Origin of the sequence: Klebsiella sp. CN_Kp100 (genome assembly GCF_040065315.1) — a bacterium.
Taxonomy (GTDB): domain Bacteria; phylum Pseudomonadota; class Gammaproteobacteria; order Enterobacterales; family Enterobacteriaceae; genus Klebsiella; species Klebsiella oxytoca.
Genome location: NZ_JBEAIJ010000034.1, coordinates 56401 through 114071, shown reverse-complemented (window position 1 = coordinate 114071; position 57671 = coordinate 56401). Strand labels below are relative to the sequence as shown.

The window sequence follows — 57671 nt, the reverse complement described above, 5'->3', positions numbered from 1 at the left end:
AGCGTGGCAGGTGATTACTAAAGACATTAAAAAATATTAAAATGTTTTCTCTTTCGCATTCAGTCGGCGCGTATTACACGGTTTTTAAAAGTTAAACGGCATAAAAAACTACGGCCTGCTGATAGCCCGGCAGGTTGCGGGGGGATTGATGACGCTGCCGCCCAAAAAATGGGGCTATCATTTTGAAAAATAGCTGTTAGTGTAGCCGCACTACCGCTATGGAATTAAACCAGTCAGGCTTATTCAAAATAATCAAATTAATACTAAAGTTAGCGTATTGTGACGGGCGTAACTCCCCAAAAAACAACCCATTAAACTATGCTCTGGCGGCATAGCATGACAATTAAAACAGATTAAATATGATGTATTTAAAATCATGAGGTTATCTATGAACCATTATGATGATTTGCAGCGCTTCAAGGAAAAGACGCGGACACACAGTCTCCCATTCAAGGACCTCTCATCAGAAACCGGCGCCGGTGAAAAAGGCGATTGGGTTATTCTCAATCAGCTTATTCCTGCCGAGCAAGCATCCTCTTTGGCTATGGGAGGATCGGTATCTTTACCCCTGCCGCAGCTGGTGCCGGCCAATATGTTTCATCAGGTGGAGCGGACAGCCGTTCAGACCGCGCCGGCGGCATCGTCGGTTGCGCCGTCGGTAATGATACCCGACCCTGCAGCCCCATCCGCGCCGCAGCCTGTTCCCGCGGTGAGTCATATTGCTCCGGTTGCCGTAGAACCGATAGTGCAGGCAGGCGAGGCCGCGACCGGGCAAGCGTTCCGGACAGCCGTATCGCAACCTGTTGCGCCGCTATCTGACCACGTGCCAGCTCCGGCTGTCAGACCTCGCCCGGCGATAGCGCCGACGGTGGACGGTTTTGCCCATCTCTTTGCGGCAAAAACGGTGGCGCCAGCGGCGAAAGATAAAGATCAGCCCCTGAAATCACTCTTAGAAAGGATTGCGACATGCCGTTGATCTGCGTGTGTTCGCCGAAAGGCGGCGTAGGAAAGACGACCCTGGCGGCAAACCTGGCCTGGGCGTTGGCCCGCGCAGGCAGCAAAGTCCTGGCTCTGGATTTTGATGTGCAGAACGCGCTGCGCCTGCATTTTGGCGTGCCTCTCGGCGATGAGCGTGGGTATGCCGCAAAAGCGCTGGAGCTCCATGACTGGAGCCAGTGCGTGTTAAGCGCCGGCAGCAATATTTTCGTTTTGCCCTACGGCGAGGTGAGCGAGGCGCAGCGACAGGCGTTCGATGAGCGTCTGACCCATGACGCGCATTTCCTGACGCGCGGGCTGGCGGCACTGCTTAACTATCCTGGGCTGATTACCGTTGCCGACCTGCCGCCGGGCCCTTCACCCGCGCTAAAGGCGCTGACTTCGCTGGCCGACATGCATCTGGTACCGCTGCTGGCGGATACCGCATCAATGTCCGCATTGTCGCACGTGGAAAAGCAGCGCCTGACCGGAGGCGCTCTCAACGCTAAACACGGTCACTATTTTGTGATTAACCAGAGCGATAACCGTCGCCAGGTCAGTCGCGATGTCACGGCGTTGATGGAAGAAAAGCTGGGCGATCGTCTGCTGGGCATTATTCATCGTGATGAAAGCGTGGTGGAGGCAAATGCCTCTCAGAAGTCGATCCTCGACTTTAACTCATCCTCCGCAGCCGCCTTTGATATTGAAATTATTGCCAAAAAAATCTCTGCGCAGTTGGGTATCAATATCGGCGACGGCACGGTGCACAGCCAGCCTCGCAGGTCAGGTCTTTAATTTAACTGCAGGGCTGCTGAATGAAAAAAACGCTTTTCTGGGCGCTGGTACTGGTGCTTGCGCCCATTGCCGTGCTGGTGGTGATTACGCCGATGGACAGCCAAAAGCAGTCTATTTTTGGCCTGCTGAGCATCGGTATTCTCTTTGTTATGGGTTTCAGTAAAAACCGCAGCGTTTCCGTCATTATGGTGGTGACATCGCTGTTGATGTCGACCCGTTATATGTATTTTCGTCTGACGCAGACCCTGCATTTCAACTCCACCATCGAAGCGATTCTGGGAATGGGGTTGTTTCTGGCGGAAGTCTATATCTGGGTGATGTTGCTGCTGAACTACCTGCAAACGGTCTGGCCGCTGAAGCGTGAAATCGTCCCGTTGCCCGATGATATGAGCCAGTGGCCGACGGTAGATATCTATATTCCCAGCTATAACGAACCGCTTGAGGTGGTGCGTGATACCGTGCTCGCTGCGCAATGTATTGATTATCCAAAAGATAAATTAAAAATCTATTTGCTGGATGACGGCAAGCGTAACGAATTCGCGGTATTCGCCGCCGACGTTGGGGTAGGGTATATCACCCGCAACGATAACAAACACGCCAAGGCAGGCAACCTCAACCACGCGATGACGCTAACCAACGGCGAGCTGATCTGCGTTTTTGACTGCGACCACGTGGCAACCCGCGTCTTCTTGCAGGCAACGGTGGGGGGATTCCTCAAAGACCCGATGCTGGCGCTGGTGCAGACGCCGCACTATTTTTACTCGCCGGATCCCTTCGAGCGCAATCTCTCCGTCGGCCGCAATATTCCCAACGAAGGGATGCTGTTTTATGGTCCGATTCAGCAGGGAAACGACAACTGGAATGCGACCTTCTTCTGCGGTTCCTGCGCGGTTATTCGCCGCGCTGCGCTGGAGCAGATCGGTGGCTTTGCGGTTGAGACCGTCACCGAAGACGCCCATACCGCGCTGAAGTTCCAGCGTCTGGGCTGGAAATCGGCGTTCCTGGATATTCCTCTGGCGGCAGGTTTGGCTACCGAACGCCTGGTGGTGCACGTCATTCAGCGTACCCGCTGGGCCCGCGGGATGACGCAAATTTTCCGTCTGGATAACCCGCTACTTGGGCGTGGGCTAACGTTCCAGCAGCGCCTGTGCTACCTCAGCGCCATGCTCTATTATCAGTTCGCTCTGCCGCGCGTGGTCTTTGTCACCGCACCGCTGGCCTATCTGCTGTTCAACCTGAATATCATCTACTCCTCGGCGAGCCTGATTGTTTCCTACGCGCTGCCGCATCTGTTCCTCGCGATCTATGTCGGATCGCGCATGAACGGCCGCTATCGCTACAGTTTCTGGGGCGAAATCTACGATATCGTGCTGGCCTTCCACCTGGTGCTGCCAACGCTGGTCACCATGATTTTCCCCAAACGCGGAAAATTTAACGTGACCGATAAAGGCGGCCTGCTGGACGTGGGCTACTTCGACTTTACCGTCGTCAGGCCACACCTGGTCGTCGCCTGCCTGCTGGGCCTGGGGGTGGTGGTTGGTATCGTCCGCGCCATCGGTCACGACTATTTTGGCTCAGACCCGAACGTTATCGCGCTGAACGTCGGTTGGGGGATTTACAGCCTGATTTTCCTGCTGGCCGCCATTGCCGTGGCGCGCGAAACCCGTCAGGTACGAAAAACGATTCGTATTGATGTCGATATCCCGGTGCTTATCCACTACACCAGCGGCATTGTCTCCCGCAGCCACACCGCAGATCTGTCCATGGGCGGTTGCCGCGTAAGCGCGCCGGATAAGCGTCACCTGGAGGATGAAATCGAAGAGATTGAGCTGATTCTTCAGTCCGGAGCGATTTCGATCCCGGTACGCCAGGTCACCGCTGACGATCGGTTTATCCGCCTGCAATTTGATGAAAACATTCAGCTTTCCCGTCGCCGTGAACTGGTGCGGGTGGTGCTGGCCCGCGCCGATGCGTGGATTAACCCGCCGCGCCCGCAGGACAATCCGTTCCGCTCTTTCGCCACGATTTTACGCTGCGTATTTGAACTCTTCTGGCTGACGTGGAAGACGCGCCGCAGCCAGCGTCGTCAGCCCTCTGCGGCAAACCCCGCGCAGGAGGATGGCAGTCTATGAAATCCTTAACGACGCTCGCGCTGCTGGTTGGAGTGCTCTCTGCGCCAGCGCTGCACAGCGAGGAGATGCCCGCAGATTCATTGACGGAGCTTAACTTTCCGCTTCCAGATGCGGCTGCGAACAGCGCATCGGCGCCCACTAGCGAAGCGAATTCACCGGCGACGACGGAAGCCGCGTCGGCAAACGCCGCTCAGCCGGATTCGCTACCCGCGCTGCCGCCGATAACGCCTGTTGTCCCTGATACGGTACCGCTTACGCCGATCGTTGGCGGCAATCTTAACCTGATGCAGATGGGCATGCCGGACGGCATTATCCTCAGCGGTGGACAAAATCAGGGCGGCGCCAGCTTTACGCTCCCCTCCGATCAGGTGGTCACCCACGCCCAGCTGATGCTGGAGGTCAAGGTTTCGCCGGAGATGGCGTCCCGCAACGCCACGCTGCAATTAATGCTCAACGGCCAGCCGCTCGGCACCTTGCCGCTGGGGGCTGATGGCGAGGATATTTCGCACTACCAGCTGGATATCCCGGCGGCGCTGATGGTGTCCAGCAACAACCTGAGCTTTAAGATTAACGACGGCGATGCGCTGCAGTGCCGGCTCGATATTCACGACACCTCGCGGGTAACCATTCTGCCCGGCTCCCACTTTAGCTGGGAGAGCCAGCAGCTCAATATCAGCAATGATTTGGGCCACTTCCCGCGCCCGTTTTTCGACCGTATGCAGATGACGCCAGCGGATATCGCTATCGCGTATCCGGAGAAACCAACGGCGGATATTTTCAGCGCAGCGGCGCTGGTGTCGTCATGGCTGGGTATTCAGGCCGACTATCGCGGTATCGCTTTTGACGCGCTGCGCGATCGCCTGCCCGAGAAACACGGGATTATCATCGGTCATCCCGGGGATCGGGTGGGCGGCCTGACGCTGCCGCAAACCGACAAACCGCTGCTGCGGATCGTGGAAAATCCCGGTAATCCGGCTTATAAGCTGTTGCTGATCGTCGGCCAGAATGACGCCGCACTGCGCATGGCCGCGTGGCGCCTGACCCGCGGCGATTTCGCCCCGCAGACGGCCAGCATGACCGTGGATCCGCAGGCGATTCCCGTCGGCAAGCCCTACGATGCGCCGCGCTGGATCGCCACCGATCGTCCGGTAAAAATCAGCGAGCTGATCCGTCAGGATCAAAGTATGACCGTTAGCGGCGTGTGGCATGAACCGCTGCGCGTCGCCTTTCGCGCCGCGCCGGATCTTTATCTGTGGGATGGAGAAACTATCCCCCTGCAAATTGGCTATCGTTTCCCGTCGGAGAACTGGATTAACGAGGATAAGTCGCTGCTGAGCGTGACGCTGAACAACACCTTCCTTAATAATCTACCGATGAACAAACAGGGGCCGCTGGAGAAGCTCTGGCGGCATCTGGGCGGCGACGCGCGTCAGGAACGGTTTACTATCCCGCTGGCGCCGTATCTGATTTACGGTGATAACCAGCTGTCGCTCTATTTCAACCTGGTGCCGAAGGATAACGCGCCCTGTTCGCTCCTGCTGAACAGCACTATCAAGAGTCGAATCACCGACGATTCGTGGATCGATTTGAGCGGTACGCGGCACTTCTCGCTGCTGCCGAATCTTTCCTATTTTGTCGGCGCTTCGTTCCCGTTCTCCCGGTTAGCGGATTATTCGCAAACTACGCTGCTGCTGCCGGAACAGCCTTCGGAAACCCAGGTGGCGACGATGCTGAATCTGGCAGCCCGTTCGGGTAATTCAACCGGCAAAGCGTTAGCCAACAACCGCGTAATATTGGGCGTTCCTGACGGCGGCGCCAATGCGCCGCTGCTGCGCGATCGCGACGTGCTGGCGGTCAGTTCCCTCGATCAACAAGCGTTTAACCAGCGCCTGCTGGCCCATTCCCCCTACGCCCCGGTCGATAACCTGCTGAGCGTACGTGAACCGACGCTGTGGGAAAAGATTCAGCGCAGGCTGAGCGGCGACTGGGCTTCCGACGGCGTCGATGCCGATCGCTATTTCTCCTCCAGCAGCGCCTGGCGCGGTTTTATCAGCTATCGCTCACCGTGGAACCCGCAGCGGGTGGTGGTGGTGGCGATGGCCAGCAGCGACGATCAGCTGGCGAAACTGGAAGACGATCTTAATTCCCCGCGTATCAATGCCGGTATTCGCGGCGATACGGCAGTGATCACCAGCGATAACGGCGTGCGTAGCTTCCAGGTCAGCACGCCGTTCCCCAGCGGCCAGATGCCGTGGTACATGATGGCGGTATGGTACGCCAATCAGCACTCCGGGCTGCTGGCGGTGCTGGGGTTGATTACGACATCGATTCTGGGTCTGGCGCTGACCGCCATGTTTAAACGTCATGCTCGTAAGCGCCTGGATTCGGGAGAGAGCCAATGAAAAGAGCCAGCAGAATGAATACCCATGCAGCCCGTCAATTTTCTACGCTGTGCCTGTCCGGCGCGCTGACGCTTGGCGCATTCGGCGGAGCGCACGCGGCGGGTAACGATGCCGCGCTACAAGCGTTGTTCGCACAGGCCAACTACTGGCACGAAAAATCGCATGACGAACTGGCGATGGAATCGCTGCAAAAAGTGCTATCGGTGGATGCCAACAACGCTCAGGCGCTGTACCTGATGGCGCTATGGGCGCAGCAGGGGGGCAATCTGCAGGCCGCAGCCCAGTGGCGGGCGCGGCTGGAGAAAGCGGCGCCCGACAGCCCCGGACTACAGGATCTGGATAGCGCAAAAAAAATGGCGCAGGTGCCGCAGGGACAGCTCACTCTGGCCAGACAGCAGGCGCGCAGCGGCAATGTTCCCGCCGCGCTGGCGACCTGGCGGAGTATGTTTAACGGCAACGTTCCGCCTTCCGGGCTGGCGGCCGAATACTATATGACCATGGCCAGCGACAAGGCGCTCTACCCACAGGCGTTGAGCGAACTACGTCAATACGTCGCGCAGCATCCGCAGGAGAACGCGCCGCGCGTTGCCCTGGGCAAAGTGCTCACCTGGCGCGAAGAGACCCGCCGGGAAGGCATCGCCATGCTGGAGCCGATGGCCAGCGGCAGCAAAGAAGCCGATAGCGGGCTGCGTCAGGCGCTGCTGTGGCTGGGGCCGCAGCCGGGGGATGAGCCGTTTTACGACACCTGGATGCAGCGTCATCCGCAGGATACTGAAGTCCAGAACTACTTTCGCGAACGGCGCAGCGGTCAGGCGCGCGGCCAGGGCTATTCTGACCTCAACAGCGGCAATACCGCCGCGGCGAAGCAGCAGTTTGAACAGGTTCTGCAAAGCAACCCGCAGGACGCTGACGCGCTGGCCGGAATGGGCTATATCGCCCAGCGCAGCGGCGATTTTCAGGCGGCCTCTCAGTATTTGAGCCGGGCGGCGGATCTCGGCGGCGATGGCTCGGAAACCCGTCGTCAGCAGGCGGCGGATGCGCTGTTTTACGGGCAGCTCGCTCAGGCGCAGCAGGCTTACAAGCAAGGGAATATTAGCCAGGCGCTGGCGCTCTCTGCGCCGCTGGCGCAGCAGAGCGGGACGCAGGGCACGGCGGCGAAGCTGTTCCGCGCCGACGTTCTGCGCCATAACAAAGATTTGCCGCAGGCCGAACAAACGCTACGGGCGCTGCTCAACGACCAGCCGCAAAACGGCCCGGCGCGGGAGAATCTCTATTACGTTCTGCGCGAACAGAATAAAACGGCAGAAGCGCAGGCGATGCTGCGCACGCTGCCGGAAAGCCTGCAGCAAAAACTGCAGCCGCGGGTGGTCATCGGACAGCCCGGCGATTCGCTGCGTCGCCAGGCGCAGGAGCAGGCCAGCGCCGGTAACGTGACGGCGGCTATCGCCATGCTGCGCCAGGGGCTTTCTCGCTATCCGGACGATGCGTGGATGCGCCTCGATCTGGCCCGTATGCTGCAAAAAGCCGGTAACGACGGTGAGGCAAATGCGATTATGGGCGCCGCCTGGCGTCCCGGCGCCGGCGCCGGCTCGCTGTACGCTGCGGCACTTTTTGCCAGCGAGAACGGCGGCTGGCAGCAGGCGCAAACCCTGCTGGCAAGAATTCCCCCCGCCAGTCAGACCAGCCAGATGCGCGACCTGAAACAACGGGTGAACTACAACCTGCAGCTGGCGACGGCGGAGAGCTATCTGGCGCAGGGCAATACCGTTGCCGCTGCTAATACGCTCAGGACGATGACCGCAACGCCGCCTGAAGCCCCGGCGGATGTGGGTAAACTGGCGCGGCTGCTGGCCCAGAGTGGCGATGTCACCACCGCGGTATCGCTGGTACGCAACAATATTAACGGCGGTATCTCAGGTAATGCCGGGGATTATGCCGATCAGGTGACGGTACTTAACCAGGCGGGCCTGACAACCGAAGCGCAGAGTCTGCTCACTAACCCGCAGCTGCAGGCAAGCAGTACGCCGACGCAGCTGGCCAGTATTCGCAACGGTTATGTGATTAACGAAGCGGACCATCTGCGCGAGCAGGGCAACTACGCGGCAGCGTATGACAAGCTGATGGGCGCGATGCAGAACGACCCGCAAAATACCGATCTGATGTTCGCTATGGCGCGGCTCTATCAGAGCGGCAAAATGAACAAAGAGGCCGGTGTCGTCTATGACTATCTGATGACCCGCGATACGCCGACGCAGGATGCGCGCAGCGGGGCTATTGATGTCGCACTCTCGGCGGGGAATAGCGAACGGGCGGCGCAGCTGGCGGGTGGACTGCGCCCGGATAATTCGCCGGACCGTTTGCTGCTGCTGGCGCGCGTTGCCGAGTCGCAGGGGCATCATCAGCAGGCGATGACTTACCTGCGCAGCGCCCGCGGCAGGCTGCTGGGACAACAGAGCAGCAATGGCGCGCAAACGCCGACCGTGGGCGGCGCGCTGGCGGCGGATAATCCGTTTGTCGGCGTTTCGCGTACCCCCGGGGCGACGCGTGCGGCCTCCGCCTACGGGCAATATATGCCGTGGCAGGTCTCTCAGGTATCGACCGGGGATGGCGGCGCGCTGCCGGGGATCCAGCGCACCGATCTGCCGGTCGAAACCGCCCAGACCCGGATGCTGCGCCAGGTGGATACCATGATGGAGACGTTGCAGGAAAAAACCGGCACCTGGCTGCAGGGGGGCATGGAGGTTCGCGGTCGCGACGGCGAATCCGGCACCAGTAAGCTCAGCGAGATAAAAACCCCGCTCACCTGGTCCTCATCGCCGTTTGGTGATTCGCGTTTCGATTTTACCGTTACGCCGATTACGCTGAACGCGGGGACGGCGACCGGCGACGCCTGGCGGCGTTACGGCGCGAACCCGCTATCCAATGCAGTCTCCAATATGATTTCCACCGCGACCAGCGAGCAGGCGGCGATTGCGGCGATGACCGCGACCGAGCGCACGACGTACTTTGCCAACAATCCGGGGGCGGAAGCCTTGAGCGGTCTGGGCACGCTCAAGGCCTCTGACTTTAATGCCACCACCAGCAGCGGCATGGAGAATCTGGCGAAACTCGGAACTTACGATTCCGGGCAGGTCGCCAGCTATCTGGCCTCTTCCAGCCTGAAGCCGAATGTCGATCAGGCGAGCGGCTCAACCGATTCACAAAAAGCCAACGGCGTGGAGCTGGCTCTGGCGCTGAGCGGCGACGAATACCGCGTCGATATCGGCAGCACGCCTCTGGGCCAGGATCTAAATACCGTGGTGGGCGGCGTAAAGTGGTCGCCGAAGCTGACCAACTATCTGTCGTTGATTTTTACCGGCGAGCGTCGGTCGCTGACCGACAGTCTGCTCTCCTGGGTAGGGCTGAAGGATTCCTATTCCGGCAAGACCTGGGGGCAGGTGACCAAAAACGGCGGTACCCTGCAGCTAAGCTATGACGACGGCGATGCCGGTTTCTACGTCGGCGGCGGGGGCTATAGCTACCTGGGACAAAACGTCGCCAGCAATACCAGCATAAACGCCAACGCCGGAGTTTATTTGCGGCCTTACCACGATGAGTATCGTCAGCTGCAGACCGGGTTGAGCATGAGTTACATGGATTACTCGAAAAACCTGAGCTACTTCACCTACGGGCAAGGGGGCTACTTCAGCCCGCAGAACTACGTCAGCGTATCGCTGCCGGTGAGCCTGACGGAAAAATATGACAACTGGACGATGAAACTTGGCGGCTCGGTGGGCTATCAATCCTATAGCCAGGATAAGAGCGCTTATTTCCCGACTAACGCCGGGTGGCAGCAGGCCCTCGAGACCGCAGTGAGCAACGGTTTTGCCAAAGAAGCCTACTATTCAGCCACTTCGAAGAGCGGTATCGGCTATACCCTACGCGCCGGCGCAGATTACAAAGTCAACAAACAAATGACGCTCGGTGGTCAGGTTGGCTATGACACCTTCGGCGATTATAACGAGAGCACCGCTGGTCTCTATATCCGCTACATGCTGGGAGATAACTGATCGTGACGGACAATAATAACGCGCAGGTTATGACGTGGTTTCAGCAGCAGCAAACGCCTGCCGGATGGTTCGATCTGCTGCTCATTATGGTTGATGGTATGGTCAACAACGCGGGTGAGCTGGAGAGCCAGCCCTTTCTGCGGCAGATGGGCGAGGCGCTGGCCGATGAACATCCGCTGCCGGAGTCTGAGACTCTCGGCCAGCTGGAGACCAACATGAATGCGCTGCTAAGCCGCTTTCAGTGGGGCTTCGTCAGCGTCGAGGTGAACGATGAAGGCCTGCGATTACGCCATCAGGCTCTGCCGGTCAGCCGCGATGAAGCGCGGCGCATCCGCTGGTGTAATGCATTTTGTGCCATACTCGAGGGGCTCTATTCCCGCTGGTTACAGGGACAGGGCGGCGCGGCGCACGTGGTTTTACAGCGTGAGCGGCTGTTTTCAGTCTCTGACGTTCAGTTTCTTTACTTCCATCCCTAATGGGTGAATTTATGTCCTTGCGTGCTTTAGCGACAGTCGTGGTAACGACGGTGATGATGCTTCCCCACGCGTGGGCCGATACGGCGTGGGAAAGTTATAAATCGCGTTTTATGATGCCGGACGGGCGTATTGTTGATACCGGTAACGGCAACGTCTCTCATACTGAAGGGCAGGGTTTTGCCATGCTGTTAGCGGTGGCCAACGACGATCGTCCCGCCTTTGACAAGCTCTGGCAGTGGACAGATAAAACCCTGCGCAACAAAGATAACGGGCTGTTTTACTGGCGCTATAACCCGGTGGCGCCCGATCCAGTGGCGGATAAAAATGACGCCACCGATGGCGATACCCTGATTGCCTGGGCGCTGCTGCGCGCGCAGCAGCAGTGGCATGAAAAAACCTACGGTACCGCTTCGGATGCGATAACCGCTTCGCTGCTGAAGCATACGGTGGTGACCTTCGCCGACCGTCAGGTGATGCTCCCGGGCGCAAAGGGATTTTATCTCAACGACCATCTGAATCTGAATCCATCCTACTTTATCTTTCCCGCCTGGCAGGCCTTCGCGGCGCGTACTCATTTGACCGCCTGGCGAAAGCTGAAGAGTGATGCTCAGGCGCTGCTGGGGAAAATGGCGTGGGGGAAATCGCAGCTACCCAGCGACTGGGTCGCCTTAAGAGCGGACGGCAAGATGGAGCCGGCAAAAGAGTGGCCGACGCGGATGAGCTTCGATGCTATCCGCATTCCTATGTATGTCTACTGGGACGACCCGCAAAGCAGCCTGCTGACGCCGTGGAAAAACTGGTTTCAGCGCTATCCGCGTCTGCAGACGCCGGCCTGGATAAACGTCAATACCAATGAGGCCGCGCCGTGGTTTATGACCGGCGGGCTATTGGCGGTACGCGATTTAACCCTTGGTGAAGAGCAGGCCGAGCCGCAGATTAATTCCCAGGACGACTATTACTCCGCCAGCCTGAAGCTGCTGGTATGGCTGGCAAAGAAAGAACGGTCGTAAACTGTGGAATGCGCCTCGAATAACGCAGTCGAGCCGGGTGCTGAGATCTGAAGGGCGCCGTAGAATTGTGGGCAAGCCGGCTTGCCCGGTGAGGCGCAATGTTGCGGGGGCTTGAACCCCGGCGGCATCGATTGATAGGTTGCTGGAAAGAGAAAACCCCCGCACGTTGTTTGGTATCAACCTGGCAACGTCTCGGGGGCTAATCTCGAACCTCAACAATTCGAGGATAGCCGCGAATGGTTGCCATTGCAATAAGGCGGCTGTATGACGCTTGCTCAGTGGGGTCTGCTGCTGTGGGACGATCTGGCGGCTCCGGTCATTACTGGCATTCTGGTCAGCATCATCGTGAGCTGGATGGATAATCGCAAGTAGACGACCCGGTGGGCATCTGCCTGCTTTAGTAGCAGCATGCGCCCGAACGGGGCCGCAGGGATAAAATCCTGCGGCCTTTTTCGTTTTGTTGCAGCAACAAAACACTTTCCTGGAATGCGTCTCGCATGGTGCGTAATGGCGGAGTGCGGGTAGCCGATCGGGCCAGTAGAATCGTCGGCAAGCCGGGCTCGCCCGGTGAGGCGCAATGTTGCGGGGGCTTGAACCCCGGCGGCATCGATTGATGGGTTGCTGGAAAGAGAAAACCCCCGCACGTTGTTTGGTATAACCTGGCAACGTTTCGGGGGCTAATCTCGAACCTAGACAATTCGAGGATAGCCGCGAACGGTTGCCATTGCAATAAGGCGGCTGTATGACGCTCGCTCAGTGGGGTCTGCTGCTGTGGGACGATCTGGCGGCTCCGGTCATTGCTGGCATTCTGGTCAGCATCATGGTGAGCTGGATGGATAATCGCAAGTAGACGACCGGTGGGCATCTGTCTGCCTAAGTGGCAGCATGCGCCCGAACGGGGCCGCAGGGGGAACATCCTGCGGCCTTTTTCGTTTTATTGCGGATAAGGTACCCAACTGCCGCCGTTCAACTGAACATACGGTTTACCCTGATACTGAATGACGATGGCGTTGGAGTTTTCCGACACTGCCGCGCTCTGCGGCAGGTTGGCAATGTACTGCTGCCAGTTGATGTCATTCTCATCAAACATCTTACCGTCGAGGGCGCGAACCACCAGCTCAGAAACCGCCAGGTAGCTGCTTGGCTGGCTGATGATAATCGGCGCATCGGGATGTCTTGCCTTAATGCCAAAGAATTTCACCGCCGCCGGCACGTTGGTAATAGATGGGCTGGGAATATCGCGCAGACCGGAGACCTGCATTTTATCGCCTTTTAATGCCGCGCCGTGTTCAGGCACGACGATGACCATCACCTTGCGTCCCGATTTCTCCAGCTCAGTAAAGAAACTGTCCAGCTCGTCGAAGAACTTCTGCGCACGGGCTTTATAGTCCGCGGTTTTGCTCTGGCCCGGATAGTGGTTGCCGTCGTGCAGCGGCAGCGTGTTGTAGAAGGTCGCCGTGCGCGGCGTATTCAGCTTATCCAGCGACTGCAGCCAGCGGTTCAGCGTCGCCTGGTCATCATAGACCGGTGAGCCGTCAAAGCCCTGCAGAATGACCGGCAGGCCGCTTTGATCCATCAATGGGCTCTGGATACCGCCCAACGAACGAAGCTCTTTCAGGAAGTCGCCGAAGACACCGTTGTGACCGAGCATCAACTGCTGGGTGAAGCCCAGCTTCGCCAGGTTTTCAAATAGATAGCATTCGCTGCCTGAGGGTTGATAAAGGTTGGCGTGAGAGAGCTGGCCGCAGCTGGCGCGCAGCAGACGCGCCGCTGCCGGCCCGCTGTAAGAGGTCGCCGAATTAAAGTTTTTGAACAGCAGGTCAAAATGCTTCCACAGCGGATGCTCCATCAATCCCGCTGCTTCGATATCCGACCATGAGAGCGAGCAGATGTTGATGATCAAGACATCAAACGGCTGGGCATCGGCCGGGAGCGCATCAGGAAACGTGGTTTTGCGTTTCTGCTCAGAGGCGTAAAAGGTATTCAGCCAGTTGGTCAGATTGGCCGATGTCGGCGGCTCCGTTTGCGCCGGGATATCGTTATTCTCCGGGGCGGCGTTGGTCGCGACGATTGCCCCGCCACCGGTATTCGGCGCGTTATTCGCCGCCGCGGTCGTCGGCTGACCTGTCGGCCAAAGGGTAAACGAAGGTAGTAGCGGACTGGCGACCAGCCAAATCATAATTGCTGAGACAAATACCGTTACCCGTAGCCACTGGCTGATAAACAGCCACAGAACCAGCAGCACGAAGAACGCGCCAATCATATTCCAGTTAATAAAGCGGGTTACCAAATCCCAGATATAGTCGGCGCTGAAGCCAGCAATCTGCGAACCCTGGCTGACGATGCTTTCCGGGCCGGGCAGCCAGGTGTCGTGCCAGAACAGCATAAAGCCCAGCGGGATCGCTATCCAGTGGCGAATACGGTGCAGCTTATATTGCGGAATCGGCACCAGCAGAAAGGCCAGAAACACCAGGTTTAGCATGGGATGAAAATTGAGGTATCCCGCCCATAGCAAGGCAAACTTCACCAGAAAGTAGAAGTTCCAGCCAGATAGGCCGCGCCAGTAGCGCCAGAGCGGAAGCGACGCTGAGGGGGTTTTAGGTTTGGTCATTTCGTTGATTTGCCTTGCCTGGATGCCGCTTCCCGGCGCAGCACGCCAGCCGGTTTGACATAACGGGGTTTAAAGAACATCAGTCTTAACGTGGTGCGAATTCGCCGCTGGTAGTGGCGCGTAAGGTAACCCAGCGGAAAGAACAGCAGGGCGCACAGGACGACCAGCTGAATAATATCGGCAATCGACATCATAAGGTTGGCTCCCCGTCGATGGACAGACGATGCGGCTCGGGGGTTCGCCGCCAGCTACGTCCGTCGTGGGTCGCGTTGATAGGCGTTTTTTTGGCAAGCGAAACAGGCAGCGGCGTATTCCAGTTCTCCGGCATAATCCCGCGCATCTGCAGGATTTCAGCCGCTATCTGCTTATCTTCAAACCAAATCATACGATTAGAGAAAATATCGCCGGTAGGTAAAGGGAAGATATGGTTTAACGCGGTGTCGAGGTCGTTCACCCGGCAAAATGACAGAAACAGCACCAGGCGATTATTACCGATGGTCATGATGTCGCCCATGCGATTAGGCTTACACAGCGTCAGCGCCTGCTCTACGCGCAGACCGGGCGCCGGGCGCAGCGCCACCATCACCCCTTTGCCGTCGGCGGGCAGCATGGTGTTGGCCATAATATTGTGCACCGCTTCGCAGAAGGCATCCCACTTCTGGTAGCCGCGCAGCTTCAGCGGCTGGCTCCAGTTCAGCAGAGTATTAAAATCCTCCGGAATATAGCGAGTAAACTGCTGTTTTTGAACGCTTTCTATAAGCGTGAGGCAGCGCGATAACGGTGCGCCGCTGGGAATAACCATATTGGCGCCGCTGCTCAGCAGCAGGCGTTCATCGGTGGCGCGCAGGCTTGGCGTTTGCTCGCGCACGACAATTTTCAGCGCGCTACCGCGCTGGCGGCGCAGGGTGTGGATATAGCGTCCCAGCTGTTCAATCTGTTCGTTCTGGGTAATGGAGAAAATCAGCGTCGCCGCCTGCGCCATTCTGCCGGCGTTGAAAACGGCGTCATTGGTTTCGAACAGCGTCCAGTATTCGGAAAGCGCGGGCGCCCCCTCCAGTACGCGCAGGTTGCTGAGGATGGTTTTCTCGTCGCTGCGCGGTTGTACCACCGTTTCCTCGTCCTGCGCCAGCCGCCAGCCGTTTTCATCGTGTAAAACAATGAGCTGCTGCCGGGCGCTGATGCCCTTTTCGCTGCCCCACCAGGCAATATCGAACAGGTGGTTATCTCCCTGGTAACGTATACTTGCCAGTCCGGAAAGCGAGCGGTACTCGCGTAATAAAGGGGAAAGTTGCTTATCGATATCGTGCCCGGAATTAAGTACTAATAATGAACAACGATGATAATTAGTCCATCGATATGATTTCTCAACCCAATTGCATAATTGTTCGCTTTTAATATTCTGCCAGGCATTTTCAGCACATAGCAGAATAAACAAATAATTGCCAGGTTCGAGGGAACAGACTAAATCGCGGTGCATTTCTTCCAGCCCTTCAAAGCGGTTCGGCATGGTAAATAATGCGATTTTTTCAGGCCCGCGATCTTTTTGTAATTTTATGATTTCATTTGGGTTATCACCCATGGCTATCGTCGCAACGCGAGCCTGTTTATCCTGGGCCGCAAGCGTATGATTAAGCAAGCTTACCGCGTCCGCATGGCGGTCGACATTGAGCCACCACACGCCGCCAACGGGCATATGGCACACTTCGTCCCATAATGATGAAATACCCAAAGAATATACGATATCCACGGTGTCCCTCGTGAGACCTGTTTTACACTTGATTAGTTTACTAGCGAAAGCGACAGAGTAAACCTAACATTGAAATTAAAGGACATCAGTTTTAGCATGTAAACCTATTTTAAGGATGAACGAACGCCTCTCGGTATAATTTATTAATTTTTCCAACGGACAGAGAAATGCCAGCAAAAGAGCCTGCTGTACCCACCGATGCGACTTTGGGCTATACGTTTCAAAATGATTTCCTGGCGTTAAGCCGGGCATTTTCCCTGCCTGATATTGATTATCATGATATTTCCCGACGCGAGCAGTTAACCGCGGCGCTGAAACGCTGGCCGCTACTGGCTGAATTAGCAGAGAAAAAGTAAGGAAGCCATCGATGGCTATTCTGGGATTACAAGGCGTGCGCGGCGGCACCGGCACCACGTCGATCACCGCTGCGCTGGCCTGGGCGCTGCAATTACTCGGGGAAACCGTGCTGGTGGTGGACGCCAGCCCGGATAACATGCTGCGCTTCTTTTTCAACGTCGATTACCGCCACAAAGTGGGCTGGGCGCGCGCCCTCATCGACGGGAACGACTGGCGAGACGCCGGGCTGCGCTACACCTCGCATATCGATCTGCTGCCCTTTGGCCAGCTAACGCCGGGCGAGCGCGAGAATATTGACCAGCTTCAGACGACGCTGGCCCCGATGGCCGGGATGGTGCAGAAGCTCCATCAGCAGGGCGATCACCGCTGGCTGCTGATTGATCTGCCGGACGGGTTCTCACCGCTGACCCGCTCCCTGATTGACGTCTGCGATCGCACGCTGGTCGTGGTGCATCCGGACGGCAACAGCCATATTCGCCTGCATCAGCAGGCGCTGCCGGTCAATAGCGATATTTTGATTAACGATCTGCGCGTCGGCAGCCAGCTGCAGGAGGATCTCTATCAGCTGTGGCTGGAGAGCCAGCGCCGCATTCTGCCGGTGACTATTCATCGTGATGAAGCGATGGCGGAGTGTCTGGCGGCGAAGCAACCGCTCGGCGAATACCGCCAGGACTCGCTGGCGGCGGAAGAGATACTGACGCTGGCCAACTGGTGCCTGCTGCACTACGCCGGAAGGGGCGCGGAATGATTCGCCTGAGTACGCTACTGCTGGCGCCGCCGGTTGGAGAGCGGTTGAGCGAACGCTATCGCGATTATCGCCAGCACGGCGCGTCGCGGCTGGCGGCCGCGCTGGGCTGCTTGTGGGCATCTCTGGCATGGGCGTTTATGCCGCTGGAAACCCCGCGCTGGCAGGCAATTCGCGAACGTCATGGCGAGTTTTTCCCGCATATTAATCCGCATCGACCGCGCCCGCTGGACCCGATTCGCTATCTGCTGCAAGCCCTGTGGCTGCTGGTGACGCGGGTGCCGGAGCCGGATAAAAAGATCAACTGGCGTTCGCTGGCGGCGCTGGAAGGCGTGCAGGGGCGCTATGCGCAGTGGCTGGAAAAGCTACCGGAAAAGGTCAACGCCCGCACTGGTCATCTGGATAAGCATAAGGAGCTGGGGCATCTGCATCCAAAAGTGCGGCGGCTTCTCCTTGGCACGATAACCTTTTTCTCGCTGATCCTGGCGCTACTCTGTATTACCCAGCCGTTTAATCCGCTCTCGCAGTTTATTTTTCTGCTGCTGCTGTGGGGCGTGGCGCTGCTGGTACGGCGCATCCCCGGGCGCTTCTCGGCGCTGATGCTGATCGTGCTTTCGCTGACGGTCTCGTGCCGCTATATCTGGTGGCGCTACACCTCGACGCTAAACTGGGACGACCCCGTAAGCCTGGTGTGCGGGATCATCCTGCTGTTCGCAGAAACCTACGCCTGGGTGGTGCTGGTGCTGGGCTATTTCCAGGTCGTCTGGCCGCTGAACCGCCAGCCGGTTCCGCTGCCGGAAGATATGGCGCAATGGCCGACGGTCGATATCTTCGTGCCGACTTATAACGAAGATCTCAACGTGGTGAAAAACACCATTTACGCCTCGCAGGGGATCGACTGGCCGAAGGACAAGCTTAATATCTGGATCCTCGATGACGGCGGGCGCGAAGAGTTCCGCCAGTTCGCCAAAGACGTTGGCGTGCATTACATCGCGCGCACCACGCACGAACACGCGAAAGCCGGGAATATCAACAATGCGCTGAAGTACGCCAAAGGCGAGTTTGTGTCGATTTTCGACTGCGACCACGTGCCGACCCGCTCGTTCCTGCAGATGACCATGGGCTGGTTCCTGAAGGAGAAAGAGCTGGCGATGATGCAGACGCCGCACCACTTCTTCTCTCCGGACCCGTTTGAACGTAACCTGGGGCGTTTTCGCAAAACGCCGAACGAAGGCACGTTGTTTTATGGCCTGGTGCAGGACGGCAACGACATGTGGGATGCCACCTTCTTCTGCGGCTCCTGTGCGGTGATCCGCCGCGGCCCGCTGGATGAAATCGGCGGCATTGCCGTGGAAACGGTCACCGAAGACGCCCACACCTCTTTGCGCCTGCATCGTCGCGGGCACACTTCGGCCTATATGCGTATTCCGCAGGCGGCCGGCCTGGCGACGGAGAGCCTGTCGGCGCATATCGGCCAGCGCATCCGCTGGGCGCGCGGGATGGTGCAGATATTCCGCCTTGATAACCCGTTGTTTGGTAAAGGGCTGAAGCTGGCGCAGCGCATCTGCTACGTCAACGCGATGCTGCACTTCCTGTCCGGTATTCCGCGGCTGATCTTCCTGACCGCGCCGCTGGCGTTTCTGCTCCTCCACGCCTATATCATCTATGCGCCGGCGCTGATGATCGCCCTGTTCGTGCTACCGCATATGATTCACGCCAGCCTGACTAACTCGAAGATTCAGGGTAAATACCGCCACTCTTTCTGGAGTGAGATCTATGAAACGGTACTGGCGTGGTATATCGCGCCGCCGACCGTTGTCGCGTTGATTAACCCGCATAAGGGCAAATTCAACGTGACGGCAAAAGGCGGCCTGGTGGAGGACGAGTACGTCGACTGGGTGATCTCGCGTCCCTATATCTACCTCGTGCTGCTGAATCTGGTCGGCGTTGGCGTGGGTATCTGGCGCTTTATGTACGGCCCGGAAAACGAAATTTTGACCGTCTGGGTCAGCATTATCTGGGTGTTCTATAACCTGATTATTCTCGGCGGCGCGGTGGCGGTATCGGTTGAAAGCAAGCAGGTGCGGCGCTCGCATCGCGTGGAGATGTCGATGCCGGCGGCGATTGCCCGCGAGGACGGGCACCTGTTCTCCTGTACCGTCCATGATTACTCCGACGGCGGCCTCGGCGTCAGAATTCACGGCGAGGCGCAGGTGCTGGAAAGCCAGCACGTTAAGCTGCTGCTGAAACGCGGGCAGCAGGAGTATGCCTTCCCGGTGCGGGTCGCGCGGGTTAACGGCAGTGAAGTTGGGCTACAGCTGCTGCCGCTAAGCAATCAACAACATATTGATTTTGTGCAGTGTACGTTTGCCCGCGCAGATACGTGGGCGCTTTGGCAGGATAGCTTCCCGGAAGATAAGCCGATGGAAAGCCTGCTGGATATCCTGAAGCTGGGATTCCGTGGATATCGTCACCTGGCGGAGTTCTCCCCGCCGTCGGTGAAGGTTATTTTCCGCTCGCTCACCATGCTGGTGGCCTGGTTTGTTTCGTTTATTCCGCGCCGTCCGGAACGCGCTGCGGCGACACTCTCGGCAGAACCGGCGATGGCCCAACAATGATGATAATGCGATGAACAGAAAACTCTCTTTGATTTGTGCAGTAGCGGTGGGCATTGGCGGCTGGTCCTCCTTCGCGTCGTATGCGGAACCGACTGCGGCAACGGCAGCGGCGCAGACGACAACCGTGCCCGGTATTGCCGGCACGGTTGCGGACGGCCAGCCAACGGCGACCCTTGCCGATCCGGCGGCGCCGGTGGTGGTGCTCGATAACGCCCCGAGCCGCGACGTGAAGCTGACCTTCGCCAAAATCGCTCCGCCTCCCGGCAGCATGGTACTGCGCGGCGCGCGCCCCGAGGGTTCGGTCGAGTTCGGCATGCGCAGCGATGAGGTGGTGGCGAAAGCGTTGCTTAATCTCGACTACACCCCCTCTCCGTCACTGCTGCCGGTGCAGTCGCAGCTGAAGGTTTATCTTAATGATGAGCTGATGGGCGTTTTGCCGGTCACCAAAGAGCAGTTGGGCAAAAAAGTCAGCGCGCAGATCCCAATCGATCCTCTCTATATCACCGACTTTAACCGCGTGCGCCTTGAGTTCGTCGGCCACTATCGCGACGTCTGTGAAAACCCGGCCAGCAGTACCCTGTGGCTGGACGTCGGTCGCGAAAGCTATCTGGATTTAACCTATCAGTCGCTGAACGTGCGCAACGATCTTTCGCATTTTCCTGTGCCGTTCTACGATTCGCGTGATAACCGCCAGCTGACGCTACCGATGGTCTTTGCCTCCTCGCCGGGTGTCCTGCAGCAGCAGGCGGCGGCGATCGTTGCCTCCTGGTTCGGCAGCAAGGCGGGCTGGCGCGGTCAGCAGTTCCCGGTGCAGTTCAACGCGCTGCCGGACCGCAACGCCGTTGTTTTTGCGACCAACGATAAGCGCCCGGACTTCCTGCGCGAGCATCCACCGGTTAACGCGCCGACTATTGAAATGATCGACCATCCGGATAATCCGTACGTTAAGCTACTGGTGGTCTTTGGGCGAGATGACAAAGACCTGCTGCAGGCGGCGAAGGGGATAGCGCAGGGCAATATTCTGTTCCGCGGCAGCAGCGTGACGGTTGACGATGTCAAACAGCTGCAGGCGCGTAAACCGTACGATGCGCCAAACTGGGTGCGCACCGATCGCGCGGTGACCTTTGCCGAGCTGAAAACCTACGAACAGCAGCTGCAATCCAGCGGCCTGGTGCCGGATTCCATTAACGTCGCGCTGAACCTGCCGCCGGATCTCTACCTGCTGCGCGCCAACGGCATCGATATGAACCTGAACTATCGCTACACCATGCCGCCGATCAAGGACAGCTCGCGCATGGATATCAGCCTGAACGATCAGTTCTTACAGTCTTTCAGCCTCAACAGCTCGCAGGATGTGAATAAGCTGATTCTGCGCCTGCCGGTGCTGCAGGGGCTGCTGGATGGCAAAACGGAAGTGACAATCCCGGCGCTGCGCCTTGGGGCGATGAACCAGCTGCGCTTCGATTTTCAGTATATGAATCCGATGCCCGGCGGCTCTATCGATAACTGTATTACCTTCCAGCCGGTGCAGAATCATGTGGTGATTGGGGACGACTCGACCATCGACTTCTCGAAGTACTATCACTTTATGGCCATGCCGGATCTGCGCGTGTTTGCTAACGCGGGCTTCCCCTACAGCCGGATGGCCGATCTCTCCGATACCTTAGTCGTGGTGCCGAAAGCGCCGACCGAGGGTCAGGTGGCCACGCTGCTGGAAACGGCCGGCGGCATCGGCGCGCAAACCGGCCTGGCGGCGATTAACCTGCGCATGACCGATGACGGCAGCCAGATTAAGGACAAAGACGCCGACCTGCTGCTGATTGGCTCTATTCCGCAGGCGTTGAAGGACGAAACGAAAATTAACCTGCTGGTTGAAGCGACCAAAAGCTGGGTGAAAATGCCGATGCGCCATTACGACCTGGCGAGCATCTACCCCGATACCGAAGCCAGAACGCCGAATACCCGCACTGATATCACGTCATCCGGGCCGATGGCGGCGATAATCGGCTTCCAGTCGCCTTACAACGATCAGCGCAGCGTCGTGGCGCTGCTGGCCGATAGCCCTCGCGGTAACGAATTGCTCACCCAGGCGCTTAACGATAGCGGTAAACGCGCGGCGATGTTTGGCTCCGTCTCGGTGATTCGCGAGTCGGGCGTCAACAGCCTGCGGGTAGGCGATGTTTACTATATCGGGCATCTGCCGTGGTTCGAACGCATCTGGTTTGCGCTCTCCAGCCACCCGGTACTGCTGGCGGTGCTGGCGGCATTAAGCATCGTACTGCTGGCGTGGGTGCTGTGGCGCATGCTGCGTATTATCAGCCGCCGTCGCCTCCACCTTGATGATGAGTAGTTGCTGATGAACGCGGTACGTGCAGTGGTGTTGTCGATATGCATGCTGGCGGCGGCGCAGGCGAGCGCCGCCTGCCGGTGGCCGGCCTGGGAGCAGTTTAAACAAGAGTACGTCAGCGCCGAAGGGCGGGTTATCGACCCCAGCGATTCACGAAAAATCACCACCTCGGAAGGACAAAGCTACGGGCTGTTCTTTGCCCTGGCGGCCAACGACCGCGAAGGCTTCCGCAAGCTGTTTGAGTGGACGCAAAACAACCTTGCCGAGGGCGATCTGCGCGCGCATCTGCCGGGATGGCTGTGGGGGAAAAAGAGCGATGACGAATGGACGGTGCTCGATAACAACTCCGCCTCGGATTCCGACCTGTGGATAGCCTGGGCGCTGCTGGAGGCCGGACGACTGTGGGAAACGCCCCAGTATACGGAAGTCGGCAAAGCGCTGCTGGCGCGTATTGCTGATGAAGAAGTGGCTACCGTACCGGGGCTGGGGCCGATGATTTTGCCGGGGAGAGTCGGCTTCGTCGATGACGGCGGCTGGCGTTTTAATCCCAGCTATCTGCCGCCGCAGCTGGCGACCTACTTTGCGGCGTTTGGCGCTCCCTGGCCAAAGATACGCGACGGCAATCTGCGCCTGCTGCTGGAGACCGCGCCGAAAGGCTTTTCGCCTGACTGGGTCCGTTACGAAAAAGGCAAAGGCTGGCAGTTGAAGGCGGAGAAACCCATTATCGGCAGCTATGACGCCATTCGCGTCTATCTGTGGGCCGGTATGCTCGATGACGGCGATAAGCAAAAAGCCCGCCTGCTGACGCGCTTTAAACCGATGGCGGCCCGGACGGTAGAGCAGGGTGTGCCGCCGGAAAAAACCAACGTTGCGACCGGTAAAACCACCGGCAACGGTCCGGTGGGCTTCTCCGCGGCGCTACTGCCTTTCTTGCAGCATGAAGATGCCCGGGCCATTCAGCGGCAGCGCGTCGCCGACCACTATCCCGGCGCGGATGCTTACTACAGCACGGTCCTGACCCTTTTCGGCCAGGGATGGGATCAACACCGTTTTCGCTTCACTGCCGGTGGCGAATTACGGCCTGACTGGAACCAGGAATGCACAAGTTCTCATTAAGCTTATTCACGCTCTCCCTAAGCGTCGCGCTGATGCCGCTGGCTCACGCCGTGAACACGCCTGTTCAGGAGCATCTGCTGGAGCAGGTGCGCCTCGGCGAGGCCAGCAAACGAGAGGATTTGGTGCGTCAGTCGCTCTACCGCCTGGAATTGATCGATCCGAACAATCCGGACGTTGTCGCCGCGCGAGTGCGCTATCTTCTCCGTCAGGGCGATACGGCCGGGGCGCAGAAGCAGCTGGCGCGTCTGGCGAAGCTGGCGCCGGAATCGGCGGAGCTGAAAGCTTCGCGCGACGAGATGAAAAGCAGCACCGGCGATGGCCGCCAGGAGCTGCAGCAGGCGCGCCTGCTGGGCGTGGCCGGGAAAGTTGACGAGGCCATCGCCGCTTACGAGAAGTTGTTTAACGGCGTCCCGGATGATGATGAGGCGGCGATTGAGTACTGGACGCTGGTGGCGCGCCTGCCCGCCCGACATAACGAAGGCATCAATCAGCTGAAAAAACTCAACGCCCGCTTACCGGACAACGTCCAGCTGCAAACGGCGCTGGCGAAACAGATGTTTGGCGATAATAAGCCGGAAGAGGGATTTGCGTATCTTGAACAGATGTCGCGCTCGGCGGCGGGTCGTGGCATCGCAGCAGACATCTGGTTTAACGAAGTGAAAAGCATGCCGGTGAGCCGGGCCAGCGTACAGGCGCTACAGCGGTTTATCGCGCAATTCCCCACCGGTTCCACCTCGGCAAATGCCCGCGTTCTGCTCGATCAGCAGCAGACCCAGCTCAAAGATCCGACGTTCCGCGATCGCGCGGAGGGGCTGGCGGCGGTGAAGGCCGGGAAAGGTTCGGTGGCCGTGGCCGATTTACAACAGGCTGTCCGGGCGGATGCCAAAGACAGCGACGCGGTTGGCGCATTGGGGCAGGCGTACTCCCAGCGCGGCGATCGGGCGCGGGCGGTTGCTCAGTTGAGTAAAGCTATCAAAATGGCCCCGGATAGCCCGAGCCGCGATAAGTGGGACAGCCTGCTCAAGACTAACCGCTACTGGCTGCTGATCAAGCAGGGCGATAGCGCTCTGAAAAGCGGCCAGCTGGCGCAAGCGCAAAATGCTTACGCTCAGGCGCAGCGGATAGACACTACCGATAGCTATGCGGTGCTGGGGCTGGGTGACGTGGCGGCGGCGCGTAAAGAAAACGCCGCGGCGGAGCGTTACTACCAGCGCGCGCTGCGAATGGATCGCGGCAATAGCCTGGCGGTACGCGGTCTGGCGAATCTGTATCGCGGCGAATCGCCGGAAAAAGCTAGCGCGTATATCGCCAGCCTGTCGCCGGCCCAGCGGCGCAGCATTGATGATATTGAACGTAGCCTGACGAACGAACGCCTGGAGAAACAGGCTGAAGCGCTGGAGAGCCAGGGGAACTGGGCGCAGGCGGCGGAAGTGCAGCGCCGTCGGCTGGCGCTGGATCCGGATAGCGTGTGGATAACCTACCGCCTGGCGCGGGATCTGGTCAGCGCGGGCAGCCGCAGCGAGGCTGACGCGCTGATGCGCGCGATGGTCAACCGCCAGCCTGGCGATGCTGATCGGGTTTACGCCTACGGCCTCTATTTATCCGGTAACAATCAGGATGAGATGGCGCTGGCGCAGATAAACGCCCTGCCTCAAGGGCAGTGGACGGACAATATTCGCGAGCTGGAGGCGCGTCTGCAAAGCGACAGGATCTTGCGGCAGGCAAACCAGCTGCGCGATAGCGGCCAGGAGGCCCAGGCTATCGCGCTGATTAAACAGCAACCGACGTCGGTGCGCTACGCGCTCACGCTGGCGGACTGGGCGCAGCAGCGCGGCGACAGCCAGACGGCGATAGCGGAATATCAGCGGGTGCTTGGCCAGCAGCCGGATAACGGCGATGCGCGTCTGGGACTCGCGGAAGTGTATCTTGCCGACGGCGATAAGAATGCTGCCCGCGCTCAGGTGGCGCAGCTCAAGGGCGAAGACATCGAGTCTATCAATATGCAGCGGCGTATTGCCCTCGCGCAGGCCGGTCTGGGCGATCGCGTTCAGGCGCAGCAAACCTTCGCCCGCATCGTGCCCCAGGCAAAAGCGCAGCCGCCGTCGATGGAAAGCGCGCTGGTGCTGCGCGACGCCGCGCGTTTCCAGGCGCAGAACGGCGAGCCGCAGCAGGCGCTGGAAGGTTATAAGGACGCCATGGTGGCCTCCGGGGTTACTCGCGAGCGCCCGCAGGATAACGACACCTTTACGCGCTTAACGCGTAACGACAGCAGCGATGACTGGCTCAAGCGTGGGATCCGCAGCGATGCCGCCGATCTTTATCGCCAGCAGGATCTTAACGTCACCCTCGAGCATGATTACTGGGGCTCCAGCGGTACCGGCGGCTATTCCGATCTGAAAGCGCATACCACCATGTTGCACGTAGATGCCCCGCTGGCCGACGGGCGAATGTTCTTCCGTACCGATCTGGTTAATATGGATGCCGGGAGTTTTTCTACCAATAGCGACGGCAGCTATGCGCCGAGCTGGGGCACCTGCGGCGAAATCGCCTGTACCGGCGGCAGCAAACATCAGAGCGACAGCGGCGCCAGCGTAGCGGTGGGCTGGCAGAACGAGACCTGGAGCGGCGATATCGGCACCACGCCGATGGGCTTTAACGTCGTTGATGTGGTGGGCGGCCTGAGCTACAGCAGCGACGTTGGCCCGCTGGGCTACACCGTTAATCTTCATCGGCGACCCATCTCCAGCTCGCTGTTGGCCTTCGGCGGGCAGAAAGATAACCCTAACGGCGGCCATACTGGCAAGACCTGGGGCGGGGTGCGCGCCGACGGCGGCGGTGTGAGTCTGAGCTACGATAAAGGCGAGGCCAACGGGGTCTGGTCTTCGTTGGGCGTCGACCAGCTGACCGGGAAAAACGTTGCCGACAACTGGCGCGTGCGCTGGATGACCGGCTACTACTATAAAGCGATCAACGAAGATAACCGCCGGGTCACCGTCGGCCTGAACAATATGCTCTGGCACTACGATAAAGACCTGAGCGGCTATACCCTGGGTCAGGGGGGATATTACAGTCCGCAGGAATATGTCTCCTTCTCGGTGCCTGTGACCTGGCGTCAGCGGACGGAGAACTGGTCATGGGAGCTGGGGGGCTCGGTGTCGTGGTCCCACTCGCGGACCAAAACCGAGGCGCGCTATCCGCTGCTCAATTTGATCCCCTCTCAGTATCGTCATGATGCCAGCCAGCTTACGGAAGAAGGCAGCAGCAGCTCTGGCGTCGGCTATACCGCGCGGGCGCTGATTGAACGACGGGTAACCAGCAACTGGTTTGTCGGGGCGGCGGTGGATATTCAGCAGGCGAAGGATTATACCCCGAGCCATGCGCTGCTGTACGTCCGCTATTCGGCTTCCGGCTGGCAGGGCGATATGGATATGCCGCCGCAACCGCTGGTCCCTTACGCCGACTGGTAGCAGATTAGGCTGAATTATGCGACAGGGCGTCACTCCACGGCGCTCTTCGCGTATACTCGTTGCCTCCGGCCATACAGCCCGATTTCCCCTCCGGTGGCGATTGTGAACCTTTAGCTCCGGTAAGCGCGGCGCCACTGGGGAGAGCTAGCGAAGCTGCATTGCGCGCTGTATCCCGGAGGCGGTGCCAGAGGCACCTTGTCCGGGCTACCGACCCGATGGCGGTGGTGAACTTGTCCCCCGGACGGTTTTGTCGTTTTGTAGCCCGGGTAAGGTGTCAGCCGCGACCCGGGAATTGTCCCCGGGTCGCGCTATGCTTACAGGTCCGTGCCGCCGCCGGGAAAGCCTCCCGATGGCATTGCTTCGCGCCTTGCGGGCGTGAGCGAACAATTTGAGTATATAATCAGCCTGAAAACGACCGGAGATGATGGATCTAAACCGGGTATGCGTTCAGTTTCAGTGGAGAACCCCGTTGCGCGTCAGCCGTTCACTTACAATTAAACAGATGGCAATGGTCGCGAGCGTGTCCATGGCGTTTGTACTCGTCTTCTGTTCTATTTTGCTGTTCCATTTTGTTCAGCAGAGTCGCTATACCACGGCCACGCAGTTAGAGAGCATTGCGCGTTCCGTCCGCGAACCGCTGTCAGCGGCTATTCTGAAAGCCGATATCCCGGAGGCGGAAGCCATTCTGAGCCGCATTCAGCCTGCTGGCATCGTCAGCCGGGCGGATGTTGTCCTGCCTAATCAGTTCCAGGCGCTGCGGATGCGCTTTATCCCCGAGCGTCCGGTGCCGGTAACCATCACCCGCATGTTTGAACTGCCGGTGCAGATTTCGCTGCCTATCTACTCCCTTGAGCGGCCCGCTAACCCACAGCCGCTGGCCTATCTGGTGCTGCAGGCCGATTCATATCGCATGTATAAATTCGTGATGAGCGCCCTGGCAACATTAGTGACTGCTTACTTACTTTTGGTGCTGATGCTGACGGTAGCCATCACCTGGTGCATCAACCGTCTGATGGTACGACCGCTGCGTAAAATCGCCCGCGAGCTGAATGATGTCCCGCAGCAGGAGCGTCTTGGCCATCAGCTTTCTATACCGCGCTTACATCATGACGATGAAATCGGCATGCTGGTGCGCAGCTATAACCGTAACCAGCAGACTCTGCTGCGCCTGCACGATGAACTCTCTTTGCAATCGACCCGTTTCCCGGTATCCGAGCTGCCAAATAAAGCCTTTTTGATGGCGATGCTGGAGCAAACCGTCGCCCGTGCGCAGGCGTCTGCGCTGCTGATTGTCGCCTGCGAAACGCTGCAGGATACCGCTGGCGTACTCAAAGAGACGCAGCGCGAAATGCTGCTGTTGACGCTCGTTGAAAAGCTGCGGGCGGTTATCCCGACGCAGATGGTCCTGGCCCAGGTGAGCGGCTACGACTTTGCGATTCTGGCCCATGGAATTACCGAGCCCTGGCAGGCGGTGACGTTAAGTAAGCAAGTACTTACTGTCTTGAGCGAACGTTTACCGCTGCACGGTATCCAGCTGCGCCCCTGCGCCAGCGTCGGCATTGCGATGTTTAACGGCGAAATTAACGGCGAACAGCTCTATCGCCGGGCGTTTTCCGCCGCCGTTACCGCGCGGCGTAAAGGTAAAAATCAGATTGAGTTCTTCGATCCGGAACAGATGGAAAAAGCGCAGCGCCGCCTGATGGAAGAGCACGATATTTTAACGGCGCTTGATAATCAGCAGTTTGCCATCTGGCTGCAGCCGCAGGTGGATACTATCAGCGGCGAGGTCTGCGGTGCAGAAGCGCTGCTGCGTCAGCGTCAGGCTGACGGAAGCTGGTCGCTGCCGGGCGATCTGATTGAGCGTATCGAGGCCTGCGGGCTGATCGTCCCGGTCGGCTACTGGGTGATGGAAGAGGCCTGCCGACAGCTTGCCGCCTGGCAAAATCAGGGGATCATGTTGCCGCTATCGGTCAACGTGTCACAGCTACAGCTGCTGCATCACGATCGCGGCGCGGAGATGCTGGCGCTGCTCGCGCGCTATCGTATCGCGCCGGGCACGCTGATCCTCGAAGTCACCGAAAGCCGTCGAATAGACGACCCGCAGGCCATGATTTCCCTGCTGCGTCCGCTGCGTGAAGCGGGCGTGCGGATCGCGCTGGACGACTTTGGTATGGGCTACGCCGGGCTGCGTCAACTGCAGCATATTAAATCGCTGCCGGTGGATATCCTGAAAATCGATAAAGTCTTTATCGATATGCTACCTGATGACATCAGTATGGTGCCCGCGATTATCCAGCTGGCGCGGGGGCTGAATCTGCACATCGTCGCGGAGGGCGTCGAAACCGATAAGCAGTATCGCTGGCTGCAGGAGGCGGGTGTCGAGACGGTGCAAGGTTATCTTTTTGGCTGCGCCATGCCGCCTGAGGCTTTTAAGGCCCGCTTTTTACCGGCTGTTGTTGAGGATGCAAGTTTGTAACAACATTGTTAGCTTATGCGAGTCAGTTCAAATAAATTAACAATTGCATTGCAATTTCATCACTCGTTATTTCTGAAATGTTTCATGGGTGTTATTTTTAAGCCACAGACGCAATACCCCCTCACAGTCTGTGGTTATCTCCAAAGGACACCCTATGAAAATCTCTTTCTTTAAAAGCCTCTATGTCCAGGTTTTATCGGCCATAGCGATCGGTATTCTGCTGGGCCATTTTTACCCGGAGCTGGGTGCGCAGATGAAACCCCTCGGCGATGCCTTCGTTAAGCTGATTAAAATGATTATTGCCCCGGTTATCTTCTGTACCGTTGTGACGGGGATTGCCGGGATGGAGAGCATGAAGGCCGTCGGCCGCACCGGGGCGGTGGCGCTGCTCTATTTTGAAGTCGTGAGCACCATCGCGCTGATCATCGGTCTGATCATTGTTAACGTGGTGCAGCCCGGCGCGGGTATGAACGTTGACCCGGCCACCCTTGATGCGAAGGCCGTGGCGGTTTATGCCGAACAGGCGAAAGATCAGGGTATCGTGGCGTTCCTGCTCGATATTATCCCCGGCAGCGTGATTGGCGCGTTCGCGAGTGGCAACATTCTGCAGGTGCTGATGTTTGCCGTGCTGTTCGGTTTTGCGCTGCATCGTCTGGGCAGCAAAGGCCAGCTGATTTTTAACGTTATCGAAAGCTTCTCGCAGGTTATATTCGGCATCATCAATATGATCATGCGCCTGGCGCCGATTGGCGCATTCGGCGCCATGGCCTTTACTATCGGGAAATACGGCGTCGGTACGCTGGTGCAGCTTGGTCAGCTGATCGTCTGCTTCTACATCACCTGTATCCTGTTTGTCGTGGTGGTACTGGGCTCGATCGCCAAAGCCACCGGCTTCAGCATCTTTAAGTTCATCCGCTATATCCGCGAAGAGCTGCTGATCGTCCTGGGAACCTCTTCGTCCGAGTCGGCGCTGCCGCGGATGCTTGATAAGATGGAGAAGCTGGGCTGCCGTAAATCGGTGGTGGGGCTGGTGATCCCGACGGGGTACTCCTTTAACCTCGATGGCACCTCAATATACCTGACGATGGCGGCTGTGTTTATCGCCCAGGCGACAAACAGCCATATGGATATTTTCCATCAGATTACCCTGCTGGTGGTGCTGCTGCTCTCCTCGAAAGGCGCGGCGGGCGTGACGGGCAGCGGCTTTATCGTCCTGGCGGCGACCATCTCCGCCGTCGGTCATTTGCCGGTCGCTGGCCTGGCGTTAATCCTCGGCATTGACCGCTTTATGTCCGAGGCGCGCGCGCTGACCAACCTGGTGGGTAACGGCGTAGCGACTATTGTGGTCGCGAAATGGGTTAAAGAGCTGGACTCACAGCAGCTCGATGATGTGCTGAATAACCGTACGCCGGTAGACAAATCGCACGAATTATCCTCATAAATCCATCTGTTAGGTCCATAGTCCCTTGCTGGACTATGGGCTCCTGCGCATAATTAGGGGTCGCTGCCGCATGCGCGGCGGTGACCCTTATGATTATTTCACGTCAACATGCGACATTTTCGTCTCCGTGTGGTCTAACCGACGTACTTAACTCACCATTTTTTCGGCGGCCCTCCCGTGGGCCGCTGTTGTAACCAGGATTGTTCATCAGGGGTTCACATGCAGGGCACAAAAATTCGACTCTTAACCGGTGGTTTGCTGATGTTGGCGACGGTCGGTTATGTGCAGGCAGAAGCGCTCCAGCCGGACCCGGCCTGGCAACAGGGCACACTGGCAAACGGGTTTCAGTGGCAGGTTTTAGCCACTCCGCAGCGTCCCAGCGATCGTATCGAAGTTCGCCTGTCCGTGAATATTGGCTCGCTGAGCGAAAGCACTCAGCAGAGCGGCTTTAGCCACTTTATCCCGCGCCTCGCGCTGACGCAAAACGGTGGCCTCCCGACCATGCAGGCCCGTTCGCTATGGCAGCAGAGTATTGACCCGAAACGTCCTCTGCCGCCCGCCATCGTCTCTTATGACTACAGTTTGTTTAACCTGAGCTTACCGAATAACCGTAACGACCTGCTGAAAGAGGCGCTGAGCTGGCTGGCGAGCGCCAGCGGTAAAATGTCGATCACTCCGGAAGCGGTCAACCATGCGCTGCAGGGCGAAGATATGGTGGTCACCTGGCCTGCGGATACTAAAGAGGGCTGGTGGCGTTATCGGCTGAAAGGCTCCACCATGCTGGGGCATGATCCGGCGGCGCCGCTGAAGCAGCCGGTGGATATTGCTCAGCTTAAAGACTATTACCACAAGTGGTACACGCCGGATGCCATGACCCTGATTGTGGTCGGCAACGTCGATAGCCGCAGCGTCGCGGAGCAAATAAACAAAACTTTCGGCGGCCTGAAGGGCAAGCGCGAAACGCCGGTGGCGGTTCCTACCCTGTCGCCGCTGCCGACGACGCCGGTCAGCATCATGACCGATGCAGTGCGCCAGGATAAGCTGTCGCTGATGTGGGATGCGCCGTGGCAGCCGATTCGCGACTCGGTCGCGCTGCAGCGCTACTGGCGAGATGACCTCGCCAGAGAAGCGCTGTTCTGGCACGTTCAGCAGAATCTGAGCAAAAGTAACATCAAGGATATCGGCCTGGGCTTTGACTGCCGCGTGCTTTACCAGCGCGCCCAGTGCGCGATCAATATCGAATCGCCGGGCGAGCGGCTGAACGCCAACTTAACGACCGTGGCGCGCGAGCTGGCGAAAGTGCGCGATAACGGTCTGCCGCAGGATGAGTTTGATGCCCTGATTGCGCAGAAAAACCTTGAACTGCAGAAGCTGTTTGCCACCTATGCCCGCACGGATACCTATCTTCTGATTAGCCAGCGGATGCGTTCGTTGCAAAATCAGGTGGTGGATATCGCTCCCGAGCAGTATCAGAAGCTGCGTCAGGAGTTCCTCAATTCGCTGACGGTTGACATGCTGAATCAGTACCTGCGTCAGCAGCTTTCGCAGGATATGGCGCTGGTGTTGCAGCAGCCGCAGGGCGAACCGGAGTACAACATGAAGGACCTGCAGGCGACGTGGGAAAAGCTGATGGCGCCAGCGCCAGCGGCCGCCGCGGCGTCGAACAGCGCCGGTGATGTTGCGCAAGGACGTAGCGAAGCGACGGATATCCCGCCTGCGCAGTAAAGCAAAACCGGATAGTGTGGCTATCCGGTGAGGTTTATGGCTTATCTGTTTTAACTATTGCTCGGGATTGGCCCGGTGATTTTCCTGGAGAAGGCGCTGGCGCGCCTTCTCCGGTCTACCGGCGTGCAGATGGCGGTAAACCCGTAGCCCGGCTAAGCGCAGCGCAAGCCGGGATTCTCGCCGGCGGGCGTAACTCCATCGAAATTACTGCGGCATCGCCTCGCGCGGGATAATCGCACCGCGATACTGAATCACCGTGCTGGCGGTCAGGTGGCCGCGTTTTGCCGCCGATTCGGCATCGCCGCCGGTCAGGCGCACGGCCAGATAGCCGGCGCTGAATGAATCGCCCGCTGCCGTGGTATCAACGACTTTCTCTTTTGCCAGCTTAACGGCCGGGACTTCCAGCTGCGGCTGTCCGGCAATCGCCACCAGGCAGGAGTCGGCGCCGCGCTTCACCACCACTTCTTCAACGCCAGCGGCGTGAGTGCGGGCAATCACCTCTGCCACCGGCTTCTCGCCCCACAGCGCGTCTTCGTCATCAAGGGTCAGGAACGCAATGTCGGTGCAGGCCAGCATCTGCTGATAAACCTGCTGCGTCTCTTCTTTACTGCTCCACAGGCGCGGACGATAGTTGTTATCAAAGATAACTTTACCGCCGTTTGCCCGGCATTCCCGCAGCAGGGTCAGCAGCTTCTCGCGGCTTGTCGGGCTCAGGATCGCCAGGCTGATGCCGCTGAGGTAAAGATAATCATAGGTCGCCAGCTCTTCGCAGATGGCCGCAGACTGCTCGCTCTCCAGCCAGAACTTCGCTGCGGCTTCATTACGCCAGTAGTAAAACGTACGCTCGCCGGTATCGTCAGTTTCGATGTAGTAGAGGCCCGGTAAACGGTCGGCCATGCGCTGAATCAGGTCCGTCTGGACATTCTCACTCTGCCAGGATTCGAGCATCTGCTGGCTGAAGTTGTCCGTGCCCAGGGCGGTAACATAGTGTACGCCCAGCTCGCTGGCGTCGGTCTGGCGGGCAATGTAGACGGAAGTGTTTAAGGTGTCGCCGCCAAAGCCGCGATTTACCGCCGCGCCTTTCTCTGACAGCTCAATCATGCATTCGCCAATGACGGCAATTTTCTTAGACATAGTGATGACCTGAAATTAAATCAATATTAACCCTAGTGTGCGCTGGGCCGCTTTTATGGTCAATGATATTAAAACAACGTTCCATTATTTTTTTGACCTGACGCGGATTATGTGACGAAAAGCGCATTTGGCAGAGCACCTGACGTTTCTCAACTATATTCATGACTGACGAGACGCAAAAGGAGTGCAGAAGGGATGACCAGAACCCGTAAAACCGTGGCTATTATCCTTGGAACGATAGTCGTACTGATCGTTCTGTTTTTTATTGTGGTGGCGACCTTTGACTGGAATCGCCTGAAGCCGACGATTAATCAGAAAGTGTCGGCCGAGCTGAACCGCCCGTTTGCGATTCGCGGCGATCTGGGCGTCGTGTGGGAGCGCCAGCCCGGCGAAAGAGGCTGGCGAAGCTGGATACCCTGGCCGCACGTGCATGCCGAAGATATTATCCTCGGCAACCCGCCTGACATCCCGCAGGTCACCATGGTTCACCTGCCGCGCGTTGAGGCGACCCTCGCCCCGCTGGCGCTGCTCAGCAAAACGGTCTATCTACCGTGGATTAAGCTTGAACAGCCGGACGCGCGATTGATTCGACTGTCGGAGAAGACCAACAACTGGACTTTCGACCTGGCTTCGGCGGGAGCGTCTGAGAAAGATGCGGCGCCTTCCAGTTGGTCTTTCCGACTCGACAATATTCTTTTCGATCGCGGCAAGATTGCTATCGATGACAAGGTATCGCGCGCCGACGTGACGATCGTGGTTGATCCGCTCGGTAAACCGCTGGCGTTTAGTGAAGTGACCGGCGAAAAAGGGAAAGGAGCGTCGCAGAAAGTGGGCGATTACGTCTTCGGCCTGCAGGCGAAAGGGAGCTACAACGGGCAGCCGCTCTCCGGTAACGGCAAAATCGGCGGCATGCTGGCGCTGCGCAGCGAAGGGACGCCGTTCCCGCTGCAGGGGGATTTTCGTTCCGGCAATACCCGGGTCGCTTTTACCGGCACGGTGAGCGATCCGCTCAATCTCGGCGGCGTCGATCTGCGCCTCAAGTTTTCCGGTGATTCGCTGGGCGATCTCTACGATCTGACAGGCGTACTGCTGCCGGATACGCCGACTTTCTCTACCGACGGCCATCTGCGCGCCACCTTTAAGGAGAAAAACGGTTCACGCTTCGCCTATCAGGATTTCAATGGCCGTATTGGCGAGAGCGATATCCACGGGTCGCTGATCTACACCACCGGTAAACCCCGGCCTAAGCTGGAGGGCGATCTGGAGTCCAGGCAGCTACGGCTGGCGGATCTGGGGCCGCTGATTGGCGTCGATTCCGGCGGTAAAGGCAGCCAGACTGAACGGCGTAAAGGTGAAGCTTCTCCGCAGCCAGCCGGAAAAGTGTTGCCGTATGACCGCTTTGAAACCGACAAGTGGCAGGTAATGGATGCCGATGTGCGCTTCAAAGGACGGCGGATTGAGCACGGCAGCACGCTACCCATCAGCGACCTTTCTACGCACATCATCCTGCAGCGAGGCGACCTGCGCCTGCAGCCGCTGCGTCTGGGGCTGGCTAACGGTACCCTCGCCGGCAGCATTCATCTTGAAGGGGATAAAAAACCGCTGCAGGGGACGGCCAACCTACAGGCGCGCCGCCTGAAGCTGAAAGCGCTGATGCCAAACGTGGAGATGATGCAGAAAACGCTCGGCGAAATGAACGGCGATGTTCAGCTTCGCGGCACCGGTAACTCCGTCGCCGCGCTGCTGGGCAACAGTAACGGTAACCTGAAGCTGCTGATGAACGACGGGCTGATTAGCCGTAACCTGATGGAGATCCTCGGCCTGAACGTCGGTAACTTTATTATCGGCCAGATCTTTGGCGATGATGAGGTGCGGGTGAACTGCGCGGCGGCGAATATCGACGTGGTCAACGGCGTCGCCCGGCCGCAGGTGTTCGCGTTTGATACCGAAAACGCGCTGATCAACGTGACCGGGACCGCCAGCTTTGCGTCGGAGCAGCTGGACCTCACTATCGATCCGGAGAGTAAGGGCTTTCGTATTATCACCCTGCGCTCCCCGCTGTATGTTCGCGGCAGCTTTAAGTCGCCGAATGCGGGCGTGAAGGCGGGGCCGCTGATTGCCCGCGGCGCGGTAGCGGCAGCGCTGGCGACGCTGGTGACGCCGGCAGCAGCGCTGCTGGCGCTGATATCACCTGCCGAAGGCGAGGCGAACCAGTGTCGGGCAATCTTGTCGCAGATGAAAAAATAGTCGGGAAGAAGACTCCCCTGGCCGGATGGCCGGGGGAGTGGACGGAGAGTTACAGCGATTGATGACGCGTTTCGTGAGTCAGCAGCAGCGCGATCATCGTCAGCGCCGCCATGGCGGCGAGGTAGAGCCCAACCGCGGGCAGACCGTAGTTGCCCTGCAGCCATGCGGCGATATACGGCGCTACGGACGCCCCGAGGATCGACGAGACGTTGTAGGAGAACGAGGCGCCGGTGTAGCGAACTTCGGTCGGGAATAGCTCCGGCAGCAGCGCGCCCATAGGGCCAAAGGTCAGCCCCATCAGGCTCAGGCCAATCAGCAGGAAGGCAAAGACCAGCAGCGGATTGCCGGAGCCGAGCAGCGGTTTAAAGGCAAACAGCGCGAAGAGGATGATGAGAGTCGTGATCACGACCATGCTCTTACGACGGCCAAAGGCATCCGCCAGCAGGCCCGCCGCCGGCACCATCACGCCAAAACCAATGACCGCCATCATCAGCATCCACAGCACTTCGTTGCGCGGCAAGCCGAGACCAATCGGCGCGGCGGCGGTACTGAAGGTCATGGAGTAGACGGTCATGATGTAAAACAGCGTGTAGGTCGCCAGCATGATAAAGGTGCCGAGAACGGTGACGCGTACGTGTTTGGTCAGCAGGGTGCCCAGCGGGATTTTGACCTGTTTCTTCGCGGCGGCTACCTTTGCGAACACCGGCGACTCGTGCAGCGAAACGCGGACGTACAGGCCGATAATGACCAGCACGGCGGAGAAGATAAACGGCATACGCCAGCCCCATTCCATAAACTGCTGGTCGGTCAGCAGCCAGGAGAGCAGCAGGAAGGTGCCGTTAGCGAAGAAGAAGCCGATAGGCGCGCCCAGCTGCGGGAATGAGCCATACAGCGCGCGCTTGCGCGGCGGGGCGTTTTCCGTCGCCAGCAGCGCCGCGCCGCCCCATTCGCCGCCAAGGCCCAGCCCCTGGCCAAAGCGGGCCAGCGCCAGCAGCACCGGCGCCATAATGCCAATGGTTTCATAGCCGGGCAGCAGGCCGATAACTACGGTTGAGATCCCCATCGTCAGCAGCGAGGCCACGAGGGTCGCTTTACGGCCTACGCGGTCGCCGAAATGGCCGAATACCGCAGAACCGATAGGGCGGGCAATAAACGCGATGGCGAAGGTCGCCAGCGATTGTAGCGTCGCGGCGGCGGGATCGCCCTGCGGGAAGAAAATATGCGGAAATACAATGACCGCCGCGGTGGCATAGATATAGAAGTCGAAGAACTCGATGGCGGTGCCAATGAGCGAAGCGACGACGACCTTGTTGCGTGAGTTAACCGGAACGGTTTCCTGAGCATTGTCGAGTGTTGTGGCTGTGGCTTGCATAGATCTTTCTTATTTTTTGCGAACGAAAGGCCATATAGCCACAGCCTTGGGGACATTTCAATCTGTAACAAGGGGACGGGGAGGCTAAAAAACAGGCAAAAAGTGAATAATTTCTGTGCCAGAAAAATAAGTTCTATGAAATGCTTCACACAATTCAAATAATGGTTGATAAAACCAGGTTTAGGTTAAATAAAAGTTACATATTGGATTTATCTGCTGAAATGCCAGGTTGGGCTGAATTTTGCGTCTTTTATTCAGCCCAGTGATGGTTTAGTCGTGGGCTTTGCCCGGCATCCGGCGGTCGTCTTTATACTCGGCGGTCGCAATCCACGCGGCGCAGAAAAGCGTCAGGCGGGCGAAGAAATAGAAGAAGGCCATGATTCCCAGCACCGAGCCGAATGCCGCCCCGGACGGCGACTTGACCAGCGACGGTAGCGTCCAGGTCATGACGATCTTGATTATCTCAAAGCCGACCGCCGCAATCAGGGTGCCGCGAATCAGCGCCCTACGGCGCGGGCGGTGGCGCGGGAGTCGCCAGAAAATCCAGAAAAAGAGCAGATAGTTGGCGAAGATGGAAATGGCCAGGCCAATAAGCCGCCACGCCGGTTTCAGCCACTCGATGTAGTCCAGATAGAGCGCCGAGATAATCATCTGCTGAGCCGACCCGGCGATGGAGGTGATTGACAAGGTGATCACCAGCGCCACCAGCAGGCCGATTAGCGAGATAAAGTCGCGAAAGTACTTCACCCAAATTTTTTCCTGATCCTGCGGCGTACGCTCCCAGACGTCGCGGGACTGGGCGCGAATCGCCTCACGCAGGTTGCCCATCCAGTTAATACCGGAATAGAGCGCCACCAGCAGACCGACGATGCCGACGGTGGTGCGCTGCTGTACGGCGGTATTGATGGTATTTTTCAGCGTTGCCGCGAGCGTCGGGTCGCTGACGTTAAGCAGGATTTTATCGAAGATGTCCTGTAGCAGCGTAGGATGCGAGGCCAGAACAAAACCGGCTGCTGCAAAAGAGACCATCAGAATCGGGATCATCGATAAAAATGAGAAGTAGGTGATCGCCGCACCAAACTGATTGCCCAGCCTGTCGTTGAAACGCTCTGCGGCGCGGATGAGGTGCGCAATAATGGGGTTACGCTGGACTTTTTCCGCCGTTCCGGTGACGCTTTTTAGCGCCTGGTTGGCTTTTTTCGCCACGGTGGAGTCATTTATCGCAGCCAGGGCGCTTTTATTTTCATCCGGCTGCTGGCCCGGATCCTGGGCTGGTCGTTGGGCGTCGTTTTCCGGCGTCATAAATTATTTCTTCCTTTTTTACAGCGATATTCATCAAAATTATATACGTAAAATCACGGATAAGGCGTGCCGGGGGCATCGGAGGCATGAATACGTTCCTGTTTGCCGCCTGTTCTGCGCTAATCGCTCGCCGGCGTTTTGTTTGCGCAGGGCCGCGGAAAATTCATAATTCACTGATAGTTATCTATATTTATCCTGGATAAGGCGTTAGCTGCTACCCGACATAAAATATCGCTACTCCCACAAATACGGATTTTTCATCATGCGGACTCATCAACATAGCTTTTCATGAGCCCGCCCAGCCACTCCATAAACAGATGTACCCGACGTGAAAGGTTGCGCCGGTGCGGATAAATGAGCGAAACCGGCAGCGGCTCGGCGCGGTAGTGGGGCAGAATTTCTATCAGCTCCCCGGTGCGCAGCATTTCACGAACGCCCACCCGGGGTACCTGAATAATCCCCAGCCCCGCCAGGCACGAGGCTTGATAAGTTTCGGTGCTGTTAACCGTCAGAACGCCACCGGTTTTGACCCAGCGGACGGCGCCATCGCTAACCACTTCGAAGCCCAGCGGGCGCACGCCCAGATTGCTGGCGTAGTGGATCAGCGCATGATCGGCGAGATCGTCCAGCGACTGCGGGTAGCCAAAGCGGGTGAGATATTGAGGACTGGCGCAGTTGATTTGCGTGAGCTTGCCCAGCGGTCGCGCAATCAGCCCGGAATCTTTCAGCGTACCGACGCGTATCACACAATCAAAACCCTCGCGGATTACGTCAACCAACCTGTCGCTGCTGCTGAGCTCCAGTTCGATGCCGGGATACTGCTGCAGAAATGCCGGCAGTTGCGGAATAACCAGTTTTTTCGCCACGGCGACCGGCATATCGACCCGCAGGCGTCCGCTAATGCTGGAGGGATCGAGCTGAAACATCCCGTCCAGCTCATCGAGATTGCTGAGCAGGTCTCTGGCGCGTTCGTAGTAGACCATACCATCCTGAGTCAGCTGCACCCGGCGGGTGGTGCGATGCAGCAGACGAACGCCAAGATGGTTTTCCAGTGCCTGAATCTGGCGCGAAACGCTCCCTTTAGGCAGGCCAAGCGTATCCGCAGCGCGGGAAAAACTCTCCAGCTCCGCTACTCTGATGAACAGCTGCATTGCGTGAATTTTATCCATTCCGCCGACCTTTTGTTGCTCTTAATGAAACAGTAAAGCGTAATTTTCAGTATTTATTGTTTTTATAGCAGCTAATAAGCTCTTTAACGAGGCAAACGCAACCGAAAAGGGGTTTTCTGATGACACAACGTATCGCTTTGGTGACCGGCGGCAGCCGCGGGCTGGGGAAAAACGCCGCCCTGAAGCTGGCGGAGAAGGGAACCGATATTATTCTGACCTGGCATAGCAACCCGCAGGCGGCGCTTGACGTGGTAGCTGAAATTGAGAAAAAAGGCGTAAAAGCCGCAGCATTACCGTTAAACGTCGGCGATATCACCAGTTTTGATGGTTTTGCACACAAGGTGGGGGAAGTGCTTCAACAACGCTGGCAGCGGGAGACATTCGACTATTTATTAAACAATGCCGGTATTGGCCTGAACGTCGCTTTTGCCGAAACCAGCGAAGCGCAGTTTGATGAATTAATGAACATCCAGTTTAAGGGACCGTTCTTCCTTACTCAGCGTCTGTTACCGCTATTGCAGGACGGGGGACGCATCCTCAACGTTTCCAGCGGACTGGCGCGTTTTGCTCTGCCGGGTTATGCGGCCTATGCCGCGATGAAAGGCGCGATGGAGGTACTGACGCGCTATCAGGCGAAGGAGCTTGGGGAACGCGGAATTTCGGTCAATATCATTGCTCCTGGCGCCATTGAAACCGATTTTGGCGGCGGAGTGGTACGCGATAACCCGCAGGTGAATCAGCATATCGCCGGGCAAACGGCGCTGGGAAGAGTGGGGCAGCCGGATGATATTGGCGATGCTATCGCCGCGCTACTCAGCGACGATCTGCGCTGGATGAACGCCCAGCGCGTTGAGGTCTCTGGCGGAATGTTTTTGTAATCCCCAGCCCCTTCATGGATCATGAAGGGGTATACACATTTCATGCGCTTTCTTACTCCGTAACACACTTTCCCCGCTTTGCCATCGCCTGCGTTTGCGGGTTCGTTTAAAATAGAAAAATAATATTATATTTATTTTTACCTGCCTGGTTCATTAAGGATTTCCTTAATTTAAATGTAATAAATATTGTGAATAAGTAATGGCGTGAATAAGGCCTGTAACTATTCATTGTTATGATGTTTAGATAATCCTCCCTATCGGTAAAATGCCCCAGGCCAAACAGCGAGTTCTTATTTTATCTTGCTGATATTACCCTTCCCCCCTCTTTTAATCGGGCATTTCTTTGTTGGAGATAAATCCATGCAGGTAATCATGTTTGACAGGCAGTCGATATTTATTCACGGAATGAAAATTGGCCTCCAGCAACACATTCCTGAACTTGATATTTTTGGCACCTGTCAGGCGGATCAGCTCTGGCAGAAGCTAACGGCGAATCCTGAAGCACTGCTCATTCTGGATGGCGATATGCACAGCGAGTTTTGCTGCTGGCTACTGCAGGAAAAGCAGCTCCGCTTCCCGGCGACTCAGGTGCTGCTGATCGTGTCCGACGATAATAAAAGCTGGCTACAGCGCGCGCTTTCCTGGAATGTGCGCGGGATCATTCAACGCAGGGAAAGCCTGCAAACATTCGCCCAGGCGATCAACAGCATCATGCATGGCCTGCTCTGTTTGCCGGGCGATTGGCTAATGACGGCGGAAGCGCGGGATAATAAATTGGTTCATTTAAGCCAGCGTCAGCGCGAGATTTTACAGCTGCTGGCGGCGGGAGATTCCAATAAAGAGATTAGCCGCGCCTTAAATATTAGCGCGGGCACGGTCAAGGCGCATCTGGAGTCGCTGTATCGCCGACTGGATGTGAAGAATCGTACCCAGGCGGCGATGGTGTTTAATGGCGTCAGCGAAACTTAATCGGTTGTCGCCTTGAATCTTGCGCACTCTTCACGCCGCTGTTCGTGGCCGCTGCGAATATTTTCCCAGGCGGTCAGCGCCTCAGCGAACCGCTGATGGTTAAGGTGAGTTAAAACAATATCAAGCTCCGGAGACGCCGGGCCGCAGCTAAAGGCTAAAGAGACCAGCGCATCATACTGCGATGGGTTAAGCCTCACCCGCAGGTTGCGCTTAAGCTGGCGCTGGCATTGCACCAGGTCGACGGTAAGCAAGGTCTCCGCGATCTCGCGCGTGAAGTGGTTGAACGTTTCATAATCGTTGAGAACGTGGCCATAGCCAATCACGCGCAGGCCGCTCTCGTCCCGATAGGGGGCGAGTGCTAATCCCTGAGTTCGTTTAATAAAGTCCAGGCCCTGCGGGCTTAGCGACGGTGTTATAGGGGACATGTTCTCTTCCTCTTTGGCTGGCCCGCAGTGTAGAGGAAAAGTTAACCGCGCCCTATTCGCCAGATGGCCCAGGCTGGTTATGCTCGCGGCGCAGCAGGCCGAAAAGCCAATCGTTGTGCCAGCGACCGTTGAGCCAGTAGCATTCACGCAGCTCGCCTTCCTGATGAAAACCAACCTTTAGCAGCAGATTTTTTGACGCAAGATTACCCGCGGTGACGGTCGCCGTCAGCCGCCGGATACCGCCCGTAGTCAAAGCGTACTCGCACAGCGCGCGCAGCGATTCACTGCCGTACCCCTTCCCCTGCGCGTGGGGAGCGAACAGAAAACCCACTTCAGCGCTATCGCCAGCGTGATGCTGGTAGCCGGTGAGGCCAAGGGGAGCATGGGTGAAGCGATCGCGCACGACCAGACACAGCCAGTGGGCCGCGCCCGGGGACCATAAGGGAAGCCGCGAATCAAAAGCCTCACGAATGTCGGCGACCGGGCGAGGATCCGCGACGTAAAGCATCACCTGGGGATCCTGCTGGAGGGCGAGGAAAAAAGGCCAGTCGTCAAGCTGCAGCGGGGAACAGCGCAGACGTGGGGTCATCAGTTCTGGCATAGCAGGGTTCCGGCAAAAGTCGATGCCATGAACATAGCAGGACATCGACTGCCGGAACAGTCTGCCGTTACAACGGTTCGCCGTACAGACCAATAAGCCGGCGCACCACGCCATTGGTCCAGCCGAAGCCGTCCTGAAGCGGGTACTCACCCCCTCCGCCTTCGTGGGGAGTGGCGCTGGCGATGTGGTACTTTTCAATCAGCTTAAAGTGCTGTTTATAGAAATGATTCACCGTTTGCAGCCAGCTGTGGGCTATCTCATCGCCGAGCGGATCCTGACCGTACATTTTAAAACCCTGTACCGCCATCCACTGCAGCGGCGCCCAGCCGTTGGGCTTATCCCACTGTTCACCGCTTTGATATTCGGTCGCCATAATACCGCCGGGGGTAAGCAGGCGGGCGCGTACCGCATCGGCAAGCCTGTCGGCCTGATCGTGGGTCGCCATACCGACATAGAGCGCGACGATGCTGGCGGCGGAAAACAGCGCCAGCTGCTCGCGGCGCCAGTCATAATCGCGGAAACAACCGCTTTCGTCATCCCACAGATAGCGGGTCACCGCCGCCCGACGGTCGCTGGCCTTCTGGCGGAAAGCGGCCTCGGTTTCCCGGTCGCCCTTCAGGCCGGAGAGGTTGGCGATGGTATTCTCCAGCTTGAACAGCAAGGCGTTCAGATCAATGGGGATAAACTGGGTAGTACGGATGCTTGCCAGTCGGGTGATATCGCGCAGCCAGCGGCTGGAGTAATCCCAGCCGGACTCCGCCCCCGCGCGCAGGTCGCGATAAACTTCATTCGGCGGGCGCCCGGAGCGCTTCGCCGTTTCAACATCTTCCCGCCACGACTCATCGCGCGGCGTGTCGCGATCGTCCCAGTAGCGGTTCAGTAAAGAGCCGTCCGGCATACGCACCACGTGACGATACGCCTGATTGGGGATCAGCGATTCCGCGCCGTCCATCCAGAAGCTGTACTCCATTTGCAGGTGGTCAAGGTACCGTTTAGCGCCGCGGACGCCATCTTCTTCAAACAGTTCGACCATCAGGGCAAAGACCGGCGGCTGCGAGCGGCTGAGATAGTAGGTGCGGTTGCCGTTAGGAATATGGCCGTAGATTTCGATCATCCACGCGAAATTATCGGCCATGCATTTCAGCAGGTCTTCGCGGCCGCTTTCCGCCAGCCCCAGCATAGTGAAGTAGGAATCCCAGTAGTAGGTTTCGCTAAAGCGCCCGCCGGGAACAATATATGACTGCGGCAGCGCCAGCAGCGACGACCACGGAATATGATCCTGCGGCTCGCGGGTGAGGATTGGCCACAGATTATCAATATGCTCCTTGAGGGATCGCGTGGGATCGGAGACGTAGTCCTCGGCGCGGCTTTCCGGCAGCCAGAAATGATCTTCCACAAACTGGCGTAAATCGAATCCGGGGGTGCGCCTGATGCGACGATAGTGAATCAAGATATCCAGCGGATCCTGCTTCGGCGCGCAGTCCGGGAAGGTTTTACTATCGGCGAAAATTCGCGATTTCTGGACGTGGGCGAACAGCTCCAGATAACGATCGGCAGGGGTGAGGGCATCCGAGGCGGGCAGCCCTTCAATGATCTCCGGTTCAGGTTCGGCGTCGAACATTTCATCCAGCTTTAACTCATACGGATCGGCTTCGTAGCACGGATCGGTGTCGATCCTGAGCTCATCGTCATCAACGTTGCGTAATTTCTGGCTGAACATAGGGGTACGGACCTCCGGATTGCGTCAGTAGAGGATGCCGGGCACGCCCGACCTGTCTAATAAGCTTAGACATTCGCAGCGGGAAACGAAAAGAGAAGTGTGCGGTAGATCACGCTTTCCTCTGAACAATCGGTTCGGAGTTTTTGCTTTAACTTTTTGATCTACCGGATTAAAACCGTTTTAACCGCTGCGTATTGCGTTGAAAAATTCGGAGATTTCGTTTTGCAACAAAATCTAAATTCCCGGGCGCTGCCGCTATTCAGCCATTACTCCCACGCGGCTTCCAGCAGCTCCAGCAGCTGCTCGCTGGTCAACGTGACCGGGTTAGCCTTCATGGATGAGGAGCTGCTGGCGGCGAGGGCCGCAGGCTCCAGCGCTTCGCGGGGGACGCCGAGATCGCGCAGATTACCCAGACCGGCGCGCTGGCTCCACTCGCGCAGGCTCTCCCATGCGCTGTCAGGATCGGAATCCAGCCCAGCGGCCAGCCACTGGCGTACATCCGCAAAACGCTGGCGGAGGCATTCGTCGCTAATTTGTGCTTCGTTGAGCGCCAGGCCGAAGGGGAGCAGACTACCGCAAAGTGCGCCGTGGGCAGCGTTGCTCAGGCCTCCCAGCGGGCCTGCCAGGCCGTGAACCACGCCGAGTCCGGCATTGGCTAACGCCAGTCCGCCGCACAGGCTGACCCACGCCATCTCATCGCGGCTATCCGGACACTCATGTTCCATCAGCGTTCTGAGCGCTTTCATGCCGCGCGGGATCGCCTCCCGACAGAGTGCGTCGGTAAAAGGATTCGCGCGGGTGCACAGCCAGGGCTCAATCACCTGGGTGATAGCGTCGAGACCGGAGGCTAAGGTCACCGCGCGCGGCGCGCTGTCGGTGAGGGACGGGTCGATAATCGCCAGGTCCGGCAGCATGCGGTCGTCACGCAGGCTGACCTTGCGCTGCTGCTCGGGGACGTTAATCACCGCGTTCTTTGTGACTTCCGCGCCGGTACCGGCCGTCGTGGGAATGGCGACGAACGGCAGCGGATTGGCCTCTAATATGCGGCCGCTACCCACCACTTCCAGGTATTCGATCGCGGGCCCCTGCGCGGGAACCAGCGCCGCAATGGCTTTGCCCGCATCAATGACCGCGCCGCCGCCGAGGCTGACGATGGCGCCGACGCCTTTTTCCCGTGCCAGACTCACGCCCCGTTCAATATCCTGCAGGCAGGGTTCATGGGCGATAGAGAGTGTGGTGACGTGCAGCCGAAGCGCGTGGAGTTCGCTTAGCAAGCACTCCGCGCGCTGCGGGGTGGCGCCGTGAATCAGCAGAATCTTTGTCGAGCGCCCGGCGAGCCAGGGGGCCGCGCTTAGAGCAAGGCCGCGCCCAAAGCGGATATTGCCCGGAGTTAAAACGTTAAAAGAGGTCAACATGTCGGGTAACCTGTTCTGGAGAAAAATCGTGCAATCCACTATACACATTATCCGGCTGTACATGAGCCGCCGATGCAGTATTGTGAAACAACCATCTCTTTTGATTGAGGAATTGCTGACAATGATAAAAATACTGGGCAAACGCTCATCAATTAACGTGCGTAAGGTACTGTGGACCTGTGAAGAAGCGGGAATAGCATATCAGCAGGAGGATTACGGTAGCGGGTTCCAGTCCATCGAGACTCCGGCGTTTCGCGCCCTTAATCCGAATAGCCTGGTCCCGGTGCTGCTGGATGGCGATTTTGTGCTGTGGGAGTCAAACAGCATCTGCCGCTATCTGGCGCGCAAAGCCGGGCGGGAAGACCTGCTCCCCACGGCGCCGCAGGCTGCCGCCGAGGTTGAGCGCTGGATGGACTGGCAGGCAACGGAATTCAATACTGCCTGGCGCTACGCCTTTATGGGACTGGTGCGCAAGGACCCGCGTTTTCAGGAACCGACGGCTATCAAAGAGAGCATTGTCGCCTGGACCCGCTGCGTGCAGATCCTCAATGCGCAGCTTCAGCAAACCGGGGCATGGGTTGCCGGCAGCCAGTTTACGCTCGCGGATATCGTCCTGGGACTGTCGGTGCACCGCTGGAAAATGACGCCGTTCGCGCATCCGGAAATGGCCGAAGTGGAGCGCTGGTATATGGCGCTGAATCAGCGCCCGGCGTTTAAGCGCCACGGCAATAACGGCGTGGCGTAAAGATAAAAAAAGAAGCTCCGGAGAGCTTCTTTTTCATGTACGGTGCGCGTGTTACCGCATCGTCACAAACTCTTCCGCTGCGGTTGGGTGGATCGCCACGGTATTGTCGAAGTCTTTCTTGGTTGCGCCCATCTTCAGCGCCACCGCGAAGCCCTGCAGCATTTCATCCATACCGAAGCCGATACCGTGAATGCCGACAATTTTCTCTTCCGGGCCGACGCAGACCAGCTTCATGCGGCACGGCTGGCGGTGTGAAGTGACGGCGGTATACATGGCGGTGAAAGAGGATTTATACACTTTTACCGCCTCATCGCCGTACTGCTCGCGCGCCTGCGGCTCGGTTAAACCGACGGTACCGATTGGCGGATGGCTGAATACCACGGTCGGGATGTTGCTGTAGTCCAGATGTTCGTCCGGCTTGTTGTTAAACAGACGCTCGGAGAGACGGCGGCCGGCGGCAACGGCGACCGGAGTCAGCTCGACGGCACCGGTATTATCGCCGACGGCGTAAATACCCGGAACGTTAGTATTCTGGAATTTATCGACGACGATATAGCCTTTATCGTTAGTTTCCACTCCGGTAGCGGCGAGATTGAAGTTATCGGTTGCCGGTTCGCGACCGATCGCCCAAATCAGGCAGTCCACGGTCTGGCTGCGGCCATCTTCCAGCTCCAGGGTCAGGCTGCCGTCGGCGTTCTTCACTACCGCTTTCGGAATGGCATGGGTATGCAGCTGCGGGCCTTCGGCGTTCATCACCTCAACCAGCGTTTCAACGATCAGCGGATCGAAGCTACGCAGCGGCGCGTGTTTACGCACGAACAGATGGGTCTCCGCGCCCAGTCCGTTAATCACGCCCGCCAGCTCAACGGCGATATAGCCCGCGCCGACTACCGCAACGCGCTTCGGCAGCGCCGGCAGTTCGAAGAAACCATCGGAATCAATACCGTACTCGACGCCGGGAATGCTCGGATGGCTCGGACGGCCGCCGGTGGCGATCAGAATATGGTCGGCGGTTATCGTCTCGCCGTTAACTTCGACGGTTTTCGCATCGACAAAACGGGCGAAGCCTTTAATGACATCGACCTTGTTTTTGCCCAGCACGTTATCGTAAGAGGTGTGGATACGATCGATATAGGCGCTACGGCTGGCGACCAGCTTATCCCAGTCGAAGTGATTAATTGTGGTATCAAAACCGTAATCCGGGCCATACAGATGGATGGCTTCACGGATCTGCGCCGCATGCCACATCACTTTCTTCGGTACGCAGCCGACGTTCACGCAGGTGCCGCCCAGGTCTTTGGCTTCAATCAGCGCACACTTTTGGCCGTACATAGCGGCACGGTTAATGGAGGCGATACCGCCGCTGCCGCCGCCAATGGCGATATAGTCATAATGCTTGCTCATGAGTCTTATCCTTAATGTCTGATTGGCGCGATTGTATACCTGAAATCACCAGGTTCCACCGATTGCTGTGATTGTCACTCAGGCACGATCCAGCTGACGGTGGCATGGCCGATACCGGTCGGCACCAGCTTTTTATGTAGCCAGGGCAGAACGTTGTTCATCTGCTGCTCCAGCTTCCACGGCGGGTTGATGACGATCATCCCGGAGGCGGTCATCCCGCGCTGGTCGCTATCCGGACGCACCGCCAGCTCGATTTGCAGAATTTTGCGAATGCCGGTGGCCTCTAACTCTTTGATCATGCGCTTAATCTGCGCACGCAATACGACCGGATACCACAGCGCGTAGGTGCCGGTAGCAAAGCGTTTGTAGCCTTCATGAATTCCGGTGACCACCGCCTGGTAGTCACTTTTGATTTCATAAGGCGGGTCGATTAGCACCAGGCCACGACGAGATACCGGCGGCAGCTTAGATTTCAGCTGCTGATAGCCATCGGTTTTTTCAACCCGGGCGCGGTCGTCTTTCTGGAACTCCGCGCGCAGCAGCGGAAAATCGCTGGGATGCAGTTCTGTCATCTGCAGGCTATCCTGCTCGCGCAGCAGTTGGCGGGCAATCAGCGGAGAGCCGGGGTAGTAGCGCAGCTGGCCGCTACGGTTGAAGTGCTGGACCACGGAGATATACGGCTCCAGCTCGGCGGGCAGGTCATCCTGCTGCCAGATGCGGGCGATACCTTCGAGATACTCACCGGTGCGCTCGGCATGTTCGCTGCTCAGCTGATAGCGGCCAGCGCCGGCGTGGGTGTCCAGATAGAGAAACGGTTTTTCTTTATCTTTGAGCGATTCAATGATCAGGCTCTGAACGGTGTGTTTTAGAACGTCGGCGTGGTTGCCTGCGTGAAAGCTGTGGCGATAACTGAGCATGGATGCGGTGATTCCGGGAATTAAACAAGATAACCGATAGTTTACCGCAGATCCGCCTGGATTACCGCTGCGGTACCGTGCTGTTTTAATTCCTGCTGGTGTTGTGTGAGATGCGACTCCCCGGAGGCGGTGCTGGCGCACCTGTCCGGGCTACCGGCCCGCAGCCAGCTGATGATTGCGGAATTAGCTCTCTTTTGTGGGTTTTACCGCCGGCAGGGCGCGATGCATCGGCACCGGCAGCCAGGCGCGAATTAATAATCCGCCGCGTTCGCTGGAGCCAAGTTCCAGCTTGCCGTTATGGTTATCGATGATGCGCTGAACGATAGCCAGCCCGAGGCCGGTTCCGCTAATCGTTCGGGCGCTGTCACCGCGAACGAAAGGCTGGAACAGATGTTCGCGCTGCTCCGGCTTGATTCCCGGTCCATCGTCTTCGACCTGGAACCAGGCCCGGTTACCTTCGCTGCCGCTGCTGACCTTGATCCAGCCGTTGCCGTAGCGGGCGGCGTTGACCACCATATTCGCCAGCGCGCGCTTGATGGAGAGCGGATGCACGCGCAGCGGGATCTCTCCCGGCTGCAGATCGGTAGCGATTTCCCGCTCATAGCCGCTCTCCGCCGCAATCACTTCGCCCAGCACCGCATTCAGGTCCACCAGCTCCACCGGCATCTCCTGACCGGTGCGCAGATAGTCGATAAACTGCTCGATAATGGCGTTGCACTCTTCGATATCTTTATTAATCGACTCGGCGAGGTAGCCGTCCTCTTCGCCCATCATTTCCGTCGCCAGACGGATACGCGTGAGCGGAGTCCGTAAATCGTGGCTCACCCCGGCCATCAGCAGCGTACGGTCGTCCGCCAGTTGCTTAACGCCTGCGGCCATATGGTTAAAGGCACGTGTCACCGAACGCACCTCTGATGCGCCGTATTCGCGCAGCGGCGGAGGGATAATCCCACGCCCGACCTGCAGCGCAGCGTGCTCCAGATCGACCAGCGGTCGGTTCTGTATACGAATAAAGAGCCAGGCGCCGCCAATCGCCAGCAGCATGATCGCCAGGGTGTAGCGGAACAGCGGCGAGAAGTCGCCCTGGTGGATTTCGGTCAGCGGTACGCGCACCCAGATATTGGGGGAGAGCCAGGTTTTCAGCCACACCACGGGGGAGCTTTTGTTGACCTCAACCCGCACTTCGGTCGGCCCGCCGAGCTGGTGCGCCATCTGCTGGCTTAAGAATTCATAATGCTGCGCCCAGCGCAGGCCTGCGTCTTCCGCCGCTTCGTTGGAATAGAGCGAAATGCCCAGCTCGCGGTAAATTTCGCGGCGAAACGCCGGCGGAACCACCAGCTGGGTGCCGTCTTCCAGCTGCAGTTTATCGGTCATCAGCATACGCACTTCGTAGGCCAGAACCTTATTAAACTGCTGGAGACTGGGCAGGATCGCGAAATTCAGCACCACTAAATAGGTCGTCACCAGGCTGGCGAACAGCAGGGTGACGATCAGTAGCAGGGTACGGGCAAACGAGCTTCGCGGCGAAAAGCGCACGCGTTTCATGCCTTAGAGCCGTCCGGGACGAAAACGTAGCCCAGGCCCCATACGGTCTGGATATAGCGAGGATGCGCAGGATCTTCTTCCACCATGCGTCGCAGGCGTGAGATTTGTACGTCGATGGAACGCTCCATGGCTGAATACTCACGGCCGCGGGCGAGGTTCATCAGCTTATCGCGGGACAGCGGTTCGCGCGGATGGCTCACCAGCGCTTTTAGCACCGCGAATTCACCGCTGGTCAGCGGCATGGGTTCATCTTCACGGAACATTTCGCGGGTGCCGAGGTTCAGCTTGAATTTACCAAAGGCGATAACCGCCTCTTCCTGCGAGGGCGCGCCCGGCAGTTCGTTGGCCTGACGGCGCAGCACGGCGCGGATACGGGCCAGCAGCTCGCGCGGGTTGAACGGTTTTGGGATATAGTCGTCGGCGCCGATTTCCAGGCCCACGATTCGGTCAACTTCTTCCCCTTTCGCCGTGACCATGATGATCGGCATCGGGTTGCTCTGACTGCGCAGGCGGCGGCAAATGGACAAGCCATCTTCGCCCGGCAGCATAAGATCCAGCACCATCAGGTGGAAGGATTCGCGGGTCAGCAGGCGATCCATCTGTTCAGCGTTCGCCACGCTACGAACCTGGAAGCCCTGCTCGGTCAGATAACGTTCGAGTAGCGCACGCAGGCGCATGTCGTCATCGACAACCAGAATCTTATAATTCTCTTGCATTGTTTATACTCCCAAAGGTTCACTGCAATTGTCAGTACGTATTCTCAAAAAAGCCCGGGTCGCCCACCAGCGAAATCTGGTATATATTCCAGGCTAAATTGTTACAAAGCATATTTAACAGCAGCTTAAGTATACATTTAAGCATAAGACGCATTATTTATCCTGTTGCTATTATGACGCGCGACGAATTGTGCGCAGCATTGCACAAAGATTTGTAATCAGGAGCCGTAACCTTCGATGAAAACGCCGCTGATCACCCGTGAAGGGTATGAAAAACTGAAGAAAGAGATGGATACCCTGTGGCGCGAAGAACGTCCGGAAGTCACTAAAAAAGTGACCTGGGCGGCGAGCCTTGGCGACCGCAGCGAAAACGCCGACTATCAGTACAATAAAAAGCGCCTGCGTGAGATCGACCGCCGGGTGCGCTATCTGACCAAATGCCTCGAACAGCTGAAAATCGTCGATTATTCGCCGCAGCAGGAAGGAAAGGTCTTTTTCGGCGCCTGGGTAGAGATTGAAAACGATGCGGGCGAGACGAAGCGCTTTCGGATTGTCGGCTACGATGAAATCTTTGGCCGCAATGACTACATCTCCATTGATTCGCCAATGGCGCGCGCGCTGCTGAAAAAAGAGGTCGGCGATTTAGCTATCGTTAACACGCCCGCGGGCGAGGCTGGCTGGTACGTGAACGAAATTGAATACGTCAAAGCTAAATAGGTGCGGAACATTCCGAGAGGCTTGGGTCGCGGCTGGCATTTTAGCGTGCCAGTCCGTATAACTATCCCCCTGATTTTTGATCCTAAAGATGAATTAAACCGATGATGAATGATTCGCTCTGCCGCATTATTGCGGGTGAACTTCAGGCCAGGGCTGAACAGGTAGAAGCTGCCGTTCGCCTGCTTGATGAAGGGAATACCGTGCCGTTTATCGCACGCTATCGTAAAGAAGTCACCGGCGGTCTGGATGACACGCAGCTGCGTAATCTGGAAACCCGCCTGGGTTACCTGCGAGAACTCGAAGACCGTCGTCAGGCGATCCTGAAGTCCATCGGCGAGCAGGGCAAGCTGACCGAGGCGCTGGAAAAAGCCATCAACGGGACGCTGAGTAAGACCGAGCTCGAAGACCTCTATCTGCCGTACAAGCCGAAGCGCCGCACTCGCGGGCAGATCGCCATTGAGGCGGGGCTGGAACCGCTGGCCGAGCTGCTGTGGAACGAGCCCTCTCATGACCCGGAAACCGAAGCTGCCAAATATATCGACGCTGATAAAGGCATCGCGGACAGCAAAGCTGCCCTCGATGGCGCGCGCTATATTCTGATGGAGCGCTTTGCTGAAGATGCGGGCCTGCTGGCGAAAGTGCGCGACTATCTGTGGAAAAACGCCCATCTGGTGGCCACCGTCGTTAGCGGCAAAGAAGAGGAAGGTGCGAAATTCCGCGACTACTTCGATCACCATGAACCGATCTCCAGCGTGCCGTCGCACCGCGCGCTGGCGATGTTCCGCGGCCGTAACGAAGGCGTGCTGCAGCTCTCTTTGAACGCTGACCCGCAGTTCGATGAGCCGCCGAAAGAGAGCCACGGCGAGCAGATTATTATCGACCATCTCGGCCTGCGCCTGAATAACGCTCCGGCCGACGGCTGGCGTAAGGGCGTGGTGAGCTGGACGTGGCGTATCAAGGTGCTGATGCACCTGGAAACCGAGCTGATGGGCACCGTGCGCGAACGCGCGGAAGACGAAGCCATTAACGTCTTTGCCCGCAACCTGCACGACCTGCTGATGGCCGCGCCAGCCGGACTACGCGCCACCATGGGGCTCGATCCTGGCCTGCGCACCGGCGTAAAAGTCGCCGTCGTTGACGGCACCGGCAAACTGGTGGCTACCGATACCATCTACCCGCATACCGGACAGGCCGCCAAAGCGGCGGTAGCGGTTGCCGCACTGTGCGAAAAGTACAACGTTGAGCTGGTAGCGATAGGCAACGGTACCGCTTCGCGTGAAACCGAGCGCTTCTTCCTCGACGTCCAGAAGCAGTTCCCGAAAGTGACCGCACAGAAGGTCATCGTCAGCGAAGCGGGCGCATCCGTGTATTCTGCCTCCGAGCTGGCGGCGCAGGAGTTCCCGGACCTCGACGTTTCCCTGCGCGGCGCGGTCTCTATCGCCCGCCGGCTCCAGGACCCGTTGGCCGAACTGGTGAAGATCGACCCGAAATCTATCGGCGTCGGCCAGTATCAGCATGACGTCAGCCAGACCCAGCTGGCGCGTAAGCTGGACGCGGTGGTGGAAGACTGCGTGAACGCCGTTGGCGTCGATCTGAATACCGCATCCGTTCCGCTGCTCACCCGCGTTGCCGGCCTGACCCGCATGATGGCGCAGAATATCGTCTCCTGGCGCGATGAGAACGGTCAGTTCCAGAACCGCCAGCAGCTTCTGAAGGTTAGCCGTCTGGGGCCGAAGGCCTTTGAACAGTGCGCGGGCTTCCTGCGTATCAACCATGGCGATAACCCGCTGGATGCCTCAACCGTGCACCCGGAAGCGTACCCGGTGGTGGAGCGCATTCTGGCGGCGACTCAGCAGGCGCTGAAAGATTTGATGGGCAACAGCAGCGAGCTACGTCATCTGAAAGCCGTTGATTTTACTGATGAGAAATTCGGCGTGCCGACGGTCACCGACATCATCAAAGAGCTGGAAAAACCGGGCCGCGACCCGCGCCCGGAGTTTAAAACCGCCCAGTTTGCCGATGGCGTAGAAACGATGAACGACCTGCTGCCGGGGATGATCCTCGAAGGCGCGGTGACCAACGTCACCAACTTCGGCGCGTTTGTTGATATCGGCGTTCACCAGGACGGCCTGGTGCATATCTCTTCCCTTTCGAACAAGTTCGTTGAAGACCCGCATACGGTGGTGAAAGCGGGGGATATCGTGAAGGTTAAAGTGATGGAAGTTGATCTGCCGCGCAAGCGTATCGCGCTGACGATGCGTCTGGACGAACAGCCCGGCGACAGCAACGCGCGCCGCGGCGGGAACGATCGCCCTCAGGGCAACCGCCCGGCGGCGAAGGCTGCTAAACCTCGCGGTCGTGAGACGCAGCCTGCGGGCAACAGCGCGATGATGGACGCGCTGGCGGCGGCGATGGGTAAAAAACGCTAAACTCTCCGGCCCCTTTTGTCGAGGGGCCGCATTTCTTCCGGCATTCGCCATATTGTGCAAACAAGCATCAGTATTTTCTTATAACGTCGTAATAAGCGCGAAATGCGGACGGTGAGATTATTATTTTCATTTCGTTAACTATCGAAACCTTAATTAAACATTTGGTCATTAAGAATTATTATTATTTCGACGCCTGTTACAAAATAGAGTTTGCTCAATATCAACAAAAGCTCAATCTCCTGTTTAAAAAAACAATCGACCGCATTATATGTATTGATGATAAAAACTATTCTCATTATCATTATTTGAATTGAATATTTTTTATTCTTCGTTGGCTACGGTCCCTTGCGCCGCATCTTAGGCGCGTACGGAAAACTCTTTTTCAGTTGGCGATACACAAGTAGGTCCTATGCAATTCACACCTGATAGTGCGTGGAAAATCATTGGTTTCTCCCGCGATATTAGTCCGGCGTATCGGCAGAAACTGCTGTCCCTCGGAATGCTGCCGGGTTCATCTTTTAATGTGGTTCGCGTGGCGCCGCTCGGCGACCCTATCCATATTGAAACCCGACGCGTGAGCCTGGTATTACGTAAAAAGGATCTTGCGTTAATTGAGCTGGAAGCGGTTGCACAATAATGCCTGACCGGCACTAAGAGCATGAATATGAAAAAATTAACCCTTGGTTTAATTGGTAATCCTAATTCCGGTAAGACTACCCTGTTTAACCAGCTCACCGGTGCGCGTCAGCGCGTTGGTAACTGGGCGGGGGTGACCGTTGAGCGTAAAGAGGGGGGCTTCAACACCACCGATCATCAGGTCACGCTGGTGGATCTTCCGGGCACCTATTCGCTAACCACTATCTCCTCGCAAACCTCGCTGGATGAACAGATTGCCTGCCACTATATTCTCAGCGGCGACGCCGACATGCTGATTAACGTGGTCGATGCGTCCAATCTGGAACGTAACCTCTATCTGACGCTGCAGCTGCTGGAGCTGGGCATCCCCTGCGTCGTCGCGCTGAACATGCTCGATATCGCGGAAAAACAGAACATCCGTATCGATGTCGACGCGCTGGCCGCCCGCCTCGGGTGCCCGGTTATCCCGCTGGTTTCCACCCGCGGACGCGGTATTGAAGCCCTGAAAATGGCGATCGATCGCCATCAGCAAAATCAGCCTGTAGAACTGGTGCACTATCCGCAGCCGCTGCTGCGCGAAGCGGACAAGCTGGCGCAGGTGATGTCCGGGGAGATCCCGCAGCGCCAGCGTCGGTGGCTGGGCTTACAGATGCTTGAAGGCGATATTTACAGCCGCGCCTACGCCGGTGATGCCGCCCATAAGCTGGACGTGGCACTGGCGCACCTGAGCGAAGAGCTGGATGATCCCGCGCTGCATATCGCCGATGCCCGTTACCAAAGCATTGCTGCTATTTGCGATGCGGTCAGTAACACGCTTACCGCCGAGCCCAGCCGCTTTACCGCAGCGATGGATAAAGTCATCCTCAACCGTTTCCTCGGACTGCCGGTCTTCCTGTTCGTTATGTATCTGATGTTCTTACTGGCGATCAATATCGGCGGCGCGTTGCAGCCCATTTTCGATGCCGGTTCCGTGGCGATCTTTATCCACGGCATTCAGTGGATTGGCTATACCCTGCATTTCCCGGACTGGCTGACCGTTTTCCTCGCCCAGGGGATTGGTGGGGGGATCAATACCGTGCTGCCGCTGGTGCCGCAAATCGGCATGATGTATCTGTTCCTCTCCTTCCTTGAAGATTCCGGCTATATGGCGCGGGCGGCGTTTGTGATGGACCGCCTGATGCAGGCGCTGGGGTTGCCGGGGAAATCCTTCGTGCCGTTAATCGTGGGTTTTGGCTGTAACGTCCCTTCGGTGATGGGCGCGCGTACGCTTGATGCGCCGCGCGAGCGTCTGATGACCATTATGATGGCGCCGTTTATGTCCTGCGGTGCGCGGCTGGCGATTTTTGCCGTCTTTGCCGCCGCCTTTTTCGGCCAGAATGGCGCGCTGGCGGTCTTCTCGCTGTACGTGCTGGGTATCGTGATGGCGATTGCCACCGGTCTTATGCTGAAGCATACCATTATGCGCGGCGAAGCTTCGCCGTTCGTCATGGAGCTGCCGGTGTACCACGTTCCGCACGTGAAGAGCCTGATTATTCAGACCTGGCAGCGCCTGAAAGGCTTCGTGCTGCGCGCGGGTAAAGTGATCGTTATCGTTAGTATCTTCCTCAGCGCGCTGAACAGCTTCTCGCTGAGCGGTAAGATTGTCGATAACATCAACGACTCGGCGCTGGCGTCGGTCAGCCGGGTGATTACCCCGGTGTTTAAACCGATTGGCGTACATGAGGATAACTGGCAGGCGACCGTCGGACTGTTCACCGGCGCGATGGCCAAGGAAGTCGTGGTAGGGACGCTGAACACCCTCTACACCGCCGAAGATATCCAGAACGAAGAGTTCAATCCGCAGACGTTTAGCCTCGGCGATGAGCTGTTGGCAGCAGTGGACGAGACCTGGCAGAGCCTGAAAGATACGTTCAGCCTGAGCGTGCTGGCCAACCCCATCGAAGCCAGTAAAGGCGACGGCGAAATGGAAACCGGTGCGATGGGCGTGATGGGCAGCAAATTCGGCAGCGCTGCGGCGGCGTATAGCTACCTGATTTTCGTCCTGCTCTATATTCCCTGCATCTCGGTTATGGGGGCGATTGCCCGCGAGTCGAGCCGCGGCTGGATGATGTTCTCCGTCCTGTGGGGGCTGAATATCGCTTATTCGCTCTCTACGCTGTACTACCAGACCGTCAGCTTTAGCCAGCATCCGCGCTACAGCCTGGTATGCATTCTGGCGGTGGTGCTGTTCAATATCGTGGTCTTTGGCCTGCTGCGCAGAGCGCGTAGCCGGGTGGACGTTTCGCTGCTGGCGACGCGCAAAACGCCGTCTTCCTGCTGCCAGAGTCCTGCTGGCGATTGCCACTAAGGAGCGATGATGGCGTCGTTAATTGAAGTTCGCGATATGCTCGCCCTGCAGGGAAGGATGGAAGCAAAGCAGATCAGCGCCCGCCTGCGTGCGCCGCAGCCGTTAATCGACGCCATGCTGGGCCGCCTGGAAGCAATGGGTAAAGCGGTGAAAACCACCGAAGATGCCGATGGCTGCCTCTCCGGCAGCTGTAAAAGCTGCCCGGAAGGCAAGGCCTGCCTGCGGGAGTGGTGGTCGCTGCGCTGAGATGTTTTCCGGTGTTTTTTCCGGAGGCGATGCTGCGCATCTGTCCGGGCTACGAGTATGTGCGGTTTTGGGTTTGGTAGCCCGGACAGGCGCAACGCGCCGCCTCCGGGGAAGCCTCTGCGCCCTCGGGTGCAAGCGGGTCGTGAGACCCGCTTTCTGGCTTACTTGTAGACGTCCGCGTTAGCGTGAACCGTTTTTTCGTTCTTCTCGCCGGCAATTACCACGAAGTAAGTGCCGCCCAGCTCATC

General features: G+C 57.9%; 42 protein-coding genes and 1 pseudogene (1 of these 43 running past the window's edge). 27 read left to right on the top strand and 16 right to left on the bottom strand.

What is annotated here, in order from left to right; all coding sequences use genetic code 11:
* Nucleotides 1-388 precede the first annotated feature (388 nt).
* The 9 genes and pseudogenes from ABLV12_RS12575 to ABLV12_RS12535 all read left to right on the top strand — a co-directional run bounded on the left by ABLV12_RS12575 (nucleotide 389) and on the right by ABLV12_RS12535 (nucleotide 12689).
* Complete coding sequence (locus ABLV12_RS12575) at nucleotides 389-976, top strand: cellulose biosynthesis protein BcsO (RefSeq protein ID WP_064397765.1); 588 nt, start codon at nucleotides 389-391, stop codon at nucleotides 974-976.
* Between the two features lies 1 nt (nucleotide 977).
* Nucleotides 978-1770, top strand: a pseudogene (bcsQ, locus tag ABLV12_RS12570) (cellulose biosynthesis protein BcsQ).
* Between the two features lie 20 nt (nucleotides 1771-1790).
* On the top strand, nucleotides 1791-3902 hold the full coding sequence (gene bcsA / locus ABLV12_RS12565; protein WP_004106724.1) for a UDP-forming cellulose synthase catalytic subunit: 2112 nt from the start codon (nucleotides 1791-1793) through the stop codon (nucleotides 3900-3902).
* Nucleotides 3899-6304, top strand: a complete 2406-nt coding sequence (gene bcsB / locus ABLV12_RS12560; RefSeq protein WP_160887483.1) for a cellulose biosynthesis cyclic di-GMP-binding regulatory protein BcsB — start codon at nucleotides 3899-3901, stop codon at nucleotides 6302-6304. The genes bcsA (ABLV12_RS12565) and bcsB (ABLV12_RS12560) overlap by 4 nt, the downstream gene beginning before the upstream one ends.
* Nucleotides 6301-10353 (top strand): cellulose biosynthesis protein BcsC, encoded by a 4053-nt coding sequence (locus tag ABLV12_RS12555; protein WP_064397770.1) that lies wholly within the window; start codon nucleotides 6301-6303, stop codon nucleotides 10351-10353. Before bcsB (ABLV12_RS12560) ends, ABLV12_RS12555 begins: the two co-directional genes overlap by 4 nt.
* Nucleotides 10353-10829: a cellulose biosynthesis protein BcsD gene (bcsD, locus tag ABLV12_RS12550; protein WP_024274803.1), complete on the top strand. Its 477-nt coding sequence runs from the start codon at nucleotides 10353-10355 to the stop codon at nucleotides 10827-10829. The genes ABLV12_RS12555 and bcsD overlap by 1 nt, the downstream gene beginning before the upstream one ends.
* 11 nt (nucleotides 10830-10840) lie before the next feature.
* The gene (locus ABLV12_RS12545; RefSeq protein ID WP_016807736.1) at nucleotides 10841-11839 is read left to right on the top strand and encodes a glycosyl hydrolase family 8; all 999 of its coding nucleotides are present in this window, start codon (nucleotides 10841-10843) and stop codon (nucleotides 11837-11839) included.
* A 264-nt stretch (nucleotides 11840-12103) separates the two neighbouring features.
* Nucleotides 12104-12211 carry a type I toxin-antitoxin system toxin Ldr family protein gene (locus ABLV12_RS12540; protein WP_160887479.1) on the top strand — a complete coding sequence of 36 codons (108 nt, stop codon included), beginning with the start codon at nucleotides 12104-12106 and terminating at the stop codon, nucleotides 12209-12211.
* Between the two features lie 370 nt (nucleotides 12212-12581).
* On the top strand, nucleotides 12582-12689 hold the full coding sequence (locus ABLV12_RS12535; protein ID WP_160887477.1) for a type I toxin-antitoxin system toxin Ldr family protein: 108 nt from the start codon (nucleotides 12582-12584) through the stop codon (nucleotides 12687-12689).
* An 84-nt stretch (nucleotides 12690-12773) separates the two neighbouring features.
* Here ABLV12_RS12535 and bcsG read toward each other — a convergent pair whose 3' ends face one another.
* The 3 genes from bcsG to bcsE are packed head-to-tail and all read right to left on the bottom strand — an operon-like array spanning nucleotide 12774 to nucleotide 16197.
* Nucleotides 12774-14450: a cellulose biosynthesis protein BcsG gene (gene bcsG / locus ABLV12_RS12530; RefSeq protein WP_064397773.1), complete on the bottom strand. Its 1677-nt coding sequence runs from the start codon at nucleotides 14448-14450 to the stop codon at nucleotides 12774-12776.
* On the bottom strand, nucleotides 14447-14644 hold the full coding sequence (gene bcsF / locus ABLV12_RS12525; RefSeq protein WP_004106715.1) for a cellulose biosynthesis protein BcsF: 198 nt from the start codon (nucleotides 14642-14644) through the stop codon (nucleotides 14447-14449). Before bcsF ends, bcsG begins: the two co-directional genes overlap by 4 nt.
* Nucleotides 14641-16197, bottom strand: coding sequence for a cellulose biosynthesis protein BcsE (gene bcsE / locus ABLV12_RS12520; protein ID WP_160887475.1), 1557 nt, complete (start codon nucleotides 16195-16197; stop codon nucleotides 14641-14643). Before bcsE ends, bcsF begins: the two co-directional genes overlap by 4 nt.
* 167 nt (nucleotides 16198-16364) lie before the next feature.
* Here bcsE and bcsR point away from each other — a divergent pair, with 167 nt between their 5' ends.
* From bcsR to ABLV12_RS12475, 9 genes are all read left to right on the top strand, one after another.
* Complete coding sequence (gene bcsR, locus ABLV12_RS12515) at nucleotides 16365-16553, top strand: cellulose biosynthesis protein BcsR (protein ID WP_004106713.1); 189 nt, start codon at nucleotides 16365-16367, stop codon at nucleotides 16551-16553.
* Nucleotides 16554-16564: 11 nt separating this feature from the next.
* Nucleotides 16565-17302 carry a cellulose biosynthesis protein BcsQ gene (gene bcsQ / locus ABLV12_RS12510; RefSeq protein ID WP_064356213.1) on the top strand — a complete coding sequence of 246 codons (738 nt, stop codon included), beginning with the start codon at nucleotides 16565-16567 and terminating at the stop codon, nucleotides 17300-17302.
* Nucleotides 17299-19917, top strand: a complete 2619-nt coding sequence (gene bcsA, locus ABLV12_RS12505; protein WP_064397779.1) for a UDP-forming cellulose synthase catalytic subunit — start codon at nucleotides 17299-17301, stop codon at nucleotides 19915-19917. Before bcsQ (ABLV12_RS12510) ends, bcsA (ABLV12_RS12505) begins: the two co-directional genes overlap by 4 nt.
* A gap of 10 nt (nucleotides 19918-19927) precedes the next feature.
* Entirely contained in the window at nucleotides 19928-22267 is a 2340-nt protein-coding gene (gene bcsB / locus ABLV12_RS12500) for a cellulose biosynthesis cyclic di-GMP-binding regulatory protein BcsB (protein ID WP_023321744.1), read from the top strand.
* A gap of 6 nt (nucleotides 22268-22273) precedes the next feature.
* Entirely contained in the window at nucleotides 22274-23380 is a 1107-nt protein-coding gene (gene bcsZ, locus ABLV12_RS12495; protein ID WP_049591481.1) for a cellulose synthase complex periplasmic endoglucanase BcsZ, read from the top strand.
* Nucleotides 23362-26847 carry a cellulose synthase complex outer membrane protein BcsC gene (gene bcsC / locus ABLV12_RS12490; protein WP_348867070.1) on the top strand — a complete coding sequence of 1162 codons (3486 nt, stop codon included), beginning with the start codon at nucleotides 23362-23364 and terminating at the stop codon, nucleotides 26845-26847. The genes bcsZ and bcsC overlap by 19 nt, the downstream gene beginning before the upstream one ends.
* Before the next feature lie 469 nt (nucleotides 26848-27316).
* Nucleotides 27317-29323: a biofilm formation regulator HmsP gene (gene hmsP / locus ABLV12_RS12485; protein ID WP_064397783.1), complete on the top strand. Its 2007-nt coding sequence runs from the start codon at nucleotides 27317-27319 to the stop codon at nucleotides 29321-29323.
* Nucleotides 29324-29477: 154 nt separating this feature from the next.
* Nucleotides 29478-30764: a dicarboxylate/amino acid:cation symporter gene (locus ABLV12_RS12480; protein WP_004106699.1), complete on the top strand. Its 1287-nt coding sequence runs from the start codon at nucleotides 29478-29480 to the stop codon at nucleotides 30762-30764.
* Nucleotides 30765-30983: 219 nt separating this feature from the next.
* Entirely contained in the window at nucleotides 30984-32489 is a 1506-nt protein-coding gene (locus tag ABLV12_RS12475) for a pitrilysin family protein (RefSeq protein WP_004106697.1), read from the top strand.
* Nucleotides 32490-32693: 204 nt separating this feature from the next.
* Here ABLV12_RS12475 and ABLV12_RS12470 read toward each other — a convergent pair whose 3' ends face one another.
* Complete coding sequence (locus tag ABLV12_RS12470; protein WP_325905603.1) at nucleotides 32694-33623, bottom strand: sugar kinase; 930 nt, start codon at nucleotides 33621-33623, stop codon at nucleotides 32694-32696.
* Between the two features lie 195 nt (nucleotides 33624-33818).
* Between ABLV12_RS12470 and ABLV12_RS12465 the strand changes: the two genes are divergently transcribed.
* Nucleotides 33819-35870: an AsmA family protein gene (locus ABLV12_RS12465; protein WP_004116206.1), complete on the top strand. Its 2052-nt coding sequence runs from the start codon at nucleotides 33819-33821 to the stop codon at nucleotides 35868-35870.
* Between the two features lie 49 nt (nucleotides 35871-35919).
* Here ABLV12_RS12465 and ABLV12_RS12460 read toward each other — a convergent pair whose 3' ends face one another.
* From ABLV12_RS12460 to ABLV12_RS12450, 3 genes are all read right to left on the bottom strand, one after another.
* On the bottom strand, nucleotides 35920-37242 hold the full coding sequence (locus tag ABLV12_RS12460; protein ID WP_064397789.1) for an MFS transporter: 1323 nt from the start codon (nucleotides 37240-37242) through the stop codon (nucleotides 35920-35922).
* 270 nt (nucleotides 37243-37512) lie between these two features.
* A complete protein-coding gene (gene yhjD / locus ABLV12_RS12455) occupies nucleotides 37513-38544 on the bottom strand; it encodes an inner membrane protein YhjD (protein ID WP_004106689.1) in 1032 nt (343 codons plus the stop codon).
* A 260-nt stretch (nucleotides 38545-38804) separates the two neighbouring features.
* The gene (locus ABLV12_RS12450; protein ID WP_016807554.1) at nucleotides 38805-39713 is read right to left on the bottom strand and encodes a LysR family transcriptional regulator; all 909 of its coding nucleotides are present in this window, start codon (nucleotides 39711-39713) and stop codon (nucleotides 38805-38807) included.
* A gap of 119 nt (nucleotides 39714-39832) precedes the next feature.
* Here ABLV12_RS12450 and ABLV12_RS12445 point away from each other — a divergent pair, with 119 nt between their 5' ends.
* On the top strand, nucleotides 39833-40591 hold the full coding sequence (locus tag ABLV12_RS12445; RefSeq protein WP_004106687.1) for an SDR family oxidoreductase: 759 nt from the start codon (nucleotides 39833-39835) through the stop codon (nucleotides 40589-40591).
* 360 nt (nucleotides 40592-40951) lie between these two features.
* Nucleotides 40952-41560 (top strand): response regulator transcription factor, encoded by a 609-nt coding sequence (locus ABLV12_RS12440; protein ID WP_004106686.1) that lies wholly within the window; start codon nucleotides 40952-40954, stop codon nucleotides 41558-41560.
* Here ABLV12_RS12440 and ABLV12_RS12435 read toward each other — a convergent pair.
* The 4 genes from ABLV12_RS12435 to ABLV12_RS12420 form a co-directional block, all read right to left on the bottom strand.
* On the bottom strand, nucleotides 41557-41985 hold the full coding sequence (locus tag ABLV12_RS12435) for a lysozyme (protein WP_004106685.1): 429 nt from the start codon (nucleotides 41983-41985) through the stop codon (nucleotides 41557-41559). The genes ABLV12_RS12440 and ABLV12_RS12435 overlap by 4 nt on opposite strands.
* Before the next feature lie 52 nt (nucleotides 41986-42037).
* Nucleotides 42038-42586, bottom strand: a complete 549-nt coding sequence (locus tag ABLV12_RS12430) for a GNAT family protein (RefSeq protein WP_004106684.1) — start codon at nucleotides 42584-42586, stop codon at nucleotides 42038-42040.
* 67 nt (nucleotides 42587-42653) lie between these two features.
* Entirely contained in the window at nucleotides 42654-44306 is a 1653-nt protein-coding gene (locus ABLV12_RS12425; protein ID WP_004106683.1) for an alpha,alpha-trehalase, read from the bottom strand.
* Between the two features lie 266 nt (nucleotides 44307-44572).
* Nucleotides 44573-45721 carry an iron-containing alcohol dehydrogenase gene (locus ABLV12_RS12420; RefSeq protein WP_064372334.1) on the bottom strand — a complete coding sequence of 383 codons (1149 nt, stop codon included), beginning with the start codon at nucleotides 45719-45721 and terminating at the stop codon, nucleotides 44573-44575.
* A 121-nt stretch (nucleotides 45722-45842) separates the two neighbouring features.
* Between ABLV12_RS12420 and ABLV12_RS12415 the strand changes: the two genes are divergently transcribed.
* The gene (locus ABLV12_RS12415) at nucleotides 45843-46466 is read left to right on the top strand and encodes a glutathione S-transferase (protein ID WP_004106681.1); all 624 of its coding nucleotides are present in this window, start codon (nucleotides 45843-45845) and stop codon (nucleotides 46464-46466) included.
* Between the two features lie 51 nt (nucleotides 46467-46517).
* Here ABLV12_RS12415 and gorA read toward each other — a convergent pair whose 3' ends face one another.
* From gorA to ompR, 4 genes are all read right to left on the bottom strand, one after another.
* Nucleotides 46518-47870, bottom strand: coding sequence for a glutathione-disulfide reductase (gorA, locus tag ABLV12_RS12410; RefSeq protein ID WP_004116189.1), 1353 nt, complete (start codon nucleotides 47868-47870; stop codon nucleotides 46518-46520).
* Between the two features lie 74 nt (nucleotides 47871-47944).
* On the bottom strand, nucleotides 47945-48787 hold the full coding sequence (locus ABLV12_RS12405; RefSeq protein WP_064397794.1) for a 23S rRNA (adenine(2030)-N(6))-methyltransferase RlmJ: 843 nt from the start codon (nucleotides 48785-48787) through the stop codon (nucleotides 47945-47947).
* A gap of 183 nt (nucleotides 48788-48970) precedes the next feature.
* Complete coding sequence (envZ, locus tag ABLV12_RS12400; RefSeq protein WP_004106678.1) at nucleotides 48971-50332, bottom strand: two-component system sensor histidine kinase EnvZ; 1362 nt, start codon at nucleotides 50330-50332, stop codon at nucleotides 48971-48973.
* Nucleotides 50329-51048, bottom strand: a complete 720-nt coding sequence (ompR, locus tag ABLV12_RS12395) for a two-component system response regulator OmpR (protein WP_001157751.1) — start codon at nucleotides 51046-51048, stop codon at nucleotides 50329-50331. The genes envZ and ompR overlap by 4 nt, the downstream gene beginning before the upstream one ends.
* A 237-nt stretch (nucleotides 51049-51285) precedes the next feature.
* Here ompR and greB point away from each other — a divergent pair, with 237 nt between their 5' ends.
* The 5 genes from greB (at nucleotide 51286) to feoC (ending at nucleotide 57423) form a co-directional block, all read left to right on the top strand.
* Nucleotides 51286-51765: a transcription elongation factor GreB gene (gene greB / locus ABLV12_RS12390; protein ID WP_160886713.1), complete on the top strand. Its 480-nt coding sequence runs from the start codon at nucleotides 51286-51288 to the stop codon at nucleotides 51763-51765.
* 101 nt (nucleotides 51766-51866) lie between these two features.
* A complete protein-coding gene (locus tag ABLV12_RS12385; protein ID WP_160886715.1) occupies nucleotides 51867-54194 on the top strand; it encodes a Tex family protein in 2328 nt (775 codons plus the stop codon).
* A 409-nt stretch (nucleotides 54195-54603) separates the two neighbouring features.
* Nucleotides 54604-54831, top strand: coding sequence for a ferrous iron transporter A (gene feoA / locus ABLV12_RS12380; RefSeq protein WP_004106673.1), 228 nt, complete (start codon nucleotides 54604-54606; stop codon nucleotides 54829-54831).
* A 27-nt stretch (nucleotides 54832-54858) separates the two neighbouring features.
* Entirely contained in the window at nucleotides 54859-57177 is a 2319-nt protein-coding gene (gene feoB, locus ABLV12_RS12375) for a Fe(2+) transporter permease subunit FeoB (RefSeq protein WP_004106670.1), read from the top strand.
* 9 nt (nucleotides 57178-57186) lie between these two features.
* A complete protein-coding gene (feoC, locus tag ABLV12_RS12370) occupies nucleotides 57187-57423 on the top strand; it encodes a [Fe-S]-dependent transcriptional repressor FeoC (RefSeq protein WP_004106668.1) in 237 nt (78 codons plus the stop codon).
* A 161-nt stretch (nucleotides 57424-57584) separates the two neighbouring features.
* Here feoC and ABLV12_RS12365 read toward each other — a convergent pair whose 3' ends face one another.
* Nucleotides 57585-57671: the 3' end of a YdgH/BhsA/McbA-like domain containing protein gene (locus tag ABLV12_RS12365; protein ID WP_004106665.1), read on the bottom strand. It continues 183 nt past the right edge of the window; 87 of the gene's 270 nt are visible here — the last part of the coding sequence; its start codon lies off the right edge, out of view — the gene reads right to left on this strand; it ends in the stop codon at nucleotides 57585-57587.

Bases quoted from the DNA above. Each gene is read 5' to 3' on its own strand.
- bcsG (WP_064397773.1), bottom strand. From the start codon at position 14,450: ATGACCAAACCTAAAACCCCCTCAGCGTCGCTTCCGCTCTGGCGCTAC.
- ABLV12_RS12470 (WP_325905603.1), bottom strand. From the start codon at position 33,623: ATGTCTAAGAAAATTGCCGTCATTGGCGAATGCATGATTGAGCTGTCA.
- ABLV12_RS12435 (WP_004106685.1), bottom strand. From the start codon at position 41,985: ATGTCCCCTATAACACCGTCGCTAAGCCCGCAGGGCCTGGACTTTATT.
- feoC (WP_004106668.1), top strand. From the start codon at position 57,187: ATGGCGTCGTTAATTGAAGTTCGCGATATGCTCGCCCTGCAGGGAAGG.
- ABLV12_RS12385 (WP_160886715.1), top strand. From the start codon at position 51,867: ATGATGAATGATTCGCTCTGCCGCATTATTGCGGGTGAACTTCAGGCC.
- bcsF (WP_004106715.1), bottom strand. From the start codon at position 14,644: ATGATGTCGATTGCCGATATTATTCAGCTGGTCGTCCTGTGCGCCCTG.
- ABLV12_RS12475 (WP_004106697.1), top strand. From the start codon at position 30,984: ATGCAGGGCACAAAAATTCGACTCTTAACCGGTGGTTTGCTGATGTTG.
- bcsA (WP_004106724.1), top strand. From the start codon at position 1,791: ATGAAAAAAACGCTTTTCTGGGCGCTGGTACTGGTGCTTGCGCCCATT.
- ABLV12_RS12405 (WP_064397794.1), bottom strand. From the start codon at position 48,787: ATGCTCAGTTATCGCCACAGCTTTCACGCAGGCAACCACGCCGACGTT.
- ABLV12_RS12450 (WP_016807554.1), bottom strand. From the start codon at position 39,713: ATGGATAAAATTCACGCAATGCAGCTGTTCATCAGAGTAGCGGAGCTG.
- bcsZ (WP_049591481.1), top strand. From the start codon at position 22,274: ATGAACGCGGTACGTGCAGTGGTGTTGTCGATATGCATGCTGGCGGCG.
- bcsR (WP_004106713.1), top strand. From the start codon at position 16,365: ATGCCAGCAAAAGAGCCTGCTGTACCCACCGATGCGACTTTGGGCTAT.
- bcsQ (WP_064356213.1), top strand. From the start codon at position 16,565: ATGGCTATTCTGGGATTACAAGGCGTGCGCGGCGGCACCGGCACCACG.
- ABLV12_RS12540 (WP_160887479.1), top strand. From the start codon at position 12,104: ATGACGCTTGCTCAGTGGGGTCTGCTGCTGTGGGACGATCTGGCGGCT.
- gorA (WP_004116189.1), bottom strand. From the start codon at position 47,870: ATGAGCAAGCATTATGACTATATCGCCATTGGCGGCGGCAGCGGCGGT.
- ompR (WP_001157751.1), bottom strand. From the start codon at position 51,048: ATGCAAGAGAATTATAAGATTCTGGTTGTCGATGACGACATGCGCCTG.
- ABLV12_RS12445 (WP_004106687.1), top strand. From the start codon at position 39,833: ATGACACAACGTATCGCTTTGGTGACCGGCGGCAGCCGCGGGCTGGGG.
- ABLV12_RS12425 (WP_004106683.1), bottom strand. From the start codon at position 44,306: ATGTTCAGCCAGAAATTACGCAACGTTGATGACGATGAGCTCAGGATC.
- ABLV12_RS12415 (WP_004106681.1), top strand. From the start codon at position 45,843: ATGATAAAAATACTGGGCAAACGCTCATCAATTAACGTGCGTAAGGTA.
- ABLV12_RS12575 (WP_064397765.1), top strand. From the start codon at position 389: ATGAACCATTATGATGATTTGCAGCGCTTCAAGGAAAAGACGCGGACA.
- bcsB (WP_023321744.1), top strand. From the start codon at position 19,928: ATGAACAGAAAACTCTCTTTGATTTGTGCAGTAGCGGTGGGCATTGGC.
- greB (WP_160886713.1), top strand. From the start codon at position 51,286: ATGAAAACGCCGCTGATCACCCGTGAAGGGTATGAAAAACTGAAGAAA.
- bcsC (WP_348867070.1), top strand. From the start codon at position 23,362: ATGCACAAGTTCTCATTAAGCTTATTCACGCTCTCCCTAAGCGTCGCG.
- ABLV12_RS12535 (WP_160887477.1), top strand. From the start codon at position 12,582: ATGACGCTCGCTCAGTGGGGTCTGCTGCTGTGGGACGATCTGGCGGCT.
- ABLV12_RS12460 (WP_064397789.1), bottom strand. From the start codon at position 37,242: ATGCAAGCCACAGCCACAACACTCGACAATGCTCAGGAAACCGTTCCG.
- ABLV12_RS12440 (WP_004106686.1), top strand. From the start codon at position 40,952: ATGCAGGTAATCATGTTTGACAGGCAGTCGATATTTATTCACGGAATG.
- ABLV12_RS12420 (WP_064372334.1), bottom strand. From the start codon at position 45,721: ATGTTGACCTCTTTTAACGTTTTAACTCCGGGCAATATCCGCTTTGGG.
- bcsA (WP_064397779.1), top strand. From the start codon at position 17,299: ATGATTCGCCTGAGTACGCTACTGCTGGCGCCGCCGGTTGGAGAGCGG.
- envZ (WP_004106678.1), bottom strand. From the start codon at position 50,332: ATGAAACGCGTGCGCTTTTCGCCGCGAAGCTCGTTTGCCCGTACCCTG.
- ABLV12_RS12430 (WP_004106684.1), bottom strand. From the start codon at position 42,586: ATGCCAGAACTGATGACCCCACGTCTGCGCTGTTCCCCGCTGCAGCTT.
- yhjD (WP_004106689.1), bottom strand. From the start codon at position 38,544: ATGACGCCGGAAAACGACGCCCAACGACCAGCCCAGGATCCGGGCCAG.
- ABLV12_RS12480 (WP_004106699.1), top strand. From the start codon at position 29,478: ATGAAAATCTCTTTCTTTAAAAGCCTCTATGTCCAGGTTTTATCGGCC.
- feoA (WP_004106673.1), top strand. From the start codon at position 54,604: ATGCAATTCACACCTGATAGTGCGTGGAAAATCATTGGTTTCTCCCGC.
- feoB (WP_004106670.1), top strand. From the start codon at position 54,859: ATGAAAAAATTAACCCTTGGTTTAATTGGTAATCCTAATTCCGGTAAG.
- bcsB (WP_160887483.1), top strand. From the start codon at position 3,899: ATGAAATCCTTAACGACGCTCGCGCTGCTGGTTGGAGTGCTCTCTGCG.
- ABLV12_RS12465 (WP_004116206.1), top strand. From the start codon at position 33,819: ATGACCAGAACCCGTAAAACCGTGGCTATTATCCTTGGAACGATAGTC.
- ABLV12_RS12555 (WP_064397770.1), top strand. From the start codon at position 6,301: ATGAAAAGAGCCAGCAGAATGAATACCCATGCAGCCCGTCAATTTTCT.
- ABLV12_RS12545 (WP_016807736.1), top strand. From the start codon at position 10,841: ATGTCCTTGCGTGCTTTAGCGACAGTCGTGGTAACGACGGTGATGATG.